51 protein-coding genes, 2 tRNA genes and 1 other RNA gene (1 of these 54 running past the window's edge) are annotated in these 57,671 nt (G+C 46.2%); 21 read left to right on the forward strand and 33 right to left on the reverse strand.

Translation table 11 applies throughout. The features are described from left to right. Window positions 1–267 precede the first annotated feature (267 nt). The 15 genes from ASN18_RS07910 to ASN18_RS07980 all read right to left on the reverse strand — a co-directional run bounded on the left by ASN18_RS07910 (window position 268) and on the right by ASN18_RS07980 (window position 20,581). Window positions 268–1,089, reverse strand: a complete 822-nt coding sequence (locus tag ASN18_RS07910; RefSeq protein ID WP_085052203.1) for a YkgJ family cysteine cluster protein — start codon at window positions 1,087–1,089, stop codon at window positions 268–270. A 94-nt stretch (window positions 1,090–1,183) separates the two neighbouring features. Beyond that, the gene (qmoC, locus tag ASN18_RS07915; RefSeq protein ID WP_085052204.1) at window positions 1,184–2,353 is read right to left on the reverse strand and encodes a quinone-interacting membrane-bound oxidoreductase complex subunit QmoC; all 1,170 of its coding nucleotides are present in this window, start codon (window positions 2,351–2,353) and stop codon (window positions 1,184–1,186) included. 20 nt (window positions 2,354–2,373) lie between these two features. Further along, the gene (locus ASN18_RS07920) at window positions 2,374–4,596 is read right to left on the reverse strand and encodes an FAD-dependent oxidoreductase (protein ID WP_085052205.1); all 2,223 of its coding nucleotides are present in this window, start codon (window positions 4,594–4,596) and stop codon (window positions 2,374–2,376) included. A 3-nt stretch (window positions 4,597–4,599) separates the two neighbouring features. Beyond that, complete coding sequence (locus ASN18_RS07925; protein ID WP_085052206.1) at window positions 4,600–5,868, reverse strand: CoB--CoM heterodisulfide reductase iron-sulfur subunit A family protein; 1,269 nt, start codon at window positions 5,866–5,868, stop codon at window positions 4,600–4,602. A 103-nt stretch (window positions 5,869–5,971) separates the two neighbouring features. Continuing rightward, the gene (gene aprA, locus ASN18_RS07930; protein ID WP_085052207.1) at window positions 5,972–7,945 is read right to left on the reverse strand and encodes an adenylyl-sulfate reductase subunit alpha; all 1,974 of its coding nucleotides are present in this window, start codon (window positions 7,943–7,945) and stop codon (window positions 5,972–5,974) included. 18 nt (window positions 7,946–7,963) lie between these two features. Beyond that, window positions 7,964–8,389, reverse strand: a complete 426-nt coding sequence (aprB, locus tag ASN18_RS07935) for an adenylyl-sulfate reductase subunit beta (RefSeq protein ID WP_085052208.1) — start codon at window positions 8,387–8,389, stop codon at window positions 7,964–7,966. Window positions 8,390–8,541: 152 nt separating this feature from the next. Beyond that, window positions 8,542–9,768 (reverse strand): sulfate adenylyltransferase, encoded by a 1,227-nt coding sequence (sat, locus tag ASN18_RS07940; RefSeq protein ID WP_085052209.1) that lies wholly within the window; start codon window positions 9,766–9,768, stop codon window positions 8,542–8,544. Window positions 9,769–9,827: 59 nt separating this feature from the next. Continuing rightward, a complete protein-coding gene (locus ASN18_RS07945; protein ID WP_085052210.1) occupies window positions 9,828–10,475 on the reverse strand; it encodes an adenylate kinase in 648 nt (215 codons plus the stop codon). Between the two features lie 300 nt (window positions 10,476–10,775). Further along, window positions 10,776–12,419 carry an AarF/UbiB family protein gene (locus tag ASN18_RS07950; protein ID WP_085052211.1) on the reverse strand — a complete coding sequence of 548 codons (1,644 nt, stop codon included), beginning with the start codon at window positions 12,417–12,419 and terminating at the stop codon, window positions 10,776–10,778. Between the two features lie 14 nt (window positions 12,420–12,433). Continuing rightward, on the reverse strand, window positions 12,434–13,327 hold the full coding sequence (holA, locus tag ASN18_RS07955) for a DNA polymerase III subunit delta (RefSeq protein ID WP_085052212.1): 894 nt from the start codon (window positions 13,325–13,327) through the stop codon (window positions 12,434–12,436). Next, window positions 13,324–13,857 carry an LPS assembly lipoprotein LptE gene (gene lptE, locus ASN18_RS07960; RefSeq protein WP_085052213.1) on the reverse strand — a complete coding sequence of 178 codons (534 nt, stop codon included), beginning with the start codon at window positions 13,855–13,857 and terminating at the stop codon, window positions 13,324–13,326. The genes holA and lptE overlap by 4 nt, the downstream gene beginning before the upstream one ends. Before the next feature lie 255 nt (window positions 13,858–14,112). Continuing rightward, window positions 14,113–15,159, reverse strand: a complete 1,047-nt coding sequence (locus tag ASN18_RS07965) for a response regulator (protein ID WP_085052214.1) — start codon at window positions 15,157–15,159, stop codon at window positions 14,113–14,115. Between the two features lies 1 nt (window position 15,160). Next, a complete protein-coding gene (locus ASN18_RS07970; protein WP_085052215.1) occupies window positions 15,161–16,330 on the reverse strand; it encodes a hybrid sensor histidine kinase/response regulator in 1,170 nt (389 codons plus the stop codon). Next, window positions 16,327–17,445 (reverse strand): hybrid sensor histidine kinase/response regulator, encoded by a 1,119-nt coding sequence (locus ASN18_RS07975; protein WP_236861603.1) that lies wholly within the window; start codon window positions 17,443–17,445, stop codon window positions 16,327–16,329. The genes ASN18_RS07970 and ASN18_RS07975 overlap by 4 nt, the downstream gene beginning before the upstream one ends. A 16-nt stretch (window positions 17,446–17,461) precedes the next feature. Continuing rightward, window positions 17,462–20,581 (reverse strand): GAF domain-containing hybrid sensor histidine kinase/response regulator, encoded by a 3,120-nt coding sequence (locus ASN18_RS07980; protein WP_085052217.1) that lies wholly within the window; start codon window positions 20,579–20,581, stop codon window positions 17,462–17,464. Window positions 20,582–20,916: 335 nt separating this feature from the next. On the opposite strand from ASN18_RS07980, the gene ASN18_RS07985 reads away from it, so the two are divergent. The 11 genes from ASN18_RS07985 to ASN18_RS08035 all read left to right on the forward strand — a co-directional run bounded on the left by ASN18_RS07985 (window position 20,917) and on the right by ASN18_RS08035 (window position 31,535). Continuing rightward, a complete protein-coding gene (locus ASN18_RS07985; protein ID WP_085052218.1) occupies window positions 20,917–21,240 on the forward strand; it encodes a zinc-ribbon domain and TM2 domain-containing protein in 324 nt (107 codons plus the stop codon). A gap of 16 nt (window positions 21,241–21,256) precedes the next feature. Beyond that, window positions 21,257–22,012: a 3-oxoacyl-ACP reductase FabG gene (gene fabG / locus ASN18_RS07990; RefSeq protein ID WP_085052219.1), complete on the forward strand. Its 756-nt coding sequence runs from the start codon at window positions 21,257–21,259 to the stop codon at window positions 22,010–22,012. Continuing rightward, a complete protein-coding gene (gene acpS, locus ASN18_RS07995; RefSeq protein ID WP_085052220.1) occupies window positions 22,012–22,389 on the forward strand; it encodes a holo-ACP synthase in 378 nt (125 codons plus the stop codon). The genes fabG and acpS overlap by 1 nt, the downstream gene beginning before the upstream one ends. A 5-nt stretch (window positions 22,390–22,394) precedes the next feature. Then, on the forward strand, window positions 22,395–22,844 hold the full coding sequence (locus ASN18_RS08000) for an ApeI family dehydratase (protein ID WP_236861604.1): 450 nt from the start codon (window positions 22,395–22,397) through the stop codon (window positions 22,842–22,844). 3 nt (window positions 22,845–22,847) lie between these two features. Continuing rightward, window positions 22,848–24,146 (forward strand): beta-ketoacyl-[acyl-carrier-protein] synthase family protein, encoded by a 1,299-nt coding sequence (locus ASN18_RS08005; protein WP_085052222.1) that lies wholly within the window; start codon window positions 22,848–22,850, stop codon window positions 24,144–24,146. Continuing rightward, window positions 24,137–24,862, forward strand: a complete 726-nt coding sequence (locus ASN18_RS08010) for a nucleotidyltransferase family protein (protein ID WP_236861605.1) — start codon at window positions 24,137–24,139, stop codon at window positions 24,860–24,862. Before ASN18_RS08005 ends, ASN18_RS08010 begins: the two co-directional genes overlap by 10 nt. Further along, window positions 24,859–25,860: a GHMP family kinase ATP-binding protein gene (locus ASN18_RS08015; RefSeq protein WP_085052224.1), complete on the forward strand. Its 1,002-nt coding sequence runs from the start codon at window positions 24,859–24,861 to the stop codon at window positions 25,858–25,860. Before ASN18_RS08010 ends, ASN18_RS08015 begins: the two co-directional genes overlap by 4 nt. After that, window positions 25,857–27,017 carry a DegT/DnrJ/EryC1/StrS family aminotransferase gene (locus ASN18_RS08020; protein ID WP_085052225.1) on the forward strand — a complete coding sequence of 387 codons (1,161 nt, stop codon included), beginning with the start codon at window positions 25,857–25,859 and terminating at the stop codon, window positions 27,015–27,017. Before ASN18_RS08015 ends, ASN18_RS08020 begins: the two co-directional genes overlap by 4 nt. Window positions 27,018–27,063: 46 nt before the next feature. Next, window positions 27,064–29,544 carry a hypothetical protein gene (locus tag ASN18_RS08025; protein WP_085052226.1) on the forward strand — a complete coding sequence of 827 codons (2,481 nt, stop codon included), beginning with the start codon at window positions 27,064–27,066 and terminating at the stop codon, window positions 29,542–29,544. 53 nt (window positions 29,545–29,597) lie between these two features. Continuing rightward, window positions 29,598–29,670, forward strand: a tRNA-Cys gene (locus ASN18_RS08030). 77 nt (window positions 29,671–29,747) lie between these two features. Beyond that, window positions 29,748–31,535 (forward strand): sensor histidine kinase, encoded by a 1,788-nt coding sequence (locus tag ASN18_RS08035; protein ID WP_085052227.1) that lies wholly within the window; start codon window positions 29,748–29,750, stop codon window positions 31,533–31,535. Here ASN18_RS08035 and coaE read toward each other — a convergent pair. The 5 genes from coaE to ASN18_RS08060 all read right to left on the reverse strand — a co-directional run bounded on the left by coaE (window position 31,512) and on the right by ASN18_RS08060 (window position 36,107). Next, window positions 31,512–32,102, reverse strand: coding sequence for a dephospho-CoA kinase (coaE, locus tag ASN18_RS08040; RefSeq protein ID WP_085052228.1), 591 nt, complete (start codon window positions 32,100–32,102; stop codon window positions 31,512–31,514). The two genes, ASN18_RS08035 and coaE, sit on opposite strands and share 24 nt — an antisense overlap. A gap of 6 nt (window positions 32,103–32,108) precedes the next feature. Then, window positions 32,109–32,264, reverse strand: a complete 156-nt coding sequence (locus tag ASN18_RS08045) for a tetratricopeptide repeat protein (protein ID WP_157072888.1) — start codon at window positions 32,262–32,264, stop codon at window positions 32,109–32,111. Between the two features lie 117 nt (window positions 32,265–32,381). Then, the gene (locus ASN18_RS08050; protein WP_085052230.1) at window positions 32,382–32,795 is read right to left on the reverse strand and encodes a DsrE family protein; all 414 of its coding nucleotides are present in this window, start codon (window positions 32,793–32,795) and stop codon (window positions 32,382–32,384) included. A gap of 46 nt (window positions 32,796–32,841) precedes the next feature. After that, a complete protein-coding gene (locus ASN18_RS08055; protein ID WP_085052231.1) occupies window positions 32,842–34,254 on the reverse strand; it encodes an MFS transporter in 1,413 nt (470 codons plus the stop codon). 20 nt (window positions 34,255–34,274) lie between these two features. Next, complete coding sequence (locus ASN18_RS08060) at window positions 34,275–36,107, reverse strand: patatin-like phospholipase family protein (protein WP_085052232.1); 1,833 nt, start codon at window positions 36,105–36,107, stop codon at window positions 34,275–34,277. Window positions 36,108–36,306: 199 nt separating this feature from the next. Here ASN18_RS08060 and ASN18_RS08065 point away from each other — a divergent pair, with 199 nt between their 5' ends. From ASN18_RS08065 to ASN18_RS08080, 5 genes are all read left to right on the forward strand, one after another. Next, a complete protein-coding gene (locus ASN18_RS08065; RefSeq protein ID WP_085052233.1) occupies window positions 36,307–37,020 on the forward strand; it encodes a Crp/Fnr family transcriptional regulator in 714 nt (237 codons plus the stop codon). A 62-nt stretch (window positions 37,021–37,082) separates the two neighbouring features. Then, window positions 37,083–37,817: a HesA/MoeB/ThiF family protein gene (locus ASN18_RS08070; protein WP_085052234.1), complete on the forward strand. Its 735-nt coding sequence runs from the start codon at window positions 37,083–37,085 to the stop codon at window positions 37,815–37,817. Then, window positions 37,818–38,735: a glycosyltransferase family 2 protein gene (locus ASN18_RS08075; RefSeq protein WP_085052235.1), complete on the forward strand. Its 918-nt coding sequence runs from the start codon at window positions 37,818–37,820 to the stop codon at window positions 38,733–38,735. Between the two features lie 54 nt (window positions 38,736–38,789). Beyond that, window positions 38,790–38,996 (forward strand): hypothetical protein, encoded by a 207-nt coding sequence (locus ASN18_RS17145; RefSeq protein ID WP_157072889.1) that lies wholly within the window; start codon window positions 38,790–38,792, stop codon window positions 38,994–38,996. Then, window positions 38,968–39,816: a hypothetical protein gene (locus ASN18_RS08080; RefSeq protein WP_157072890.1), complete on the forward strand. Its 849-nt coding sequence runs from the start codon at window positions 38,968–38,970 to the stop codon at window positions 39,814–39,816. Before ASN18_RS17145 ends, ASN18_RS08080 begins: the two co-directional genes overlap by 29 nt. On the opposite strand, the gene ASN18_RS08085 is transcribed toward ASN18_RS08080, so the two are convergent. The 5 genes from ASN18_RS08085 to ASN18_RS08105 are packed head-to-tail and all read right to left on the reverse strand — an operon-like array spanning window position 39,796 to window position 45,566. Then, complete coding sequence (locus ASN18_RS08085) at window positions 39,796–40,788, reverse strand: glycosyltransferase (RefSeq protein ID WP_085052237.1); 993 nt, start codon at window positions 40,786–40,788, stop codon at window positions 39,796–39,798. The genes ASN18_RS08080 and ASN18_RS08085 overlap by 21 nt on opposite strands. A gap of 24 nt (window positions 40,789–40,812) precedes the next feature. Continuing rightward, a complete protein-coding gene (locus ASN18_RS08090) occupies window positions 40,813–41,523 on the reverse strand; it encodes a ComF family protein (protein ID WP_085052238.1) in 711 nt (236 codons plus the stop codon). A 1-nt stretch (window position 41,524) separates the two neighbouring features. After that, complete coding sequence (locus ASN18_RS08095; RefSeq protein WP_085052239.1) at window positions 41,525–42,802, reverse strand: adenylosuccinate synthase; 1,278 nt, start codon at window positions 42,800–42,802, stop codon at window positions 41,525–41,527. A gap of 17 nt (window positions 42,803–42,819) precedes the next feature. After that, window positions 42,820–44,403, reverse strand: a complete 1,584-nt coding sequence (serA, locus tag ASN18_RS08100; protein ID WP_085052240.1) for a phosphoglycerate dehydrogenase — start codon at window positions 44,401–44,403, stop codon at window positions 42,820–42,822. Window positions 44,404–44,429: 26 nt separating this feature from the next. Further along, the gene (locus ASN18_RS08105) at window positions 44,430–45,566 is read right to left on the reverse strand and encodes a pyridoxal-phosphate-dependent aminotransferase family protein (protein WP_085052241.1); all 1,137 of its coding nucleotides are present in this window, start codon (window positions 45,564–45,566) and stop codon (window positions 44,430–44,432) included. Between the two features lie 288 nt (window positions 45,567–45,854). Here ASN18_RS08105 and ASN18_RS08110 point away from each other — a divergent pair, with 288 nt between their 5' ends. From ASN18_RS08110 to ASN18_RS08125, 4 genes are all read left to right on the forward strand, one after another. Then, window positions 45,855–46,826 carry a PIN/TRAM domain-containing protein gene (locus ASN18_RS08110; RefSeq protein WP_085052242.1) on the forward strand — a complete coding sequence of 324 codons (972 nt, stop codon included), beginning with the start codon at window positions 45,855–45,857 and terminating at the stop codon, window positions 46,824–46,826. 7 nt (window positions 46,827–46,833) lie between these two features. After that, window positions 46,834–47,529, forward strand: coding sequence for a 2-C-methyl-D-erythritol 4-phosphate cytidylyltransferase (gene ispD, locus ASN18_RS08115; RefSeq protein ID WP_085052243.1), 696 nt, complete (start codon window positions 46,834–46,836; stop codon window positions 47,527–47,529). Beyond that, window positions 47,526–48,011 (forward strand): 2-C-methyl-D-erythritol 2,4-cyclodiphosphate synthase, encoded by a 486-nt coding sequence (gene ispF, locus ASN18_RS08120; protein WP_085052244.1) that lies wholly within the window; start codon window positions 47,526–47,528, stop codon window positions 48,009–48,011. The genes ispD and ispF overlap by 4 nt, the downstream gene beginning before the upstream one ends. A 113-nt stretch (window positions 48,012–48,124) precedes the next feature. Then, complete coding sequence (locus tag ASN18_RS08125; RefSeq protein WP_236861606.1) at window positions 48,125–50,101, forward strand: PAS domain-containing sensor histidine kinase; 1,977 nt, start codon at window positions 48,125–48,127, stop codon at window positions 50,099–50,101. A gap of 75 nt (window positions 50,102–50,176) precedes the next feature. On the opposite strand, the gene ASN18_RS08130 is transcribed toward ASN18_RS08125, so the two are convergent. The 8 genes from ASN18_RS08130 to ASN18_RS08165 all read right to left on the reverse strand — a co-directional run bounded on the left by ASN18_RS08130 (window position 50,177) and on the right by ASN18_RS08165 (window position 57,349). Continuing rightward, complete coding sequence (locus tag ASN18_RS08130; protein WP_085052246.1) at window positions 50,177–51,109, reverse strand: J domain-containing protein; 933 nt, start codon at window positions 51,107–51,109, stop codon at window positions 50,177–50,179. A 50-nt stretch (window positions 51,110–51,159) separates the two neighbouring features. Then, entirely contained in the window at window positions 51,160–52,059 is a 900-nt protein-coding gene (gene kdsA / locus ASN18_RS08135; protein WP_157072891.1) for a 3-deoxy-8-phosphooctulonate synthase, read from the reverse strand. A gap of 138 nt (window positions 52,060–52,197) precedes the next feature. Continuing rightward, complete coding sequence (locus tag ASN18_RS08140; protein ID WP_085052248.1) at window positions 52,198–53,787, reverse strand: alginate export family protein; 1,590 nt, start codon at window positions 53,785–53,787, stop codon at window positions 52,198–52,200. A 702-nt stretch (window positions 53,788–54,489) separates the two neighbouring features. After that, window positions 54,490–55,089: a recombination mediator RecR gene (recR, locus tag ASN18_RS08145; protein WP_085052249.1), complete on the reverse strand. Its 600-nt coding sequence runs from the start codon at window positions 55,087–55,089 to the stop codon at window positions 54,490–54,492. Window positions 55,090–55,091: 2 nt separating this feature from the next. Further along, window positions 55,092–55,433 carry a YbaB/EbfC family nucleoid-associated protein gene (locus ASN18_RS08150; protein ID WP_085052250.1) on the reverse strand — a complete coding sequence of 114 codons (342 nt, stop codon included), beginning with the start codon at window positions 55,431–55,433 and terminating at the stop codon, window positions 55,092–55,094. 20 nt (window positions 55,434–55,453) lie between these two features. Then, window positions 55,454–57,094 (reverse strand): DNA polymerase III subunit gamma/tau, encoded by a 1,641-nt coding sequence (dnaX, locus tag ASN18_RS08155; RefSeq protein ID WP_085052267.1) that lies wholly within the window; start codon window positions 57,092–57,094, stop codon window positions 55,454–55,456. 41 nt (window positions 57,095–57,135) lie between these two features. After that, an RNA gene (gene ffs, locus ASN18_RS08160) (signal recognition particle sRNA small type) lies at window positions 57,136–57,233 on the reverse strand. A 22-nt stretch (window positions 57,234–57,255) separates the two neighbouring features. Next, window positions 57,256–57,349, reverse strand: a tRNA-Ser gene (locus ASN18_RS08165). A 148-nt stretch (window positions 57,350–57,497) separates the two neighbouring features. Between ASN18_RS08165 and ASN18_RS08170 the strand changes: the two genes are divergently transcribed. Beyond that, window positions 57,498–57,671, forward strand: partial view of a CCDC90 family protein gene (locus ASN18_RS08170; RefSeq protein WP_085052251.1) — the 5' portion only. Its footprint extends 90 nt past the window's final position; 174 of the gene's 264 nt are visible here — the first part of the coding sequence; its start codon is at window positions 57,498–57,500; its stop codon lies beyond the right edge, outside the window.

The raw sequence follows: 57,671 nt of genomic DNA on the forward strand, positions 1-57,671 counted from the left end.
CTTGACCTATCAAGAATCCTTGCTGAAGCCTTATTCGAAAGATTCAGCCTTATTGACATCCTCTCCTTTAAAAACTACTATGCCTCTAAATTCAGAGACCATATCTCCCAGCCTTCTTTATTTTAACCGGACACTACTGATGTCAGTGCCTCGCGCATTGCGAAAATACATTTATTTTGTGCCACCTTTGTTTTTGCCTTCTTTCATAATAATTGAGACTTGCTGACATACATATGTCAACATATAAACAGCCAAAATTCGAGATATCTATTGGCAGCTACTGCAGCCGCTGCCTTTTTGTGGCTCGTTTACCTCGTCTCTGTTTTTCAGGTACATTGTCGGCTCTCTGAACAGGGCATATCTCAGCCATCTGTGGGCGAATTTCATTAGCTCTTCTTCGTTTTCTGTGATTAACTGTAACTCTTCATCGTTTAAATCAAATATCTGTAAAAACTTGCTCTCATGCACAAATACCCTGAAGGCGTCCACATCGTATGCACCAAGGATAAACATGCTTATTGTCTTTTCATCAGGAACGACTGATTTTCCCAGTAACTTCTTATTGAGGATTACCTCTATCCAATCGCTGTTCATCGACTCATATTTGGCTATCCCTTCCCGTTCGCGCCAGTCCTTCACCACCCACTCTTTGTCCTCTTTAAATCCCTTGCAAAAACTCTCCTCTATCAGAAAATAAAAATCCTCTCCCTCGGTCATCGTCCGCTTGCCTATCGCAAACCCCAAGGGATAGTACCTGCACGCCAGTGGTCTGTCTTCATATATCGAACAGCCTTCCTTTGTTACGAACTTACACTGCTTGCCCTCTGCCATTCGTAATTTAATAAACGGCAGCTTGTTTTTGTCCGTTACCACCATATCAGTATATTCAACGAGAAACTCCCCGCTGGTCTTGCCAAACCGCCTCTTCATTCTTAGTATATCATAGGGCGATAGGAATATCTCCAGTTCACCACAACACTTATTAAAACATGCGATTCCCTTGTGGCAGTTGAACTTAAAACGGCTCTCAGGCCCAAGCTCTCCCCTTCTTTCCGGGTCTTTATTTAATTTCTCGTAGATTTCTTTCACTCTCTCTCCCACTCTCTCCGATGTGTTTTGACGCCTCAACCGCCAGCCTGGCACTGATTGAGGCGCCCGTTAATTTACTGGTAATTTACTGGCCTTACATTACGTCTCGTTTTGCCATTTTCGCATACACAATCGCAGTCGTCCTGTACACCATGTGCGCCAATTTCGAGTACGGCAGGTACGCTATTATGTAAAACACGCATACCAGGTGAATAAAGTACATAGGATAGGCCACCTGTGCATTGTTCGCAAACCTGCAAAACTCCGACAGCAACCCCGTTATACATACCAAAAACACCATCACCGCAAATACCCAGTCAAAAGACGATGACACGCTGTTCACACCCTTGTCCTTTATCCGATTGGCAAACAGCATCAGCGACCCTATTAACAACAGCAGGGCACTCGTATTGCCGAATATCTTATAGACCGCATAGTACATCATCACCGCTGCCTGTGACCCCAGAATCATCATCATATTTGGATCGTCCTTCAGAAACGGCGTTTCCCACTTCAGCACATACAAGTTAAATACCGCCCAGTTTGTCTGTATGAACAGACCTATGAACCCTGCTACAATCAGCCTGTGCGTCCATGTCCTGTCTGCATTAGCGCCGCATTTCTGAAACTTCTTGTGAAATACAATCTCCTTCAGGGTCTCTATTAAACTTGGTATCAGCATACTATGTGCCATCAGCTTATATGGATTTACATTTAGCTTGCCCCAAAACCTGCTCACGCTTATAGCAAACACAAACACTACACACATCGCCGTCGTTACAAATATCGCATCGACAAGTGGAATCGGGAAAAATTTGTTGAAGACCACATCGCCAGCCGGTATGTTTAAGTGCCCGGTGGCATTTAGCAAGGCAAGAAACAGTGCCACTGGAATCAACAACGCCACTATGAGCAGCTTTGCATTTCCCACTATCGTGCCCATAAACCTCGGGAAGGCGTTCTCGGCTATTACGGCCTTTCTCAATGTCGATAAGACATCACCCGGCCTTGCGCCGCGGGGACAGTACTTTGAGCAGTCGTTACAGTTGTGGCAAAGCCAGATGTCCGGGTCTGCCGACAGCTCTTCCTTTAACCCCCACTGGGCCATTATCATCTCTTTTCTTGGAAACGGGTTGTCAGCCGGTGTCAGGTCGCATACCGTAGAGCACGTCGCGCACTGATAACACTGCTTCATAGTGTCGGCGCCGCCCTCCTTTAAGCCCCGAACAAACCCAATGTCAGGTGTGAACACTGCATCACCCATGTGCATACCTCCCTGTTATTTTAGAATCCCTTGTAGGGATTCGGTCCAAATCCTTTTAGTTTCTCTGAAAACTCTTCCATTATCTTCGGAAGCGTATCCCAATCGTTTATCTGAAGCTGTATCTGATGAACACGCTCAGACTCAAGCATCAGCCTGCCCAAAGTCTCCTGCACCTTGCTCAGACGCTCGCTTGCCACCTGACTGCCCTTTACGAAGTGACACTGGTAGTCATCACCGTACTTGCAGCCCATTAGAAGCACTCCATCCACACCCTTTGAAAGCGCGTCGGTTATCCACACAAGATTCGTCCCGCCAAGACACCTCAGAGATACAAACCTGTAGTTCGGATTTAAACGTACCCGATTTAACCCCGCCATGTCTAACGCAGGATAGGCATCGTTTTCACATATCAGGGCAATGATAAACGGTTCGTCACCCTCCGATGGTACATCAACAGATTTCATTATAGATGATACCATATCCACACTGTAGTTGCTGAAGGAGATTATCCTCTGCGGACACGCACCCATACAGGTTCCACAACGGCGGCAGCGGTAAGGATGCTCTCTCGGCGTCCCCTTTTCATCCTCATCAAGCACACCAAACGGACACTCCACCGTACAACGGCGGCACTGTGTGCAGCTCTCAAGCCTGAACTCAGGAAACGACATATCCCCTGCTCTGGGATGCACTGCCTTACCCTGGGCAGTCAGCTCTATACACTGTATGGCCTTTAGTGCGGCACCGGCAGCATCAACAGACGACTGGTGCGAATCCATCGGACTTCTCACTGCACCGGCAGCATAGATACCCGTCCTCCTGGTCTCATACGGGAAACATATAAAGTGGGAATCTGGAAAGCCATATTTTAAATGAGGTATCTCAGGCCCCTGCCGGTATTTCAGATTCATTATATGGGGTATCGGCATAAGCTCTTCGATCTCTCCGTCTTGCGTCTTCTTTTTTACCATTTCGCCAATATACTCTTTCGTCAGGTCGTTGACGGCCTTTCCTTCGGGCAGCATCGAGGAAACCATTCCAGTAGCCAATACCACTACGTCAACCCTTATTTTCATCTCCTTGCCGAGGAGCTGATTATCGACGATGACTATGAGGCTGCCATCTGCCTCTTCCTCTACCCCCTTTACCTCACCTTTGGCAAGGAATATGCCTTCGTCATTTTGCATCGCCTTGTAAAAGTTCTCATATACGCCGGTTGCCCGCATATCCTTATAGATGATAAAGGCACCCGCGTCAGGATTGGCCTCTCTCACGTATTTTGCCTGCTTCAGGGAGACATTGCAGCAAACTGATGAGCAATATGGGACGTGATTTTCGTCTCTCTGTCCGGCACACTGGACAAACAGCACATTCTTTGCCGTCTTGCCGTCTGAGGGCCTCGTTATCTTTCCTTTTGATGCAAGGTCTTCCATCTCAACATTCGTTATGACATTTTTAAATCTGCCATAGCCATATTGTACGAGATTATTTGCATCATAGGGTTTCCAGCCGGTTGCAAGGATTACGGCGCCCGCCTTAAAGGTCTCCTTTGCACCCTTTTTGTCTATTTCAATGTCATACATGCCAGGCTCGCCCTCTATCGAGGTTATTGCACTCTCCAGATGTACCGTGATGTTTTGACTTGAGCTGACCGCCTTAATCTTCGTGTCGATTGCAGGGACAAGGAGTTTGTCATAGGGGGCCTTTGCCGGATATGTCTTAAAACTCTTTTTTGACCAGCCGCCAAGTGCTCCTGATTTTTCCACCACCACTGATTTATAGCCAGCCTTTTCAATCTCAAGGGCAGCCGTCAGCCCAGTGACTCCACCGCCAATAATCAGCACTACCCGTGTTACGTCTGTTGTCTTCGGAACAGGCGGCTCTGACTTATTTGCACGTACTATACCCATATTCACATAGTCTTCAGCCATTGCCTGAGTCTTGGGGTCATTCGGGGGCTGCATCCATACCACATGCTCACGCAGATTCACCCTCTCCGTTATATACAGGAGCGGGTCGAAGTCAAACATGTCCGTGTTCACGCGCTGGCTGCACGCCGCTATGACTATCTTATTTACGCCTTCATTGTTTATGTCGTTCTTTATAAGGTCTACGCCTTCCTTGCTGCACAGAAACGGATGTGTCTTGCAAGCGCCTTTTTTGCCTCCAATCTTTTGAAGGGCTTCTATGTTTAACGACTCACCTATACCACAGTCTGTACATATGTAAACACCTAATCCCATCGTTTACCTCCTCACCGCGGATTGAATGCCCTTCAAGGCCGCGCTAGTGGCGTCCTGTAGTGACGTTGTAACGTCGTTTGGCCTTTTGGCAACCCCAGAAGCGTAGATGCCTGCCGCTTGTGCATCGGCATCGACGAAGCCGTTTTCGTCCAGTTTTACGTTTGTGCTGACATTTGCCGTCTTCAAGGATGGCTCCATGCCCGTTGCCAGTACAACCATATCAACTTTCTGTGTGATCTTTTTGCCGCCTGCTATGTCTTCCACTGTTACGATGGGGTCTAAAGTCTCGGCGTCTTCCTCTATCTTTGCTACCTTACCTTTTATCATCACTACGCTAGCGTCGGCCTGAATCTTTTTCAAAAAGTCTTCATACCTCCCCGGCGCTCTCAAATCTATATAGTATATAAAGGCCTTTGTGTCAGGGTCGCTCTCCCTAACATACGTAGCCTGTTTTAGGGATGCCATGCAGCACACCGATGAACAATGCGCCAGATGATTCTCGTCTCTTGAGCCAGCACACTGCACAAACGCCACTGTCTTTACCTGCTTGTTGTCCGAGGGCCTCAGAATTTTTCCCTTTGTCGGGCCATTAGGCGCTGCCATGCGCTCCATCATCATATTGGTTACTACGTTTTTCACCTTTCCAAAACCAAGATTATCCATCTTCGCTGCATCATACGGACTCCAGCCGGTTGCATACACAACGCTTGACGCATTTATCTCAACTGTCTCTGCCTTCATATCAAGGTCGATTGCATTATACTTACAAACCGATACGCATTTTGAACATGACTTACCCGGACATACACCAGGGCTGGCATCTATTACAAATCTCATTGGATAGGATAACTCATGGGGCAGATATATCGCCTTTGTCTTATCAATTCCAAAATTAAAACTATTGCTTCTCTCTATAGGACATACCTTTACACAGTCACCACATGCCGTACATTTGGTATTTACATATCTTGGATTGATTTTTATCTTAACCTTAAAATTGCCTTCGCTTCCCTGAACACTTTCTATTTCTGCCGACGTATAAACAGATATCTTGGGATTCTGCTTTATCCTCTTAAAATTTACCTCTAATCCACAGTATGGCGGACATAACTTGGGGAAATACCGGTTTAACTGCGCTACCCTTCCACCCAAATACGGATTTCTCTCCACTATTACCGAACGTTGGCCTGCTTCTGCCGCTTCTATCGCCGTGGTTAGCCCGCTTATCCCACCTCCTATTACTACGATGGCCGAACCCTTCTCGTCTGACATAAAATCCTCCACTCTCTTTTAAGCTACGGACTCCAAAAAAAGGTCAGAAGGGGGAACGCCGTCCCCCCTTCCTCCTGTGTACTTCGTCTTGCTATTTCACCGCTTAGTCAGGAATCAATTGTACGTAATCTCTCTTGGACATCTCCCATTGACCGGTCTGGAGGTTATACTTCGATATTGTAAAGCATTTCCAGTTCTGGTCGTCTATGAGGTTGAAGTCTCCCCTGTAGTAGTAGCCTGGGTATCTGCTGTCTTCCCTAAAGAGTATGTGCCTTGCATGGGCCTCACCTGTCCAGATTCTGTGATAGTTTTCCCAGCATCTCATCAGCTCGTGGAGGTCTGCTGCACCCATTCTCAGCGAGTCTTCTTTGAGGAGCATCAGATGCTTTAAGCCTGCATCAAGCAGAGTCTTACTGGTCATGTAGTAGGTGGAAACGCCCGCTACATACTCGTCCATTATCTTCTGCAGTCTTGCCTGAAGCATTTTTGGTCTGATGTAGTAGGGGTTTGTGTTTGTGTCTGTGCTGTAGTTCTTGTATTTTTCGAATATCTCAAACGGGAGATAAAGCTCTCCAATGAGTTCTTCGGTTGACTTAGCTACTGCTGGCTTGTATGAGGCGTTATCGAGACAGAATGCTACCATCGACTTAGCGGCTTGTCTTCCTTCAGCGTGTGAGCCTGAGGAGAACTTGTGTCCGGATGCTCCGACGCCGTCGCCGGCTGTGAAGAGACCCTTTACGGTGGTCATTCTGTTATATCCCCAGCACCATTCTTTCGGGGCGCCTAAATCGTCAGGACCGCTTACCCATATACCGGCGCAGCCTGCATGTGAACCGAGGAGATACGGCTCTGTCGGCATGATTTCTGACGGGGCTTTATCCGGCTCGATGTTGTTTCCTGCCCATACTCCGGCCTGTCCAATACACATATCGAGGAAGTCTTCCCATGCCTCAGCCTCAAGGTGCTTTATCTGCTTGGCGTCCATGGTCTTTCCAAGCTCTGCCATTGCCAGGTGGGTGTTCATGAGAATCGGGCCTTTACCGGCCTTCATGTCGTTCATCATCATGTGATTTCTGATAGCAGTGCCGAGCTTGTGCGGGTCGCTGCAATATTTGCCATATAATGCCTTTGTGCTTTCAAAGTGAGTTACGCAATAGTCTTCGCCGAGGGAGTTGGTTGCCTTTGCCTTGAAGAACAAGAACCACGCACCAACCGGGCCGTAACCATCTTTAAATCTTGCAGGTACGAACCTGTTTTCCATAAGCACCAGCTCTGCGCCTACCTGAGCCGCTAATGCGTATGTCGTTCCAGCGTTCCATACCGGGTACCATGCCCTGCCCTGTCCTTCAGCAACGGAACGCGGCCTGAATACGTTAACTGCACCGCCGCACGCCAATAACATACACTTTGCCTTAAACATGTATGCCTTGTTCTCTCTTACGCTGAATCCTACTGCTGCCGCTACTCTGTTCGGCTCGTTGGCGTCGAGGAGAAGCTTTACAATAAACACTCTCTCATAGAGATTGATTTCCTGGCCGGTTGCTGCCCTGTTTATCTCAAGCGCCTTCTTCGCTGCTTCGGCTACAATTACCTTGTATGACTCGCCGTTTATCATTATCTGCCACTTACCGCTTCTTACAGGCTTGCCGCCTTCGGTAAGCTTCTTTGCGGGCTGTGCGCCGTCTAATGTGTGACCGTCTTCTGCCCTCTTCCATACAGGGAGACCCCATTCTTCAAAGAGGTGTACTGAGTCGTCAACGTGTCTGCCGCAGTCATATACGAGGTCTTCTCTGATAATGCCCATCAGATCGCCTCTAACGTACTTTACATAGTCGGCAGGGTCGTTCTCGCCCAAATATGTATTGATCGCCGAAAGGCCCATCGCTACCGCGCCGCTTCTGTCGGCTGCTGCCTTATCTACCATCGTTACCTTTAATCCCTTTGGTGTTGCCCAACGCACCGCCTCGTATGCCGCGCCGCAGTTAGCCATACCGCCGCCGATTAACAGAATGTCGGTCTCGACCTCTATCATCTCAGGTCTTTGACAGTACGCAAATGTACATGTTTCTAATTCCATCGTATAGCCTCCTAAGTTTTATTTTAAGGTTTTTACCGTTGTCATGTTAAAAAATCCGGGCTTCTTTAAATTCGCAAAGTCCGCTTCCGGCTTACCTTTGTACGGATCTATCGAACCCTCTGCCGTTGTCCTGATCGGGAACTTAAACCTTTTTAATGCACCGCTTCTGAACTTAACAGTCCACATTATGGAATCCGAACCCCTCATTGGTATTACGTTGCCGCCAAGTGGAATAAAGTCCGCATATCCTCTGACCTCGATCGCCTGCTGCGGGCAAATCTTTACACAGTTGTAGCATTCCCAGCACTGCTCAGTTTCCTGGTTGAACGCCTTCATCCTGTCGCGGTCAAGCTTCATAAGATTGTTTGGGCAGATGTACATACAGGCTGTTCTTTCCTGCCCTTTACAGCCGTCACACTTTTCTGTCATTACAAAACTCGGCATATAAATATACCTCCTTGCAAAATATTTTGGCTTAAAAAGCCAAGATTTAATTTATGTCGCCATCTAATAGGGTGTAAGCTGCGACCTTCACCTCCTTTTTCCTTATCGTTATAATAAATGAAAAAGGGGGTACGGTTACCCCCCTTCTTAAGCTATTTCTTTGCGCTCTCTCCGGTTGAGTGCTTGTGCAGCGTTATCTCAACCTTTTCTGTAAGGCCGGCATAGTACTTCTGGAGTATCTGTAATACTTCCGGACGGCTGAAGTGATCGGGTACATCTGTATTTTCCGAAAGCATTTTTCTCAGGGCAGTGCCGCTGAGGTTCAACCTGTCTGCCTTGTCGTGAGGGCATGTCCTGTTTGACGCCATGCCGTCGCACTTCATACAGTAAAACGTCATGTCTATCTTTAATGCCTTTGTCTCAAGGGCGTCTGCCGGTATCTCATCAAATATGTGATGTGCATCAAACGGGCCGTAGTAGTCGCCAACGCCTGCATGGTCTCTTCCGACTATCAGGTCGCTGCAGCCATAGTTCTGCCTGAAGAGTGCATGTAAGAGCGCCTCTCTGGGTCCTGCATATCTCATATCCAGCGGGTAGCCTGCCTGTACGCATGTGTCCTTAACAAAATAGTACTTTATTAGTGTATCGATACAGTTGCCTCTTACATCGGCAGGGATGTCGCCGGGTTTCAGCTTACCAAGCAGTGAATGAATCATCAGGCCGTCGCAAATCTCCAGTGATAGCTTTGCAAGATACTCGTGTGAGCGGTGCATCGGGTTCCTTGTCTGAAACGCCGCCACTCTTGACCAGCCCTTGTCCTCAAATATCTTTCTGGTCTCTTTTGGTGTCAGATATACACCGGCAAATTCCGTCGGGAATGAGCCTTCGCTCAATACCTTTACCGGGCCTGCAAGGTTTACATCGCCCTGTGCCATGACCATTGCTACACCGGGGTGCGCCTTGTCGTCTGTCTTATATACCTGCTTACACTCATGGACCTTGTCTATCGTGTATTTCTCTTTTATTACCATCGTGCCCATTATCTCGCCGGTTGACTCATCGACCAGGGCTACTTCCTCATTGTCCTTTAAGCTGTCTGCCTGACCTTTGCTCGTTGACAGGGTTATTGGTATCGGCCAGAATACGCCGTCTGCCAACTTATAGCTATCGCACACGCCTTTCCAGTCGTCATGCCCCATAAAACCTTCAAGCGGGGTAAAACCGCCTATGCCTAACATTATCAGGTCGCCCGTCTCTCTTGATGACATGCGTACTTGTGTCAGGCCCTTTGCCTTCGCCTTTTCCGCTTCTAATGCTGCACCCTCCAGCTTCAAGGGCATCAACGTCTTATTTTTGCCGTGTGGTTTGACTAATGCCATTTCTTAACTCCTCCTTAGTTTTTTTGTGTTTACCTTGCGTAACACACACTAATACATATTTATTTTAAGATTGAACAAATCTTATTGAATATCTCGTTAATGTCGCCGACGCCCTCTACCCTCTTTAAAATTCCCTTTTTTGTGTAGTAATCGATAAGCGGCTCTGTCTGTGCCTTGTACACGTCAAGCCTCTTTTTTATTGTCTCCTCTTTGTCGTCGTCCCTTTGATAGAGTTCTGTGCCGCACTTGTCACAGACGCCGTCTTTTTTCGACGCTGAAAAATATACATTATACATCTGCCCGCAGTCCTTGCTCTTGCATGTGCGCCTTCCGGTGAGCCTCTTTAACAGAACGTCGAAATCTACATCAACGCTGAGAGCTACTTCAAGCGGCATTCCCACCGATGCCAACACCCCGTCAAGCGTCTCGGCCTGCGCTGTGTTCCTTGGAAAACCATCCAGAATAAATCCTTTCTTGCAGTCAGCCTGTGAAAGCCTCTCCTTTACCAGCCCGATAACCACACTATCAGGTACCAGCCCGCCGCTGTCCATATATGATTTTGCCTCTTTCCCAAGCTGCGTCTGGTCAGCAACCGCCTGTCTTAAGATGTCACCGGTTGAAATCTGTGGTATTCCATACTTGTCTATCAGCTTTTTTGCCTGCGTTCCTTTGCCTGCCCCAGGTGCCCCAAGTAACACAATCTTCATACGTACCTCCAATGTATATTAATTCTAAGCGTTATAATTACAAAGACTTTCTTACTGCTTTAACAATAGCTCTTCACTTACTTCTCAACTACTGTGCCACCTGTGCCACCTGTGCCACCGGCATCACCTTTCTCAATCGCCGATGTTGCCGTCTTTTTAACGTACCCTCACCCGAAAAATGCCGCTGTCTCTTGCACGCACACGATTGACGCAATATCTTATCTAAAGCATTGTTTGAATGTCAAGAAAAATATTACGTCATGGTGAAAAAATAGTTCACTGCACGTATTTCATCAAAATTTAAAAGACCGGCCTCAAACGTGTGGTCATAAGCATGACGCCAAGAGTAAATAATTCTGCATTTGACATCAGGCTCCGGTAGTTAAACGGACTATCTGCATATGGGAAAAACACATTAAACCACCTTTGCGGCATCTCCTCTGCCAAAAGTCTGAACATATAATTTATAAGACAACTGTCCTGGTCAAATTCCGGGTCAAGCGATAAGAGGACACCGTTGAGGGTGAAAACCGCCTTTCGAAATAACAACAAATCAGCGGGAAACTTTACGCCGCGCAGCACGAGGCGGTCAAGGAGATTTAGTGCTCTATTCATTATGCCAGTCATTATGTTGGTCATTATGCCGCCTGTAGTGCCTGGGGCGGGTTTGCTGAGTTCATCAATCACTGCTGAGAGTGCCGCCCCACCGCCGATGCCGCCTTCAGACAGGGTATTAACGGCGTCAAGAATTATGCTGTGGTTATTTGTAATTATTCCAGAGGCAAGTTTCAACACCGAGGCACGTGCTGTCTTTGTGAGAGTGCCCGCCTGACTCCAGTCAACAAGGGCAATACGAAACCCCATTCGTGCGTCTTTTACGATAAGGATATTTCCTGCATGAGGGTCGCCGTGGAATAGTGAATCCACTGCATCAGCGAAAAGACAGTCAGTGACTATAGCATTAAACAACTCTACGGCGCATTGCTTTTGGTCTGTGTCCATCTCTGTAATCTTTTTCCCGTCAATAAACTGCATAGCCGTCACCTTTTTCGTCGAAAAGGGCTGCGGCTGAGGGATTATTATCCTCCGGTTATGCCTGTAGAACTCTCCGGCCAGCCTCATATTTCGCTGTTCGTTGCGCAAATCTGCTTCCTTTGACAGGGCATATTTTACGTCCTTAAACGTGTCTGTGAACTTAAAATCTCCAAGTGCGTAACTTCCCCTGTTTTTGGTATAGAACTCAGCCAGTGCGTCAAGCAGCTTCATGTCCTCATCAAGAAACCCGGGCACATCAGGCTTGATAACCTTAAACACCCCTGCACAGAGGTGTTTATTGACCGCCTCAGCCTCCTGCAATGTAAATGAAACCACAGAGGCAACACTGGCCTCGGAGATGACACTGTCTGAGAGAACAACTGTGCGGGAGTGCAGCTCTGCTCCTATCTCCTGCTCTATAATCGCCCTTATAGTGGAAATATCTATGTGAATCAGACCACCCTCAAGCAAGGTCAGCCAGTGTCTGAACTGCTCGTCGATGTGTGGATTTCTGGCCATTATCTGCCCGAGTTTATAGAGCATGGGGATGTCCCTGACAAGCGCTATCAGCCTCTCTCCCGGGGAAGCGCCCATGCCGGTTAGGAACTGGGCGTTTATTATGCGAAGGAGACGCGCTTGCGAGATTCCTGTAAGAATGAAAAATGCGCCGTCATAGACTACGGGTCTGAAATCTTCGTAAACCTCCGGCACTGCGTCGCATATGCCGGTTGCTTCAATGAGCGCTTCAGCTATCTCACGGCGGTATTTTGACAAATCTATGAGTTGTTCTAGGTTTAACACAGCCGCAGAAAATTCAGACGGTGATACATCAGACGACAACAGCTCAAGCAGCGGCTCTCTCTCATTCAATGGCATATCGCCGATTATTTTCATTGCGGTTTCGTACATGAAGGACGGCCCCTTTAGTTAGCCGGAGGACTGCTTAGATTGTAGATTAAAAGCTCGAGGGGATAGCGCTGGTTTGCGCCTCTTAGCCGTTTGTTTACATCGTTTAACTGTTCGTAGCATTTCATAAAGACCGGAGTGTCTGCATGAATTTCTTTTTCCAATTTCCAGTTGAGCGCCCCAAGTGTCATTAACTCGTCCAGTCCATCGCGAATCTCTGCATATATTGCAACAGCCTTAGACCTGTTGCCCTTGACGATTGCATCGGCCACGTTAAATATCGTGTAACTCTTAGTTCCAAACACAGCCTCAGCCGCGTCCGCCTCGTCTATTTTTTTCTTACCCAGGAGGGGGAGCTTATCAAGTTCATTTGAGAATTTAGAGGCTGAATCCCCGCATATCTCTTTGAGAAACCTGAGGGATTCTCTGGTTATAGTGCATCCATACGACTGGACCTTCTTTTGCCCCCAGTCGAGAAGTTCACGCTCATTGAAGTCCAGCGTCATACTCTTAACAGAAAACGGCAGGGGGGGCTTGTCGCCCTTAGGTTTATTGGGTTTGTCAGGCAGTTGGTTAAACAGAAACAGGACTGATGTTGGCGATGGATTTTCCACGTATCTGGTCAGACGAGTTATGTCGCCCTTCAGCGCCTTCTGAAAATTCTTTACACATATGAACCTGCGGGCAGCAAACAGAGAGGCCATCATAAGTGTGTCTGTTATTTCTGCCATTGTGGCATGTTCGTCGCCCGGCTCTAAGTCGTAAACGTCAAAATTAAATGTGCTGTCCTGCACACTGCCTCTGAGCAGCCTGAGGGATTCCACCTGATAGAAGTAATCCTTATAGTTCAGCAGATATACGGGGGATGGTAATCCTTTCTTTTGTTCATCATCAAGCTGTGTAAGGCTCATTTCGGAGAGTGTTCACTTGTGACAGGTTTTGGTAGCGATAAGGTCAGTTCATAGACCAGATAGACCGCTAATGAGCGCATTGCCGACTCGTCATGCTGCTCCTTTGAGGCAATTATCGAGTTGACTGCATCCTGGCTTTCAAACGACTCTATAAATGGCGATGAGATATCCTTTATCTCCTTTGTTACATTGTCGTTTTTGTCCTTAAGTTTAAACGAGCCTTTAATGGCAACTTCATATTGGGCGGCATATTTTTTCTTTTCAGCAACGGCGGTTAATCTGTAGGAATAGATATTCCCTTCCAGAGAAAAGTCTGAGCTGTCAGAGATAGTGACACCGCGTTTTAAAAATTCGGAGGCAAGGGCATCATAGAGCATGTCCTGGAGCTTTGGCGTAGAGGTATTATTGATAATCTTGCCGATACGTATTGACGTATACGGTCTGTCTGACTTTGTAACGAGCGTGTATCCACAGCCCGATATGATTAACAGTGCGGCAGCAAGCAGTATATATTTCATCTTTGGCTTCATTTTCACTTTGCTATCATAACATGTTATCAGATATTAAATCGATATGTTCCTTTATATATTTAACAAAACACAGGTCATTCAGTAAAATGCCTCAGCCGCCGATAGAGACGGCCTCTTCAAACAGATATGATTTGTTTAAACGCATTATTAATTAACGAACAGATGTCCACTTGTACGGGGACAAGCTTTCTGCCTCTGGCAAACACAATATGCGTCAATACTCATCAAGCAGACACATCGGAGGTTGAGGATTATCTAAATTCGAGTATCTCCTGTTTTTTCTTTTTGATCCCATGTATCTTTAAGTCTTCTGATTTCAGCCTCTACATCAAAAAAGCAATCAACAAGGTATGGTGCAAAATGACTTCCTGCTCCATTTCTGATCTCTTCGAATGCCTTATCGATAGGCCATGCTTCTTTGTATGGCCGCACTGTGGTGAGCGCGTCAAAAACATCGGCAATTGCGACAATTGCGGCACTTTCAGGTGTTTCTTTTTCTTTTAAGCCATTAGGGTAGCCTGAACCATTCCATTTCTCATGGTGACAATGCGCTATATCTGCCGACATCTTAAATAAAGGAGTATTGCTCTCAGACAAGATACCGTAGCCGATTACAGGGTGTGTCACTATTATTTTCCACTCATCAGTATCTAGTTTGGCTGGTTTTCTCAAAATTCTATCGGGAATCCCAATTTTCCCTGTGTCGTGCATTGCTGCCGCATACGTTATCAAATCAACCTCATCAGCATTCCAGCCACATGCCTTTGCTATTTCCACAGAAAAAGATGCCATCCGCCATATATGTGACCCTGTATCAGTGTCATTATAATGACCTGCCTTTCCGAGCATAAATACAGATGTTTGCTGGCTCTCTACCAACTCCTTTGTGCGCCTTATAATAGTCTCCTCACAAATCCGTTTTTGCCTAGACAGTTCTATATGAGCCGCCACCCTATGGAGTACAATGGACGGCGATACCGGCTTTGTAATATAATCGATGCCTCCGGCCTCAAATCCACGAGACTCATCCTCTACATCTACCATAGATGTAACAAAAATAACGGGAATGCAGGCCGTTGCGGGATTAGCCTTCAGACGCTGGCACGTATCATATCCATCGATTCCTGGCATAATAAGGTCAAGCAGAATCATATCAGGTTTGTCCCTTGCAGCTTTATCCAAGGCGCGCAGACCATCTGTGGCAAAGGATAGTTTATATGTATCTTTCAGTATCTGCCTCATGATTTGCCTGTTATTGGCCTCATCGTCTACTATTAACACACTCCATTTAATTTCTGTCATTTTACACCTCCTTTGCAAGAGGCAGTTCTATGACAACCTGCGCCCCGCCCTCTATGTTTGAAACAGAGATTTTCCCGTCCATTTTTCCTTCTATAATTGCTTTAGACATGTATAGACCTATCCCCGTCCCTTTATCTCCTTTCGTTGTTACATATGGTTTAAAGAGTTTCTCCATCAGCGTCAAGCCTATACCACCGCCATTGTCGCTAATGTAAACAACAACTCTATCCTTTACTTCTTTAATCTCTACAGTAATCCGTCCATCATCTGTAAGAAACCCCTTTTTTCTTCTTTCATTTATAGCGTCACGGCTGTTGTTTATCAGATTCAGGATAACCTGTTTTAGCTCATTCGGATAACCTATTGGATATATACTACACATTTTGTCAGTATTCACCTGCACACAGATGCTGTCATTTTTTAACATATCGTAAAAAAGGTCAACTACATCGTAAATAGCCTCTGTTATATCAAACGTGCATTTTTCGTGGGTCGGCTTCAGAAAGTTTCGAAAAGTGTCTACCGTCTGGGACATAAACTGTATCAGTTTCATGCTTTGTTTAGCGAAGTTTTCAAGGTACTTTTTATCTGCCTCTCCCGTAACAAACGCATCCACAACATCCTGCACCATAAGGCCAAGTGCGTTCAACGGCTGTTTCCACTGATGAGATATAGCGCCAATCATCTCGCCCATAGCCGCCATTTTAGATTGTTGTATCAGCATCTGTTCTTCCACCAGGCGTTTGTTAATTTCCTCTTCAACCTTTTTTCCTAAAAAGCGTTGAAAATTATATAATTTCAAATGTGTTTCTACTCTGGCTAATACCTCATGACTTTTAAAGGGTTTTGAAATGTAGTCTACTCCCCCGCTTTTAAACGCCTCAACTATCTCATCGATGTCCGTTATGGAGCTGATAAATATAACTGGGATATTGGCAGTTACAGAACAAGTCTTCAGCCTCCGGCACGTCTCGTATCCATCCATTTCAGGCATTATAATATCAAGAAGTATTATGTCAGGCATCAGCTTCTGTGCTTTTTCCAATGCCGTTACACCGCTAGTAGCAAACGATAGTTTATAAATATCCTTCAGTATTTGTCTTAAATGCTGTCTGATGACAGGATCATCGTCAACTATCAGCACTTTCATTCTATCTCTATCGTGGCTCATATCTCTGCCCTGAACTCAGCCCAGCCATTTATGTTTTTTACAGTAAGCGTGCCTTTCATACTCCTTTCTATGATTAACTTTGAAATGTATAAACCAAGTCCCGTCCCCCTGGATTTATCTTTTGTAGTAAAATATGGGTCAAATATCTTATGAATATTCTCCTCACATACACCACCACCATTGTCTGTGATGGTTATTACTATTTTGTTAGTATCAGTATCTCTATATACCCTTATATTAACTATGCCGTTAGTAATATGCCTCGCTTCAAACACATCCTGAACATTTGTCAATAGGTTCAATAAGACTTGAGCAAACTCGTTCGGATAAGAACTTATAAACAATCCATCTTCAAACTCCTTGTTGATAACAAAACCTTTCAATTTAAAATATCCCTCTACAATCATCATTGTGCTGTTTATCACATCTTCTAAGTTAAATTCCTTTAGCACCTGATCAGCTACATAATAGTTTCTAAAGCCATTTATAGTGTAGGACAAACTTATTAACTCTGTCATTATTGTTGAAACATTATTTTTCATATTATTCTCATTTAACTCATTGTGTAAATAGGCGTCTTGTATTTCCTGAGCAAAGAGGCCTATTGTGCATAGGGGCTGCCGCCAATGATGAGCAATATTAACCAACAGCTCACCCATCGCTATATGCCTGGATTGTTCATACATTAGTTGATCTTTTAATCTGTTTTTCTCGGTTTCCTCTTCAACCCTTTGTCCCAAAAAACGTTGGAAATTATATAATTTTAAATGTGTTGCTACTCTGGCTAAAATCTCAGGAATTAGAAATGGTTTTGAAATATAATCTACTCCCCCACAGTTAAACGCTTCAACTTTCTCGTCAATGTCAGTTAAGGAGCTGATAAAGATGACCGGGATATCGGCAGTTGCAGAATCAGCCTTTAGTCTCCTGCACGTCTCGTATCCATCCATTTCAGGCATCATAATATCAAGAAGTATTATATCGGGCATCACCTTCTGTACTTTATCCAATGCCGTTACGCCGCTTGTGGCAAACGATAGTTTATAAATATCCTTCAGTATTTGTCTTAAATGCTGTCTGATGACAGAATCATCGTCAACTATCAGCACTTTCATTTTATCTTCATCCATTTTATGACTCAGGGACTATTCCAAAAGAGATTGCCAATTTTAGTGTCTCCTCTTTAGCTCCGTCAAAGTCAAGGTCTTCTATGTACTTCTTTATAGCCTCTTCTTGCTCTGCGCTGATAACCCCATGCAATTCAATCAGGATTAGTTCAGCCTCATCCGGTTCGTCTGCCTCACAAGATTCTACCAATCTTAGAATAAGCCCCTTTAATGCCGAACTATCTAATTCTCTCTTATGATTAATTATAGGCTCCTGCACATGGATTTTGTTTATAGAGTCCACGACTGTCCTTAATAGTTCTTTGAGCTGGCCCAACTGTGTCCGGGCATTATCAAGTTTTCCATCCTTTAGTGAATGAGACAGCTCTCTGGCAACTTTAAACACATAGACAATAGATAAATTCCCTGACACCCCATCTAAAGAATGTGCTATCCTGTGCGCCCCATCGATGTCATTATCTTCAATTAAAAATAATATTTTATCCGCCGCATCGCCGTATTTGCGTGAAAACCCCATTAAGGCTTTCTTATACGCCTCGGCGTCTTTCCAAACAGTAATACCCTTACTGACGTCTATGCCGTCAATTGACGCTAATTCACATAGTGAGGCTGCCTCATTCTCAACGAGCAGATTAGTGGTCACCTCGCCAATATCATCTCCAACTGTAAGCTCAATCGTTGACAAGAGATTCTCTATTTCGATAGGTTTTTCTACCACAGCATCTACTCCTTTCCTTATATACGACGCCTTTTCCTCCCTCATAACACTTGCCGTCAAGGCGATAATCGTAATACGGCCGCCAATGGAGGATTCGAGTTTACGGATTTGACGTGTAGCCTCCAACCCGTCCATCACAGGCATTTGAACATCCATGAGAATAACATCAACCCTGTCCGACTTGAAACGTTCCACTGCCTCCAGCCCATTGCGGGCTATAATAACTGTGTGCCCATATTGTTGGAGACGAATATTTAACAAAAGAATATTTTCCTCTATATCCTCTACGACCAATATTCGGAATTTGCGCCTTGGCCTTGCTAACAGGATATGTCTGTGTTGATCATAAAATTCCTCAGTGGAAAGGACATATTCTTTATCGGTTTTCTTCATAACAACAGTAAAGTAAAAAGTGCTTCCGACCCCAAGCTCACTTTCAACCCACATGGCGCCGCCCATAAGATTAACAAACTCCTTATTTATGGTCAGACCAAGCCCTGTTCCCCCGTACTCCCTGGTTGTGGAACTGTCTGCCTGAGTGAACCTTTTAAATATAGTTTCTTTTCTGTCAGGCGCAATCCCTATTCCGGTATCTTTTACTGAAAAAAGAAGATTCACCGTATCCTTTTGGTTTTGTCCGTCTAAAACATTTAGAGCAACATTAATCTCTCCCTTAAGTGTAAACTTCAGGGCATTGCCTATCAAATTGATCAATACCTGTCGAAGCCGGGTTGGATCTCCTTTTAACACGCTGGGTACCTCTGGCGATATATCGTATTTAATAAGTATTCCCTTTTTTGGGGCAGTTATAAGAAACATGTCAATAGCGGATGCAACCACAGCCTTGATTGAGAAATCCATGTTTTCAAGCTCAAATTTACCGGATTCAATCTTCATAATATCAAGTATTCCATTAATTGTAGATAGCAAGAAGTTAGCGGAACTCTTTACTATTAAAAGATATTCCTTTTGCTTTTCGTCTAATATTCTCTCCAGAACTATATCTGTCAACCCTATTATGGCATTCATTGGGGTCCTGATTTCGTGACTCATGTTAGAAAGAAAGTCACTCTTAGACCTGTTTGCTCTTTCAGCCTCTTCCTTGGCTATCACAACCTCTTCCATTGCCCGAGCAGCCACTTCTTTTGCAACAACAGCTTCTGCCTTCGCCCTATCAGCAACTTCTTTGGCTATCTCAGCCTCTTTCTTTACCCTATCGGCCTCTTCTTTAGCTATCTCAGCCACTTTCTTTACCCTATCAGCCTCTTCTTTAGCTGTCTCAGCCACTTTCTTTACCCTATCAGCCTCTTCTTTAGCTGTCTCAGCCACTTTCTTTACCCTGTCGGCCTCTTCTTTAGCTGTCTCAGCCTCTTTCTTTGCCTGAACACGCATTTTCTCAACCTGTTGATTTTTAACTGCGATGGCAATGCTGTACGACACGGTGGCAATGGAGTCAATTGTGAATTTGGTTAAAATATTTTTTGAAAATATGGCCAAAACACCCGTAACTCTACCTTCTGATAATAATGGATATCCCGCAAAAGCTATTATGCCATCCCGTTTAACCCAATCAATACCGTTAATTAGGGGATCTGTTTGTGCCGAGTTGGTAATACGTGGCAAGGATTCCCTTGCAATAATGCCCATTGTGTCTTTACAAACAGTGATTCGTGACTGGTCTCCGCCAACATGTGTGTAAAGTCCAGCACTAGCCAGTAGTTCAAGTATATGTCCAGTTTCGTCTACAACCCAAATACGCGCCACAGATACACCCAAATGGCTGACTATAGCCTCAGCGCTATTTTGAAGCAATCCAATTAATGATGATGCACTGGAGGCTAAAATAATCCCAATCTCTGCCATAAATTTTGATAGTTTTAACTGCTCTTGTGTCTCTTGATAAAAGTATGCGTTCTTTAGGACTAGCCCTATTATTTTTCCAATCATGTCCATTGTTTGAAACAATGGATCCAAAGATATAGTGTTTGCATCGATTGTGATGTTTACAATCAATAAAGTGCCAATCCTTGAAGGGCCTGTGAACAGAGGCATTGAAAGAATGTTGAAAATATCGGGAGAAATGCCAACCTCGCTAAATAACTCCTTCTTATCCGGTATGTCCCACATTTTAATGCTGGAGCTGCCTACCGATACATAAATCATTTTTTCTAATAGATCATCGGTTAGAAATTCATGGCTGCCTTGCGGCGTTAGGGTCAGTTTCGAGATAATACCATTCTCATCATGCAGGACGATGGCACAAAATTCAGAGTTCGTAAAGTTACGGATATCTTCACATAGCGCTTCCTCTGCGACTGATGTATCTAATGCCTGCGCCGGAAATTTCTGTAAAAAGTCCATGATAAAAAACTCACTTCCTCTCCTGCCACCAAAAGGCTGTATCATTGTCTTCAGACTCCTCTATTATTCTTTAGACACACTAATCCTGACGGCTAAACTTTTCACAGGTAACCAAGTAAATGCCCCTTCGTCACACCTCACCTCTTAAATATGGTAGCATTTAAATTTCATCTTTGTAAATTATAAAGTTTTTTCTAAATATATTTTATAAGGCAAGCCGTTTTACTGATATTGATAAACCATGCCGTGACGCTTAATAAAACGTCATAGGACATTTCTATTTTGGCTTGACACAAAATAATTAATGATTTGACAAAATCCGCTGCTCTGACATAAAATTATGCGGCACTTGTGCGGCAAACATTAGGAGGGATGAGATTATGTACTGCAGAAATTGTGGAAACCATGTTTCGGACAGTGCGCACTTTTGTGAAAAGTGCGGGACACAGCTCTCAGGTGAACCGCAAGTTACCGGCTCATCCGGCTACGCAAAGGAGAAAATAACTGCCGGACTCTTAGGGATATTCCTGGGCTGGTTAGGCGTACACCGTTTTTATCTTGGCTATACGGGCATTGGGGTGCTTCAGATATTTGCAACCCTAATAACTGCCGGTGTGGGCGGTCTATGGGGCATAGTTGAAGGGATTTTAATACTAACCGGCAATATCAATAAAGACGCTGAGGGAAGGCCGCTAGTTGGATAAGACCATTGGATAAGAGATGAACATAGACTTAACCGGTAAGACTGCCCTTATCACAGGCGGTGCGCGTGGGATAGGACGGCAGATTTGCCTGAAATTAGCTGAGGCCGGGGCTGCTGTGATTATTAATTACTCCAAATCCGCAGACGCAGCCGTGTCCTTACAGTCTGAAATCGCTCAGTCCTCAGCTCAACCAGCAGATACATTTAAGGCCGATGTCTCAAAAGAAGACGAGGTCACGGCCATGTTCAGCTATATCAGAAAGACACACAGGAAACTCGACATACTGGTAAACAATGCCGGGGTAATCAAAGATAATCTGTTAATAGCAATGGAGTACTCCGACTGGGACAAGGTGCTTGATATAAATCTGCGCGGAACATTTTTGTGTTCAAAATATGCCGCAGAGCAGATGATGGCAAACCACAGCGGGCGAATCATAAATATTGCAAGCATCGTGGCAATTAAGTGTACGCGCGGGCAGGCCAACTACGCGGCGTCAAAGGGCGGTGTGGTCTCATTTACAAAGGCCTGTGCCGTTGAGCTTGCCCCCAAGGGGATTTTGGTCAATGCCATATTGCCGGGTATGATACTAACAGACATGAGCGCAAGGGCAAGGAAGAGGGGGGGAGATGCGCTGCTCTCAGCGATTCCCCTTGGGCGCTATGGCACCCCGGATGATGTGGCAGGTCTTGCCGTATTTCTTGCCTCAGACCTTTCAGGCTACATAACCGGGCAGGCAATCCCCGTTGACGGCGGAATGACGGTATCATAGTGCGCCTTTATCATGGGATTGACATAGTAAATGTGGACAGGCTGCGGGAAACGATGGACAGGAGCGCGGCCTTCGTTGAGGATATATTCACACAGGAGGAGCAGAGGTACTGCCTGAGCCACAGGGACCCTTATGTACACTTTGCCGGGCGGTTTGCCGCAAAGGAGGCGTTTTTAAAGGCTATAGGTTCAGGGTTTACAGCCATTGGCATTTTTCGCAGGATAGAAATATCTGTCATGCCCTCAGGGCGCCCTGCACTGAGGCTCAACGGCTGGCTGGACAACCTGATGAGAAGGCTGAATGCATCAGGGGCGTCCGTCACTATCTCTCATACGCCGGAGTACGCCGTGTCGTCTGTAATATTACTAGGGGGATAACGAATTTGAGATATTTATTAGTAGACAGGATATTGGAGTGGAAGGCTAATGAAACTGCCAGGGGAATAAAGAATGTGGCGATGACAGAGGATTTTCTGGAATTTCATTTCCCGGGGAATCCGGTGATGCCGGGGGTGCTGATGGTAGAGGCACTGTCGCAGCTTGCGGGGTGGCTTACGGCGGCGTCATCAGATTTTAAGGGATGGTTTTTGCCGGAGACTGTGGACAAGTGCAAGTTTTATGGATTCGCCCTGCCCGGCGATCAGGTAGAACTTACTGTTGAGGCTGTCACCGTTGAACAGGACAGGGCATCTTTTAAGGCAATCGGCACTGTCATGGGCAAGAAAAAGGCAGTGGCTGAGTTCAGCGGCGCAATTGTCCCGCTTGCTGAAATTGCAGACGTTGACAAGGAACGCAGGTTTTTTAAAATACTAACAAGAGAGCTGAGTCTTTAAATAATGGAAAAAAGAGAAGTAGTAATAACCGGCATGGGGCTTGTAACCTCACTTGGGTTTGGAATTGAGGAAAATTGGGGGAATATCCGTGCCCTCAAAACCGGAGTAGCTCACTATCCACAGGAAGGCTGCCCGAGGGCAATGCAATATTATGGCAAGGTTGAGGCATTCGCGTATCCATTTGATATACCGAATAAGCTGACAAGCCAGATGAAATTTCTAAACAGAGGCTCAACGCTTGGATTTGCCGCCGCGCTTGACGCCATAAAAAACAGCAGAATTGGGTTTCCAGATATGAACGGCATCCCCCCTGGACGCAGGGCGCTGTTTATAGCAACAGGGGATTTTACTAAAATTGGATATGATTTCTTTTATCACGCTACGAAGGAGGCCACTAACGGCCGCTGGAGAGATATTGATTCAGCGAAACTCAACTCATTGACCCTAAAAAAGGTAAATCCATTTTTTCTGCTTGAGTCTATATCAAATAATCTGTTTAGCGCGTTGTCGGCGTTAATTGATTTTAAAGGGCCAAATACCACGCTTACCAGTCTGTCGCCCTGCGGGGGGCAGTCGCTGGAGCTTGCCGCAAGGGCCATACGTCAGGGCAAGGCAGATATAGCCGTAAGCGCAGGGTGTGGAAACTGGATTACCGAAATCCCCATGTATGAGCTGGAGGGGCTTGGCCTGCTATCAGGCTGTGCCGCCGGTGTGGAGTCATACAGGCCGTTTGATAAAAAGAGAGACGGCTTTATCCCTGGTGAGGGAGGGGCTGCCATTGTGCTTGAGGAAAGACAAAGTGCGCTAAGGCGCGGCGCTGTCATATATGGTACAATCATGGGATTTGGAAATGCCATAGAACACGCCGAAGGCCCGGCAGTCAGCGTACCGGAGCGCGTAACCCTGCTGTGTATAAACGAGGCGCTCACTAACTCCGGCGTAAAGATAGAAGACCTCGCCTTTATATCCCCGCACGGAAGCGGCACAAAGAAAGGCGACCGCTCAGAACTCAATTCAATCGCTGCCGCAGCAGGAGCCTTCCCCGCAGCGCTATGCGCCCTTAAGCCATATACCGGGCACATGGCCGCAGCTAGCGACATTGCTGAGATAATATTTTCGGTACTCGGCGTCAGGGACTCCATCGTGCCAGCCACGCTTAACTTTAATGAAAGCGAAATGGAAAAGGAATACCCGCACCTGAAATTCTCAAACACCCATCAGCCGTGCCACAGCGATAAGTTCTTATCAATAAGCTACGGCATAGGCGGGCAGTCCTCGGCTGTAGTCATAAGGTGCAGTTAACAGACGCAATAATCCTGGCCGGTGGGCTTGGCACCCGGTTAAGGCCGGTCGTTGACGCCCTGCCAAAGGTCATGGCCCCGGTCAACGGCAGACCGTTTCTTGATATACTGCTTGGACACTTAAGCCGGTATGATTTCATAAAGAGGGTGGTTATTGCCGTTGGATTTATGGCCGACAAGATAATCGGGCACTACAGGGGCACTGACAGGTATAGTTTTGAAATCCTGTTTTCAGTCGAAGAGCAGTTGCTTGGCACCGGCGGGGCGCTCAAACAGGCCGTTCAATATACAAAGACCCCAGAAGTAATTGCCCTAAACGGTGATACGTTTGCCGGGGTTGATATTAAGGATTTAGTCTCAGCTCATTTACAACGCAGTGCCTCTTTGACCATTGCCCTTAAGGAGATGAAAGACTGCAGCAGATACGGCACGGTTGCCCTTGACGCCGTTGGCAGGGTTGTGTCGTTTCACGAAAAAACGTCTGTAGACGGCCTAATCAATGCGGGCATATATGTGTTTAACAGGGCGTTGTTCAATAACCGCCCTGAGGGTGTAGTCATGTCGCTTGAGAGGGAGTTCCTGCCGTCGCTTTTGCCCAGTGACACCAGTGACAGTAATATTTTTGGATACCGCTTTAACGGCAGGTTTATTGACATAGGTGTACCGGAGACGTATAATATCGCAGGTGATTATCTTTTGGATGTACAGCGGCAATGATAATATCAAGAACCCCACATAGGATTTCGTTTTTCGGCGGCGGTACCGACTACCCGGACTACTACCTGAGATACTGCGGCAAGGTGCTTGGAACCTGTGTGGATAAGTACTGTTACCTGAGCGTCAGGCGGCTGCCGCCGTTTTTTGACCATAAACACAGAATCGTCTACTCGAAAATAGAAAATGTCAGCGACATAAACACCATCATGCACCCCTCCGTGCGGGAGACACTGAAGTATTTCAAGGTTGACTACGGTGTATCAATCCACCACGACGGTGACATCCCGGCAAGAAGCGGGATGGGCTCAAGCTCTGCCTTCACAGTCGGCCTGATTCACAGCCTCTATGCCCTGCAGGGGCGTATTGCCTCTAAAGATGATTTGACGCGCGAATCCATTTATATCGAACAGGAGCTGATCAGAGAAAACGTCGGCTCACAGGACCAGACATTTGCCGCACACGGCGGCCTCAACGTTATTAACTTTCTGGCAAACGGCAAGATCATCGTAGAGCCTATAATTATTAAGCCCGAGAGACTCGTAGAATTTGAACGGAGCCTCGTATTGATTTACACCGGTATATCAAGAATCGCCTCTGAAGTGGCAGGAGATAAGATTAAAAATATCCCGAAAAATGAAAAGAACCTTACACAGATGAAAGACATGGTAGACGAGGCCTATGATATACTGGTAAACAGCAGCAGGGACCTAAGGGAGTTTGGACAGCTTATGAATCAATCATGGCTCCTTAAAAAAACCTTGTCAAACAGGGTATCAAATTCAGAAATCGACTCTATCTATGAGCGCGCCATGAAAAGCGGGGCAATCGGCGGGAAGCTGTTAGGGGCAGGCGGGGGCGGCTTTATGGTATTCTTTGTAGAGCAGGAAAGACAAAACAGTTTTAAACAGGAACTCAACGATTACCTGCACGTGCCTTTCAGTTTTGATTTCGACGGCTCGAAAATCATAGTCTATCAACCTCAAAGGAGACCACAATGAGACTCTCACTGACATCTTCTACTTTTGGCGATGAGGAAAAGGCGGCAATCGCCTCAGTCGTAGACAGCGACATGTTTACAATGGGAAGGCACGTCTCAGAGTTTGAGGCGGAGTTTGCCGCATTGTTCGGACGCAGATACGCCTGCATGGTAAACTCCGGCTCGTCGGCAAATCTTGTGGCCGTTGCCGCGTTGTTTTACCGTAAGGAAAGGCCGTTAAGACCGGGCGATGAGGTAATAGTGCCGTGTATTTCGTGGGCAACTACGTTTTATCCCCTGCATCAGTACGGCCTCAAACTCAGGTTTGTCGATATAGACATTAACACACTAAACATAGATGCAGAGCAGCTTGAGCTGGCAATAACACCCAGGACAAGAATGATTGTGGCGGTAAGCATACTTGGCAATCCGTGCCGCTTCGATAAAATATTGGAGATATGCCAAAAACATAATCTTATCCTGTTCGAGGACAACTGCGAATCAATGGGGGCAGTGTATGATAACCGTTATACGGGGACGTTTGGCCTTGTAGGGACATTCAGCACATTTTTCTCTCATCACATATCTACAATGGAAGGTGGCCTTATTTTAACTGATGACTTTGAAATTGACTGCCTCTGCAGGTCAATCCGCAATCATGGCTGGTGCCGCGGACAGCCGGAGGGCAGTCCAATTTTTGAAAAGAAAGAGAGTGATTTTTACGAGGCATACCGGTTTATCCTGCCGGGCTATAATGTCCGCCCAATGGAGATGCAGGGGGCTATTGGCAAGGTTCAGCTTAAAAAACTCGATGCCTTTCTCAGCGCAAGACGGGCAAATGCCGCCCATTTTGTAGACATCTTTAAAGACGACAAGCGCTTTATCATTCAACAGGAGACAGGGCAAAGCTCATGGTTTTGTTTTACGATGATAGTAAACCCTGACTCGCACACAGACAGAGGCGCAGTCCTTAATGCCCTGAAAAACGCAGAAATAGAATATAGAATCATCACCGGCGGCAACATGCTAAGACACGACGTGATAAAGTATTTCGATTACGAGGTGTTAAGCTCAACACAGGCCGACACAGCCCATGACTGCGGCTTTTTCGTCGGCAATCATCCTGTTGATATAAGAAGTGAAATCGACTATCTGCACAACTCCTTAAAAGGGATATGACCAGGGCTGCATTGAACCTGTTTCTTAACTCACCGCTTAGGCTCTCATGTTTAAAGAATACATAGAAGACTATATATTAAAAGACAGGAAGAGGGCTGTCCTGTTTTTTATAATCATCTCGGCGGTGTTTTTCATAGACAAGCTGACGCTGGGGCCATTGGCGGCTATACAGCTTCACGATATATTCGAGACAGACTTTCCAAGATATAAGCCGATGGGGGAGCTGTTATTCAGACATGGCCCGTATTTCTGGTATCCGAACTGGCCTGGCGGGGCACCGGCATACGCATGGCATCACAGCCCACTCTACATCCTGAATATAGTGGCTCAGGTAGTACCGCTGTGGGCAGTGTACGGCGCAATGGTCATCACTATGATGGCGGCGGCAGGTTATGGGATGTACAGATTTCTCAGTGGATATATGAACGTGACAGGGTGGGTAGCGGCTGTTGGCGGGGTGTACTTTGCCCTGAACATGCAGTTGTCAAGTCTGTTTATCCTGTATACGTTTAGTTATTGCTTTCCTCTGTATTTCGCGTGGAGCTGGGATACCCAGCAGAAGGGTTCATTAGTACTGAAGCTTATAGGGTTAAACCTGTTTGTGGCGCTGTCGTATCCAGTACTGACGCTGCCGTATTTTTTCATCTTAGAAGCGCTGATAATACTGCTGCTTCAGCCCGAAGGACAAAACTTGAGGCTAAGGATGCTGATAAAGACATCACTTGTGTGGTTTGGATATATCCTTGTGTGTGTGCCGGTGCTTTATAGCCTGTATAAGTACATACCGTTTTCACACAGGACGTATACGTATGAGGCGGTGTCGTATCTGGGATTTCTGAAAAATCTTTATAATGGTTTTGTCGGTTCAGCGCTGCAAACTATGACGCTCACTCCACTTGCCGGTGCGATTGCCATAATGGATAAATCGCTAAGGGTACGGCGGTCTTTAATAGTTATTGCCATAGTGGTATTTTTATCAGCCCTGTTCTCTCCGGCAGTGAATATTATATTCAGGGGTACACTTTTTGAGAAGATGGACCTCGGTCATATAACCACAGTATTTCCTATTGTGATGACAATGGCGGCGGTTATAGCAATTGATACGGTTGTCAGAGACCACACCCTTGCCAAACGTTTTCTGATTGGGGTGGCTGTGGGCGCTGCCTATACGTTTTTTGCAGTATTTATTGCAAAGGCCGCTGGGACACAGGGGGTTCAGCACCTTATATTAAATGTTGGAAGCGCTGTCTTCATATCGCTGATGGTTATAACAGCAAGAAATACGGTAGTCTTTTCTTTTCCAATGTTGACGAAAAACCCTGCCTTTGCCTTCTTGTTTTGCTGCGCGGCGGGTGCTGCGGTATTTTATTTCAGCCCGAGGAAAATCGGGATTGTGGATATAGTCTCGCTTGCCCCAGTGTTAGTAGTTTCAGTGTGGGCATTTTTCTGGTATAGCGATAAGCTCTCAGGCGCTCAGAAAAAGGGGCAGTTAGCAGGCATACTGATTATTACAATTGGGGTTATACTGTTTTTTCAGGTGAGATATACAAGGTTTTTCGGGGAGGAATACGTGCCTTATATCAGCGTATTTCCAAATGTTAAAGCGCTGGAGGGTATTAAACAGGAGAACAGCTATAATCAATTTGGCCCCTTCAGGCTGGCATCGGTTGACTATACGACAATTCCACATATACAGTCACAGGGGTTTGAAACTCCAGACGGCAGAGGCCCTCTTTTTAACAAATACTACAGGGAGTTTTTCAAAGTTGTAATAGCCCCGCAGCTTTCAGACCCCGGGTTTCTTCCATATTTCGAGAGCAACTGGTATAACCTGTTTATTTCAAACTTTACGTCAAACACATTATTTTACCCGTATTCTTTTTTGAATATAAGATATATCGTTGCAAGGGGTGTCGCTTCCCAGCCGGGCGGCATATTTACTACAATTTATGCTGGCAGTACTGTTGAAGAGCGTCCCGGGGCAATTGGCAATCTGATGAAGCTTTACTCAAAAAAGATAGTAGTGGTCAGGTTTAATGCCGCCTTTGACAGGGTCTACCTTGTGAAAAACATTAAAACACTGGAGACAGATAAGGCCGTCTATGATACACTAATTCAGACGCAGGGGGCGGAGCTGGTCAATACGGTTTATTTCTCGGCAGCGGAGTCGCCTTCCCCCTTACCTGACAGCACAGATGACGAACAATTTAAGAAAAACAGGATAACGCTTGACCGTTATTCCCCGGATGAAATCAGCCTTACCCTAGAGCTTGTCACACCGGCCTCTGTCGTTGTGTCAAACAACTACGACCCAAGCTGGAGGGCCTATGTCGATGGTCAGGACACGAAGATATACAGGGCCAACATTGCGTTTCAATCCATAGCAATCAACAACACCGGCAGCCACAGCGTAGTTTTTAAATATAAAGATACGTTACAGAGATTTACTCTCCTGCTGATACCGGTTGGTATGTTGATATTCAATTATTTCATACTCAGAGGCCGCCGGATATTTTTAAAGTCATAAATATATTCTGATGGAAAAGAAATACCTATTTATGTTATATTTATGTCAGCAATGGCGGCGTACCCAAGCGGCTAAGGGGGAGGTCTGCAAAACCTTTATGCGCCGGTTCAAATCCGGCCGCCGCCTTTACAGTCCAATATTATTAATCAACTAACTCCGGGGGGTGGACAGGCTAGGAAAGGCTCTTACCTTGGGATATAATCATGCAACAGTTAAACATTCTTATCATAGGCGATGTGGGCGATGTACCCGATACAGTTACAGAGGGACTTTGCAGCCGGTTGTCAGAGCCTGTCCAACTTCTGAGTGTCTGGTCGTTAGAGGAAGGGCTGCGCCACTGTGACAAGTACACGTGTGCCTGCATTGTGTTGAGTTATTACAGTTTTGGCGAGGCTGGGCATGAGTTTTTAGAAAAACTTCAGGATGGGGTTGGGCATTTAAAGATACCTGTCATAGTGGTCGCTGCAAAGGGTACTGAAGCGGCAGCGGTTGAGATCATGAAACTTGGTGTGTCTGACTATCTGCTCAGAGAGAATCTTAACCCGGACACATTGTATAACTCCATCAAGTACGCGCTCAAAAAAAACCAAACAGAACGTGAACGTGCCCTCGCCGCTGACAACCTGGTACGCTCTAACAATCTTCTCGATGCTATACGCTACATCCAGTCAAAGTTCATTCTCTCACCAAAACCCCGTGCACTGATGAATGAGCTGCTTGCGGTGCTGTTGTCTCTGACAAGCAGCGAGTTTGGCATAATAGGAGAGATATTGCTGGATGAAAAAGGCAATGAATACCTGAGTACCTTTGCAGTTTCTAACATCGCGTGGAACGAAGAGACACGAAAGATGTTTAATGAACATCTGGAAGATGGATTTGAATTTCACAATATGAACAATTTAATCGGCTCCATAATAAAGACTGGCGAGGCGGTAATATCGTCTGACCCGCCAAATGACCCCCGCCGTGGAACCCTTCCAGAGGGGCATCCTCAGCTGAGGTCATTTCTGGGGATTCCGATATATTGCGGCAGTGACCTTGTGGGGCTTGCAGCAATAGCAAACAGAGAGGGCGGCTATGATGAGGGGCTTGTTGAATTTCTTCATCCATTTAGCTGCGCCTGCGGCAACATAATCGAGGCATATCGAAACTATAAGCGGCGCATTAAGGCGGAGGAAAATCTGCGGGAGTTAAACCTGACGCTGGGCAATAAATTTCAGAAAGAGGCGGAGAGGAGATTAGTCCAGGAACGCCTTCTGATTCAGCAGTCCAAAATGGCTGCAATGGGGGAGATGATAAGCGCCATTGCCCACCAGTGGAAACAGCCACTGAACACACTAGCCCTGCTGGTTCAAAATATGGAAGATGACCTCGCTGACAACAAAATCGACCGCTCATATGTCAATAATGTAATTGTCGAATCAATGAAGCTCATCAACTATATGGCTGAGACAGTCGAGGACTTCAGGAATTTCTTCAAACCTGCAAAGGAAATGACCGCTTTCAGGGTAAAAAAGGCGGTTGAAGATATTCTGGCGCTGATATATCTGCAGTTTATTAACAGAAACATAGACGCCACGATACAGTGTGACGAAGACCCGGTCATCTGGGGCTATCCAAACGAATTCAAGCAGGCTATATTAAACTTAGTAAACAACTCAAGAGATGCCATAATAGAGCGTAAGCGACTGTTAAAAGGGGCAATGGAGCGCGGGCGTATAACTATAAAGATAACCGCTGAAGTAGAAAATGCCGTAGTACAGATATGTGACAACGGCGGCGGTGTAAAGGAGACAATCGTAAACAAGTTGTTTGAACCATATGTGACCACAAAAGGAGACAAAGGCACAGGGATTGGCCTCTACATGTCCAAGAATATTATTGAAAAAAACATGAACGGCAGGCTGGAGTTCGCTAATGCAAAAGACGGGGCGTGTTTCACTATCTATATGCCGCTTCTGTGTGCCCTAAACATTGCACCGATGTCGTAACAGCCGGTAGATTTCCCTTACCTGCTGTTCAGCAAAGGCGATGTCGCCGGAGTTGACGACGACAAAGTCTGAATTTGCTGTCTTTTGTTCGTCAGGGATTTGGCAGGCAAGCCTTCTAATGACATCATCTTTAGACAATCCGCCTTTTTTACCAAGTCTATCGAAGACAAGCCCTTTGGGGGCGGTAACAGTGACAATAACATCAACCTCGGCCTCAAAACCGCCTTCAAAGAGCAGAGGTATCTCAGCAACACTTATATCACCAGTGTTCAGATTGGCGAACTGTTTTATTTCTCTCATAACGGCAGGATGGACAATCCCCTCAAGCCTCTTTCGCAGCCCAGGGTTGTTGAATACAAGCGCTGCGGTCTTTTGCTTGTCAAGGGTGTCGTCCTTGAAAAACACACCGCTTCCAAGCGTTGCCCGTATCTGTTGCTTGATTTTATCCTCACCAAGCAGACGCTTAACTATTTCGTCAGCGCTTGTAGTGCGTGCCCCCAGTTTAGCAAACAGCCCAAGCACAGTAGTCTTCCCGCTTCCGATACTACCAGTGAGACCGGCTAACATAGCATATTATTTTGATTGGGCAGGCTGGTTGAGTTTTTCAATACGTTCTTTGGATTTTTTAGCGAATTCGGTGTTTGGGTATTTGTTTACGATTTCTTCGTATATCTCTATGGCGTGCTTGGGATTGTTTTGGAGTTCTTCAAGCTGGGCCGTATCGAACATAGACTTGGGGCTATCACCCCCGCAGGAGCCCAACACCATGACTAATGCTGCAATAAAGATTAACCGCTTCATTAATTGATATAATAACATATAGCACTAAGTAATTGACATATTATTTTATGGGCGAATCAAGACATATCCCTTATGTCCCAATTGAATCAGCCGTAACAGCCCGTTGGAGTTTATTTTCACACCGGCAATGAGATGCTCTTTTGTCCATGAGTGATTTCTCATGGTAACACCACAGATTTCAATCCCCACGCCTTCGGCAATCAGCTCTTGGAGCATCGTTTTATATGGATTTCCATATGATATCTTTCTATAGGCATTGTATGTATCGTCTGTAAGTACCATGTGGCAGGCATCACCGTGAAATATGGCAACTATATCGCTGCTGCCCTGAAGGTCTTTATTGTGCTTAGCCAGAAAACGCATATATTTTATTCCCAGCGGCAAGTCTGCATCAAAGCTAAGACGGTCCATATCGAAAACCGTGTAAGATTTTTCCAGTGTTACGTTAATATCAAACATAGTTCAGCTCCTTTTTAAAGATACTGGCGCTTAAAGCGGCAGTAATTCATACGGCATTCTTTTTTGCGTCCTTTGCAAGGAATGAAAACACGATAACTATTGCCGAGAGTACGGCAGCGGCAATAAAGGAATTCTCAAATGCCCTGTGAAGGACTGCCTGCGGTACCCCAGGCCTTATATCCATGCCCTGGGGCATAGACAGTGACACAACATTCTGGAAAACAATAATGCCTATTGTACCGCCAACCCTGTTGGCCATAATGTTCAGGCTGGACACCAGGCCTTCCATCCCCTTTGGGGCATGGCTCATTATGAGTACATCGTTTGGAGAAGAAAAGAATCCTGAACTCAGCCCCAACACGACCATTGACATTACAACATACCAGAGCGCTGCCTGAGAACCGCCCAATGTCAGCATTATAAAACACACAACGCTTAAGGCCATGCCTAAGATACACAGCATTTGTGCGCCGACCCTGTCTGACAACCTCCCTGTAAAAGGACTCATCACGACCATCAGGCCAGATGGTATCATAAGAAGCAGGCCAGAGACTTTTAATGAAATATTAAGCCCTATCTCAAAGTAAAACGGCAGCAGAAAATTCATCCCAAAGATGATTACAAACCTGAGCGTATTTGCAATCAACCCCATCGACAAGCCTGAAATCTTCAGTAAAGAGAGGTTTATCAGCGGTGAGTCAATCTTTAACTCCGTGCGGACAAACATCACGATTCCAAACCCCGAGGACACCAACAGCGTCAGCACTAACGGTGACAGCCACCCAAGTGTCTCGCCCGAGGACGTTATATAGAAAAATATAGTCAGAGAAACAATGAGCAGCAGGGCCTCTCCAATCCTGAATTTTGCATGAGCCTTTTTAGCGGTATCCTGCCTAAGCAGCACTGCGGCACTGGCAAAGGCCGCTATCCCAAATGGGATATTGACAAAGAACACCCACTTCCAGCTGACATATGAGGTAATCAGGGCGCCTATCCCCGGCCCCATCATCACACCAAGAGACTTGCACATGCTTACTATACCAATATACTTACCGCGAAACTCAGCTGGCAGATAGGCGCTTATCATGGCTAAGACCAGGGTGGAAAACATTGCGCCTCCAATCCCCTGCATAACCCGCGAGATGATCAGCATCTCTATTGACTGCGATGCGCCGCACATAAACGATGACAGCGTAAAAAGCGCCATGCCCCAGACATATATTTTCTTAAAGCCCCAGATATCCCCAACCCTTCCAACAACAAGGGTCAAGCCCATATTGGCCAGAAAATACGAAAGTACCACCCATGAGGCCGTATCTGTGTTTGTCCCAAAATACCCGGTAATGGTTGGCAGAGATACGTTTACTATGGAAAAATCAAGCGAGGCCATCAGGATTCCAATAGACAGGCTGAATACGACAAGCCACTGTTTCTTCTTATCTGTTATCTTATCCGTCATCAGACAAGCCTCTGCGCCCTCTATTTCAGATGTTTCTCATAGTTAATGTAACGTTCATACTTTCTGACCACTCTGAGGACATTGTCGAAGAACTTCTCTGCAAGATCAGTTAAGACAAATATCTCAGCCACCTCCTTTGAGCTAACACCGGCATTGGCTGCCAGAAAATCGTTGCGGTAGTCTATCATCATGCCGCTGCGGTCATATGCCATTTTCATAATGACAGCAAAGTTTTCGGCTGAGGGTTCTTTTAGTGTATCTTCCAGTGTCATTAGTGTTATGTCTATGGATTCAATAAAGTTCCTGCTATGGCTGGTAATGTTGTCATTCCCGCTGTAAGCAATCACGTTGAGGATAAATTCTGCGGCATCTCTGCTCAAGCCATAGATAAGCTCAGTTAAGTTAATACATATCTTGGCCAGCTCCCGCTCCCTAAAATCTGTGGATTCAGAGTAGAGAATCTCTAGTGCGTCTGTGAGCATAACTGCCCTTGATTCCATCTCGTCTTCGTAGGACTGCACCTCGGCAGCCACCTTATGGTCGCAGGATTTTCTGGCAATATCCATATGCGGGACAATCATGGCAACAATATGTGCCAGCTCCTGGAAGATAATCTTAAATGGCTGTCCTGATTGTTTAGCGGCGGCATAGAGGGCGGTCTCGTTCATCAGGTGCTCATCGCCGATAGTTGTATGTGCGGAGGCACGGCGTGTGATGACCTTCATTGTATTAAACTGGGGGGTCATGATGTAGCGTGGCTTGTATCTGCCGACAATACTGTCTGCCTCGCGGTAGCCGTGTTCTATGCTCTGCTCAAGGTTGCTTGCTGACCATTCGTAAAGTATATCTCCCATAACTGGCACCTCGATAACACGGGTTCTCATACGGCGTTTTTCCAGCCGGAATCTCAACATGGAGATAGCGTCTTCTGACATGCTGGCGGCAAAGAGCATAATCAGGTTATTCAGCGAGTCCAGCAGAGACTTTGGGGCCTTGATCTGACTAAGATTGAGCAGGCGTACCACCCAAATCTCATCCAAATCGGGGTGGTTTCTGATTATATCCTTAAAGTTAATAGTATCGACCATAGCGCCTTCACAGTACATCTTGCCGTCCAGTTCAATAGGTTCGATGATATAGGGCAGTGCCGAACCGGCGCGCAGACTTTTCATTGACATGGGTTTATATTTTGGATGGGCAGTTGAGTTGACAAATAACTCCACGCAGCAGTCTGTCAGATTATAGGCGTTGTGGTATATGACTGGTCTGCCGGGCTTAAATGCCTCATCAATGCTATAAATTAGGGCATTTTCCTTGTACTTGCAGTCGTCATAATACATGCGGGCAAGCCCCGTTATCCCGCTTCTGAAGAGCGCTGAAATCATGAGCCGACTGATGGGATTAACAGCAAGTATGTCATTTAATATCATGGGGTTTATCTCACATTTGGTCCATTTGGACTGGTCATTCATCAGTTCAATCATGTGATGGAGGGCCTTTGGCCAGTATTGAGGGACGTTTAAATGTTCAAGGGATTTCGGATCCTTGAGATACTCGAAAGCATTCTCAATCATTCCCATAAAGTCAGGGACAAACTGAGCCGGTATCGGGAATGAGGCATTGAGATTGTCAGGTCTCATATTGTTTTGGCAGAATCTCAGTGCGTTTTCATATTCTTTGCCTTCGGGAGCGACGTTATAAGCCATCCCAAGCCATGCGCCTGCGCAAGCTGTGGTCCACACATCGAATCGAATGTCCTGACACTCTGACATTCGCTTCAATACACCAAGAGCCAGCCCTACGGCAGGGCCGCCACCGCCTAAGGCGATAAGTCTTTTCACTTCGTTTTTCATAAAACCATCCTTAATGATTTACTTGATAACCCAGTATAATTGGTTATTTTCTCAATTGTCAAATAATTCTAAGCTGACCCCCCCCATGGCTAAAACGCTTAAACGCTTGACTATTCACCAGCATAATGTTAATATAACTCTATGGAAGGATGTACACAGGTGCTGTAATCGCCATATACGAGATATTGTGACTTTTTAAATGGGTACTGGTGTGGGAACGACAACTGAAACTATAAAAGTGACTCGAAATAAGCTCAAGGTGCTGCCCTGTCTCTCACGACTTGGCACTGAGGAGCTTAAGTTAATCGAGAGGAAGTCATATGTAAAAAAAATCGCTAAAAACGATGTGCTTTTTTCCTCGTCCGATGAGCTTAAATTTTTATACATTATAGTGTCCGGGGCAGTTAAGTTGTTTAAGGCATCTGAGGAAGGCAGGGAGATTGTTATAAAAACGATGACTGCCGGAGAGCATTTCTGTTGTGCCCCGCTCTATACAGACAGAAAGCAAGTTGTAAATGCAATTGCTATTGAGGAGACTTCTGTAATATGTATACCTGCTGAGACATTTCTTGAGATGGTGTGTAACGGCTTAAGCGGACAGGGCATTAAAATACTACAAACTCTTTGTGCAAGGGTGCAACATCTGTCAAAGATAGTTGAAGACCTGACATTCAAAGACGTAGAGAATAGGGTGCTTTCATGTATAATAGAGATGGCTTCTGAGAAATCACCTTCAGACAACATTGTCTCTTTAAATGTTACACATCAGGAAATCGCCTCAATGACGGGAAGCGTCAGAGAAGTAGTATCCCGCACGATGTCAAAGTTAAAAAAAGCTGGGATTATCCTAGAACGTGGTGTAAAGGAGTTTAAAGTAGATAAACAGCTTGCTGCAACATTTCTAAAGAAATAATATCGACAGCGGCAAGGATATTTTAAACGCCTGTTCAAATATCTTCTACTGGAGGGAAATCAATGCCACTATCTACAAACGAACTTGAGCGTTATAAAAGACAGATTATGATGGAAGGCTGGGGACTGGAGACACAGGACAAACTAAAGAATTCAACCGTTTTTATAGCCGGTGCAGGGGGGCTTGGCTCACCTGTATCTATCTACCTGGCTGCCGCTGGCATAGGGCATATAATTATCTGTGACTTTGACTCACCAGACTACTCAAACCTTAACAGACAAATCCTTCACAACCCCTCACGCATTGGCGTAAATAAGGCGTTGTCGGCGAAAATCACATTAGGTACCGTAAACTCAGATATAAAAATAACCGCACACACAGATAAAATCACGGCTGATAACGTAGACCAACTTGTTGCAAACTCGGACATAATCCTTGACTGTATGGACAACTTCCCAACGCGCTATATACTGAATGACTCAGCAATCAGAAAAGGCATTCCACTGGTGTATGGAAGCATCTGGGGCATGGACGGCAGGATGTCCTTTATTAAAGTGCCGGAGACGCCATGTCTGAGGTGTTTATTTCAGGAGGCGCCGCCTTCAGAGGTATTTCCCGTACTTGGCACGACCCCGGGGGTTATTGGTACGCTTCAGGCGCTTGAGACCCTGAAGTATCTCTCCGGAGTGGGCACAAACCTAAAGGGCAAGCTGCTTGTCTGGGAAGGGGCGTCTGTGGATTTTCGTAAATTCAAAATTTACAAGGACCCAAACTGTCCATCCTGCAACGGTAAATAAGTGGCAGATACAGAAGCGCCGTCAATAAGCGTAATAATACCAACTTTAAATGCGTCAGGACTGCTTGATACCATAGTGAAAGCAATCAGGGGGCAGCTTATGGCCGTTTGCGAGATAATCGTAATCGATTCTGCCTCTGAGGACAACTCTGCCGCCAAGGCAGCAGAACTGGGCTGTAAGGTAATAAAAATCGACAGGAAGGTGTTTAACCACGGCTCGACACGCAACGTCGCCGCTGCCGAAGCATCAGGCGATGTTATAATATTTATGACACAGGACGCCGTACCTGCCGATAACAGGCTGACACAGGAGCTTATTGCCCCCCTGAGAGACCCACAGACGGCAGCATCATACGCAAGGCAAATCCCTGCCGCTGATGCTTCTCCTGTTGAGAAATTCTCGCGACAGTTCAACTATCCGGCGGTGCCAGCTCTAAAAAGCCTGGAACTATTAAGGAAACTTGGGATAAAGACTTTTTTTTTCTCCAACGTATGTTCTGCCATAAAGCGGGAGGTCTTTGTGGAATCAGGTGGGTTTAACTCCGTCATTATGAACGAAGACATGATGTTCTCCTCAAGGCTTATTTTATCTGGCTATAAAACTGCATACTGTCCCGGGGCAGTGGTGATTCATTCACACAATTATTCGTTTATGAAACAGTTTAAGAGAAACTTCGACATAGGTGTCTCACTAAATGAAGGCAGGCTGTTGAAATATGCCAGTCCCGCAGGGGAGGGGTTAAGATATTTAAGACAAGGCGCTGCCATGCTACTCAAAGAAGGAAACTTGTACTGGCTGATTTACTTCATTGTCGATGCCTGCTTCAGATATGCCGGGTATGCAATGGGGATTAGATATAACACGCTGCCAAAACAATTTAGACGCTGGATGAGCGCCCACCCTTTTTACTTCAGCTAAATATTTGTTATACCAAATCTTGCAAAATACCTCATCAAGTGATATATTATAGACATGATTAAGCAACTGAAAGACATAGAGGTACTTTATCGCATTGCGTTTCAAAAATATGGTGCAGCTGCCTTATGGAGCAGCCGTCCCGTGCCAAATCCAACCCGCGAAGATGCTTTAGCCATCACACGGAGCCTTAGAACAGAAGGTGATCTTGAGGCAAGACGGTTGGCAGAGCAGATTGAGAAAGCTTGCCGTGCCGCTATCTAAAATACAGACCGAGATTTTGTGTCTACTGGCATCTCACCGTGACCCGGAAAGTTATGTTGCTGGCAGCACACCGCTAAACAAGTATGCGCCTCGCTATTCCGAAGACATCGATATTTTCCATGACCGTGAAGAAAGAGTGGCTCAGGCGGCAGGTGAGGATAGCTCTGTCTTGCAGGTCAATGGTTACTCCCTCCAATGGTTAAGGCGCGAACCGACCATTTACACCGTGCTGGCCTCTAATGAAACTGGGACAACAAAACTAGAATGGGTTGTTGACAGCGACTTCCGGTTTTTTCCGACTGTGCAGGATGAGGCTTTTGGCTATGTTCTCCACCCTGTCGATCTTGCTATGAATAAGGTTCTGGCCGCTGCTGGACGACGAGAGCCGCGTGACGTGGTGGATTTAATAACTATTCATGATCGGATTTTACCGATAGGGTCCGTTGTCCTGGCCGCTGTTGAGAAGTCCCCTGGGTTTACGCCCGAAGGACTTATAAACGAAATCCACCGTCTTGCTATTTATACAGAGGCCGATTTTCGGCGAGTTGCCAGTGAGCCGCCAGTTAATGTCGCAGCGACTATGACGCGATTACGACAAGTCCTGAATGAAGCCGACGCCTTTGTCGCCAAAATACCTACCGATAAAATAGGGCTGTTATTCTTGAAAGATGGAAAAGTGGTTCAGCCTGACCCCGACCACTTGGGTGACTATCAAACCCATACGGGGCAGCGGCGCGGTCAATGGCCTTCAAGCCCTGAAATTGCAACTGCTATGTTAGAAAAGTACTGGTGTTTAATGTCACGAGTAATGCCTCAATAGCGAATTCACGGCTTCCACTATTTTCCCAGTGTCAAAAATATTTACTTTTAATACTTCCGGCGGGTGCTGTATGTAATATATAAGCTCCTCAGCATTAAATGTCCTGTAGCCAAGATACTTGGCCCAGTTATTTGAGTTGAAATACTTACAACGTGGGATTTGATGTTCATATGTGGCAATCAAAATCGCCGGTGTGCCCGATGCTATCAGCTCATAGGAGGTCAGCCCTCCGGCACCTATGGCCACATCACAATTCATGTACTCTCCAAGCATGTCTTTTACATTTTGTTTCACCACGGGCCTGATTTCTGATTTCGACAGGGCAGTCTCCAGCTCTTTTTTAAACATAAACCCAGCCCCGGTTATTACGGTAATGTTCATATCTAATTTGTATTCTAATATGGCGTTGACGACCTTCCCTGTAAAGTTTAATTCGTCAGCCCCGCCCATTGCAATCAGGAGGTTTTGCGGCCTTGGGGCATAGGTGCGGGCAGCAATACGCCCCCTGTTGAAATTAGGCGGCAGTATGATATATTGCGGTCCTATGAGAAACCTCGTCTTCGGATATCGCTTCTTATCGAAATAGATTGTGCCTTCGATATCCCAGTTAATCACTATGTCTATGTCATCAGGAATGATGCCGTCAAAGTTTACAGAGACCTTTTTTACCCCCGGGGGTAAGCAATAGTCGGTGAGTTTCCTCTGCGTAATTTCAAGAAACAGGACATCTATACCTTCTTGAACTATGAGATTCTCAATCGCCTGTTGTTCTTCCTGTAATGGGCACTCAGGTGGGACAACGGTTACGTTGCCCCTGCATTCCATGATTGTCCTGCCTGCCTCATAACCGCGAATAAGAAAAAACGCCTCCCAGCCGTCCTGTTCAAAATAATAAGACAGATTTACCAGTGACATCAAATCGCCGGTGCCAATCGGTGGATTAGCGTCGCCTCTGAAGAGAATTTTTTTCATATGCAAATACGGTTTTTCAGGTTATCACTCCAGTACCGTGCGTGCTGCAACAATGCCGAATACACTATGGGCGCCCGCCTTTATAAGTGCCCTGGCACATTCGTTTAGCGTTGCCCCTGTAGTCATAACGTCATCCACTACGGCTATCCTCTTGCCTTTTACGCTTACAGTTGAGGCGAAGGCATTTTTCAGGGAGTTTATCCTCTGCGTCCCTTTGAGTGTGGTTTGATGAGGCGTTTCTTTTACTTTTAGGAGTGTATCATATGAAAGCGGGATTTTCGTGAAGTCCGACAGGGTCTTTGCAATTAAAAGGCTTTGGTTAAAACCCCTCTCGGTTAGTCTTTTCTTTGTCAGCGGAACTGGCACAATTAAATCAGCCTCCGGTATTTCTACCTCTTTAAATAATTCTGCAATCGGACGAGCAAGCCTGCGCACGCCTGAGAATTTAAACAGATGTATCGCCTCTTTCATAACATCTGAAAATTTGGTGTATGCCCTGATTGTTGAGTAAAAGGGTTTTTCTGCATAACAGTTGCCACATTTGGAAATTCCTTCAACTTCAAGAGGTTTGGCGCAAATCTGGCATACATTTGCTGGCAGACGGCTCATATTCGCCCAGCACGCCCCACAGATAGGCGAGGTGTCCAGCCGGTCAGAGGGTTTGGCACATATTGGACACCATGCAGGGAAAAATATGCCAAGCGCCCCCTCTAAAACCCGCCCCAATGATGACATATTATCTGTAAATTATATCGTCCCTGTCTTGCCCTGTTGATACGATAACAACTGGAACCCCAAGCGTTTTCTCTATGACCCCAATGTAATCCTTTGCCTTTTGGGGCAATTTGTCATATGAACGAACACCCGCAGTGCTGCTGCCTCTCCAGCCGTCAAGCTCCTCATATACCGGAGTGCAGCCCTCAAGAACTGGCAGTTCTTTAGGAAAATCCCGCAACAGCGCATCTCTAAACTTGTAGCCAACGCATACCTTTATCTTTTCCATATCATCAAGTATATCGAGTTTTGTGATGATAAGCCCGGTAAGGCCATTAACCCTTACAGCATGTCTGAGAACTACAAAGTCGAGCCAACCGCACCGCCGTGCCCTTCCTGTAGTTGCCCCATACTCTGCGCCCTTTTCTCTCAGAGACTCACCTGTGCTGTCAGTGAGTTCCGACGGGAACGGCCCCTCACCCACGCGTGTCGTATAGGCCTTTGCAACACCGTACACCTCGTCTATAGTCTTTGGACCAACGCCAAGCCCCGTCATCGCCCCTCCGGCGGTGGCACTTGATGATGTTACATATGGATATGTACCGTGATCAACGTCTAGTAGTGTCCCCTGCGCGCCTTCAAACAGGACATTTTTGCCGCTCTTTATTGCCTCGTCTATAGTTATGTCGGTGTCATCAACGTATGGCTCAAGCTGTTTGCCGTAGGAGATATACTTATTATAGATTTCATCGGCGTCTAACTTCTTTACATCTGGAATCTGCTCCAGCATACAGTTTATGTCGGCAATATTTGTGTTGAGTTTTTCCTTAAACTGCCCAGGCCAAAATAAATCGAGCATCTTTATTCCCGCACGTGACGCCTTATCTGTATAGCATGGGCCAATGCCGCGCCCTGTTGTCCCGATTTTCTTGCTTCCCTTTTTCAGTTCCTTCCAGCCGTCAAGCAGCACATGGTAGGGCATTATCAGATGGGCGTTTTTACTCACCTTCAGATTCCCTGTGACTGAAATGCCTCTGGCCTTCAGCTCATCTATTTCTGTAATCAGGGCCAGCGGGTCAACCACTACGCCGTTGCCGATTATGCACATCTTGTCTTTATGCAGGATTCCCGATGGTATCAGGTGAAGGATAAACTTATCGCCGCCAATTACTACCGTGTGCCCGGCGTTGTGCCCGCCCTGATAGCGTGCCACCACGTTTGACTTTTCTGTCAGGCAGTCCACTATTTTGCCCTTGCCCTCGTCTCCCCACTGTGTCCCTACTATTATGATATTTGCCATCGCTCCTCCGTGAAGGCCTAGCCGTTCATCGTTATTTTCTTTACTTCCAGTATATTGGGCAGCTTTCTTATCTTATCCAGGACATCATCACCGATGCTCCCGTCTACGCTGACTACAGATACGGCCATCCCGCCCTTACTTTCCCTTCCGAAGTGCATCCTTGCGATGTTTATGCCAGCCTCGCCGAATATACCGCCTATGCTGCCTATGACGCCCGGCCTGTCGTTGTTATTTATATACAACATCGTCCCTTCGGGGATTACTTCGATTATGAAATTCTCTATCTTTATTATCCTCGGGTCCTTTTTACTAAACAGTGTGCCTGAGATGCTGAAGTCCTTCTTCGCTGACTTTATTGAAAGGTCAATACGCGTGTTATAGTCACCCGCGTCGGCATTTTTCGTAACTTTAACGACAATTCCACGCTCCTTTGCTATATGCGAGGCATTGACGAAGTTTACCGTATGCTCAAGCACAGGGCTTAAAAACCCCTTTACAGCGGCTATCTTAACGGGTTCGTTCATTACATCGGCAGCCTCGCCCCTAAGTTCTATGCCTATTTCCTTGACCTCTTCTTCGGTGAAATATGAGGCAAAGCACCCCATCTTCTCTGCCAGCTCTATGTAAGGCCTGAGGGTATTGACCTGATCAGCCGGTATAGACGGGAAATTAACGGCATGACGAATCGTGCCGTTTACAAGGTAATCCGCTATCTGGTCAGCCACCGCAAGCGCCACGTTTTCCTGCGCCTCATGGGTTGATGCACCAAGATGAGGGGTACAGATAACCTCATCAAGGGTCATAAGAGGGGAATTGTCAAGCGGCTCCTTCTCAAACACATCGAGGGCAGCCCCTGCTACCTTCCCGGACTTTATCGCATCATAGAGGGCGGCCTCATCGACTATCCCGCCGCGCGCGCAGTTGACTATTCTCACGCCGTTTTTCATCTTTGCGATTGAGTCCTTGTTTATAATGTTTCTTGTCTCGCTCGTCAGGGGCGTGTGTACCGTTATTATATCGGCACCTGCAAATAACTCATCTAATGAGACCTTCTTTATGCCAAGATTGCTGGCAAGCTCTTCATTTAAAAACGGGTCATAGCATATGGCCTTCATGCCAAGGCCAAGCGCCCTCTTTGCCACCTGTGAACCGATGTTTCCCAGCCCCAGAATGCCGAGGGTCTTGTCAAACAGTTCAACGCCCATGAATTTTTTCTTCTCCCAACTGCCCCCTTTCATCGACTGAGTGGCCTGGGGGATTTTGCGCACGAGGGATACGATAAGGGCAATCGTGTGTTCGGCTGTGGTAATGGTGTTGCCGCCTGGTGTGTTCATTACGACGATTCCCTTGCTTGTGGCCGCTGCCTTGTCTACATTGTCAAGCCCGGACCCTGCACGCCCAATAACTTTTAAGTTCGTTGCACATTCAATTACGTCTGCCGTCAGCTTTGTCGCACTTCTTATCACTATACCGTCGTACTGCCCGATGCACGCCTTTAGCTCATCAGGCTTCATACCGGTCTTTACGTCAACTTCCAACGATGCGTTTCTTAATATCTCTACTCCTCTTTCCGAGATATTATCGCTTACAAGTACTCTCATCAGGCAATCCCCCCGTATTAGTTTTTTTATAACAGGATTTCTTCACAGACTGCAACCCCCTTGCCAAGCGTTACAGGGGCGCCCAGTGTCTTTAGGGTCATCTCAATAGCCGAGATAGCCGTTATGATGTCAAATCTGTCTGAGTAGCCCAAGTGAGCGATGCGGAAGATTTTCCCCTTTGCCTGGTCCTGCCCTCCGGCTGCGGTAACGCCGTATCTTTCTCTAAGTACCTTGTATATCTTCTGACCGTCTACGCCCTCTGGTGCCTCGATAGCGGTTACTGCGTTGCTTGGCATCTCTTTGGCATATAACCCCATGCCTAGTGCCTTGACCGCCTCGCGCGTGGCATGGGCAAGCAGGGCGTGGCGCTTGAATACGTTATCAAGTCCTTCCTTTTCAATTATCTTTATCGCCTCGTTCAGACCGATTATCAGCGTAACGGCAGAGGTGAAATTGGTCTGGTTGTCCTGTTGTTTCTTCCTTTCTACTTTGAGATTAAAATAAAACTTCTCGATTTTGGATTGCTCGGCCATTTTCCATGCCTTTTCAGACACACTGATAAAGGCCAGCCCGGGCGGGAGCATCAACCCCTTCTGTGAGCCGCCGACCATAATATCAATACCCCATGCGTCTGTCCTGAGATCATGGGCAACCAGAGAGCTTATCGCATCGACAACCAGCAGGGCCTCTTCGTGTTTTTTGACAATACCGGCAATGGCCTCGATGTCGTGGTTGACACCGGTTGAGGTCTCTGTAGCCTGAACAAATACTCCTTTTACGCCTGATTCCTTTTTAAGAACCTCCTCAAGCCGTGCAGGGTTGAGTGTATAGCCCCAGTCAACATTTATCTCAATAATCTCAAGCCCAAAGGCCTTACAGATTTTAATCCAGCGTTCGCCGAACTTTCCGCCGTTGACTACGACGACCTTATCGCCGCGATTAAAGAAATTAGTAACTGCGGCAACCATCCCGCCCGTACCGGTGGAACACAGAATGAGGACATCGTTGCTGGTTTGATAGAGGTGTTTAAGACCTGTCCTTGCGGCATCAAATATTGGAATAAAATCTGGGGCGCGATGATGAATCATCGGCATAGACATAGCGGCAAGGGCCTCGGGCGGCACCGGTGTTGGCCCCGGCGCGAGTAAATACTTTTTTAACATTACAGACCTCCGAAAATTTTTACCGGACAGCTATCCATCACATAAGCCAGCCTTGTGCGGCGTCGGTCAGATAACCTTTTCCCGGTTATTTTGAAAGACAATTCGTTATTTGCAAATAATTTTTAATTTCATGTTTACAACACGTCAACCTGACTATTATAATAAAAACGATGAAAAATAATACAGCCGTTTGTAATAAAATAATTAGCTCAGGCTCCGGCCTGGGAGTTGGGGGCGGCGCGTTTCGCGCGGCATCAGGTCATTCATAGATAGGGGGTGAAAGAGTAGATGACGAATTTATTGCGTCTTATTGTTTTTGGCGTCTTTGTCATGATGGGTTATATCTTAATCAATCCGCATGGATACACGTTTGAAGGCCCAGCCGTTGGGGCAATAATCGGCATTTTGGTGGCAGGCTCAGAGGTTTTCTTAAGAAGGCTCCGCATGGGTAAGGTAATAGGCGGGCTTATAGGGCTTTTTATAGGTATTGTCATAGCCAAACTTATAACATATCCTATTCGGACACTGATAAAGGACTATCAGCTCATAACGACTGCCATAGATGCCGTATCATCCTATATTGGCTTATTAATTGGTTTTACAAGGGGCGATAATCTTTCGATTGCCGGTACGGTGAGGCTTTTCAGGGGACAGGGGGTCGATGAACATCTGAAAATCCTCGATACCAGCGCCATAATCGACGGCAGGATTGCCGATGTCTGCGACACAGGATTCCTTGACGGTGTGTTTGTCGTTCCGCAGTTTATTCTGCAGGAACTTCAGCACATAGCCGATTCTGCTGATTCCATGAAAAGAAGCCGGGGGCGGCGCGGGCTTGACGTGCTGCACAGGGTACAAAAACTATCGGGCATCACAGTGAGAATCATCGATGAGGATTTTCCGAAGATAAAAGAGGTGGACTCCAAGCTCGTTGCCCTGGGCAAGATGTTGAATGCCAAAATCGTAACCACAGACTTCAACCTGAACAAGGTTGCCCAACTGCACGAAGTTCCGGTGTTGAATATTAACGAGCTGGCAAATGCCCTTAAGCCGGTTGTACTTCCAGGTGAGTTGATGAAGGTGTTTATAATCAAAGAAGGCAAGGAATCCAACCAGGGGGTTGCCTACACGGACGACGGTACGATGGTCGTTGTGGAAAGCGCCCGCAAGTTCATCGGCAAAAATGTCGATGTTATAGTAACCAGTGTATTACAGACAACGGCGGGGAGAATGATATTCTCCAAGCCCAACACAGAATAGTAATAATATGTATACAACAGCTATAGTGCCAGCGGCAGGGTCGGGCAGCAGATTTGGCTCTGTCACAAATAAGGTCTTCCACCCCATAGGCGGAAGACCTATTCTGATAAGGGTGCTGGAGATACTTGATACATCATGGACCATCGATGAGGTAATAGTTGTCCTGAAGGACAGTGACAAGACAGCAGGTCTGGCACTTATCGGGAAAAACGGCATCAGCAAGGTAAAAAAGACTGCCAAAGGCGGCCAGACGCGCCAGGAATCTGTACACAATGCCCTTAAACTCATAGACAACAAGGACTCTGTCGTCCTTATACATGACGCCGCCCGGCCTTTTTTATCTCAGGAGCTGATTATCTCAACTGTGCAATCGCTTGAAGGGTGCGACGGCGTTGTCTCTGCCGTAAGGTTAAAGGATACGATAAAAGAGGTAAAAGACGGCTTTGCGCTAAAAACATTAAACAGAGATACGCTTGCCGCCGTTGCCACGCCTCAGGTGTTTCACTACGGGGTAATCTTTGATGCCTATGAAAGGGCTGCCGCGCAAGGGCTGAACTTCACCGATGATACATCGGCTGTAGAGCACTATGGCGGTAGGATTAAGATTATCCCCGGTGACTATAACAACATCAAGATAACCACACCAGAAGACATAGTCTTTGCGGATTACTTACTCTCAGCCACTACAAAGCGCCGCAGATGAGAACTGGCATAGGGTATGATTCACACCGCCTGACCGAGGGCAGACGGCTGATAATAGGCGGAGTGGAGATTCCATTTGAAGGAAAGGGCCTTGCCGGGCACTCAGACGCCGACTGCCTTGTCCACAGCATTATAGACGCACTGCTTGGGGCTGCGGGGCTTGGCGATATAGGAATGATGTTCCCGGATACTGAGGCGCAGTGGAAAGATGCAAACAGTATAGAGCTTCTGCGCGCGGTTGTCAGGCGTATCTCAGAGTGTGGCCTTGAGGTAACATGGCTTGATTGTGTCGTGATAGCAGAGAGACCACGCCTGAGACCGTATATAGACTCCATGAAACAGGCGATAGCGGCCTCTGGCATCGGAGCTGGGTTAATTAACATAAAGGCAAAGACAAACGAGACAATGGGTTTTATAGGCCGTGGTGAGGGGATTGCGGCCATTGCAACGTGTTTACTACAGAAGCAGGGCCTTAAGACGTAATTTGTAAAAAGGGCAACTGAAAAATTCTTCACTTGACAGTGTGAAATCCCATTAGTTAGCATAACAAAGTGGCAGCTTTCGAAATGTGGACAGATCGGAGTAATGGGGTAAATGTGGAACAAGGCTACGATTATCGATCGAAACCTGTAGTTTTTGCTGCCGTAGTGGTATTGTCGATAGGTGTATCCGAATATCTTGTAATGTTACTTCTTGAGAGATTTAAAATAATACGTTACAGAGACATTATCGACGCAGTGACGCTGTCTCTTATCATTTCTCCTGTTCTTTACTATATCATATTTAATCCGATGCGAGAGAAAATCAATAGAATCAAGAACTTGTTGGAAGATAAGGACAGGTTGAATGATTCTTTATCGCGGCAGGCATCAATATATAACGAGTTACAATTCGAATACAGGTTTCTCCTTGATACTCTTCCAGATATAGTATATAAAATTGATGCAAATGGCAATTTCACCTTTGTCAACAATGCCATCACACGCTTAGGCTATACCCCAGAGGACATCATTGGAAGGCACTTTAGTGTGTTAATAGATCAGGACGAGGTAGATTTAATCAGCAGTGCGAGTGTCTTGTCAAATTATCAAAACAAGGCAACCGGCGATGATGCCGCGCCAAAGCTCATAGATGAAAGAAGAACCGGCAACAGGTGTACGCGCGGATTAGAAGTGCATTTAGTTAAAAGACATGCAACAAGTAAAGATGAACTAATTGTTGGTGAAATAAGCAGCTCCGGTATTTATCAGCTTGACGCCGATGCAAGCAAGAAAGCGTACACTGGCTCGTTAGGGCTGATAAAGACACATAAATACGCAGGAACATCTGGCGTAATAAGAGATATCACAAAGAGATACAATGAGATAGATAGTATGGTAAACATTAAAAATATGCTTGAGGATATAACACAGGGGATGTCTCTTGGTATAAGTCTTTTAACAGACGACAGTGTGATATTATGGGCAAACAAAACGGCAGAGAGACATGCCGGCCGTACATTACAGGAAATGATAGGAAGGTACTGTAACGAAATACTTCACCAGCACGATGAGCCTTGTGACTCTCAGTTTCACCCGTGTCCATTACACGAAGTTAAAGAGACCGGTAAACCATCATTGAAGCTGCATACACATTTCGATAACGACGGCAATAAGAGATATATAGAAGTTACAGCGTATCCCATCACTGAAAGCGATACGGGCGTAGTCAGATATATCCATGTAACAAATGACATAACGGACAAGCATATGCTGCAGGAGGAGCTTAAACACAAGAATGCTATGCTTAATGAGATAAATACGAGTCTCGGAAAACTTGTCGATGACAAGGTGGCTGAAATAAGGCATAAGGAACAGTTGTTGATTCAACAGTCCAAGATGGCGGCCATGGGCGAGATGATGCAGATGATAGCCCATCAGTGGTATCAGCCCCTAAACGCCATAAGCTTAAATGTGCAGGATATAAAAGATGCTTATGAATACGGTGAGCTTGACCAGAAATACATGGAAGAGGTTGTCGATATAACATTGACTCAGGTAAACTTTATGGCAAAGACTATAGATGATTTCAGAAACTTTTATACGCTTTCAAAAAAGAAAGTCCGTTTCGATGTAAAAAATAACATAGAGGTACTATTTTCGATGTTTGCTCAGGTGTTCAAGAAAATCGATATAGATATTTCTATAATGGCAAGTTCAGATGTGCTTATGTTCATAGATGGATACCCAAATGAATTCAAGCATGTGATACTCAACATGTTGAATAATTCAAAAGACGCTATTACCACCCAGCCTCACCTACAAGGGCGGATAGAAATCAATATCTACAATAATGAACAGAGAGATAAAGTTCTGATTTCAATAAAGGACAACGGTGGTGGCATTCCGGCCCATATAATAGAGAGAATATTCGATCCCTATTTTACGACAAAAGATATGAAAGGTACTGGTGTCGGACTGTACATGTCAAAAACGATAATTGAGACACATATGGGTGGTACTCTGACGGTTACAAACGTGGAGGGAGGAACTGAGTTTATAATCACTTTAGATGTGGCAGGCACATTGGATTGACATAATATTGGATTTTACTGTTCAGTACCTAAGTTTACAATCAGGTTATGGGAAAAATCAAAGGTTTTGCCCTGACTATCCGGAGCTTGTTGGTTTGTCGATATTTTGATTGTGAGCTTTTAAGTTCGTCAGATGGCGACTCAGATCGCCTTCAGAGACAAGCTGCTCGTTGGTGAAATATTTTCCAAGTGGATTCTGGCTTTTTTGCTGCTGCCAGACAAGCATATTACACTGAAACGGCGTAATCAATTTTAAGCGGACAAGGGCGTCACCGAGGCGTTCACCGCGGTTGCGGCTTTTCATAATCTCAAGGATTTTCGCTTCAGTCAACCATCCCCATCTTGCAGCAATCTCACCGATGCGCTGTCTCTGCTTTGTCTGCCATACGATTGAGGCTATCAGGTCTTTCCAGGCCACAACACCGGAATAGTATAAGTATTCACCAATGCGGAGTTTTCGCTTTGGTACAGACTTTTGCTGATATGAATACGATGATGTCTTTTGTGAATCTATGGTAGCATAGGCCGCCTTCTGTGTAAACCCATAATTACCTGCAACATTGCTTTGAGCGGCAGTTTGCTGTGTGTCCTGCCACGTGGAACCACCATAATAAGTATTTGTTTTCCACGTAGCGCCAGAACTTTCTTTTGCAGTGGTCTGAGTAGTTTTTTGCGCAGTGCTTTGCCATGTCTTTGCGGTGTAATCCTTGCGCTGAGTGCTTTCACCGTATGTGCTGTAATTAGTCTTGAACCTGAAACCGCCTTCTCTAAGCTTCAGATATTTTGTTAATTTCTCATAGGCGTCTGCAACCACCCTGAAATCGCTGCCCGTACCGGCCTGAATGCTATCGCCCAGAGCGGCAATCCTGTCGGGATGTGTGGCAAGGGCCATCTTGCGATAAGCGCTTTTGACACCGGAAGGCTGGATGTACTCAAGAAACTGCCTGTCTATCCTTACTTCCTTGCCAAACAGCACCCTGCAAGCATCATATAAATCTAATTCATTCATGCTGCCTACCTGTGGATATAATAAATAGTTTAAAGTTATTTGTCAAGATATTATACCAAAGCACTTTTAAACATAGAACTTTTATATCCATTAACAGTTCTGTGAATATCAGCCGCAGTAGACAGCAGGGTCTCAGCATTTTTTAATTCAAGCATATTTGGGCCGTCACAGAGGGCCTTGTCCGGGTCTGGATGTATCTCAAGAAACAAGCCGGAAGCGCCCGCTGCAACACCGGCAAGTGCAAGCGTCGGGACAAATTCCCTCTGACCGCTTGAGCTGTCACCGCTGCCACCCGGAAGCTGGACACTGTGCGTTGCATCAAAAATTACCTTACAGCCAAATGAACTCATAATCGGTATCGACCTGAAATCCACAACGAGATTGTTATAGCCAAAGGTTGTACCTCGTTCAGTCAGCAAAAATGGACCGCTTCCTGCTGAGTTCAATTTAGCAAGGATGTTTTTAACATCCCAGGGGGCAAGGAATTGCCCTTTTTTTACATTTACTGCCCGCCCAGTCCTGGACGCAGTTGTAAGAAGGTCTGTCTGTCTGCACAAAAAGGCCGGTATCTGAAGTAAATCCACTACAGCAGCGGCCTCCTTTGCCTCCTCAGGTGAATGTACATCTGTGGTAACACACAGCTTAAATATCTTTCTTACCTCATCAAGTAGTTCAAGTCCTTTTTTCATTGAATCTTTTCTTATGTCATCGAATTCACTGAGCCTGTCGGCACTGTCATCGGCTGCAAGGCTGCCAAGCCCGCGGTAGCCCTTTAGTGACGTCCTGTTTGCCTTATCATATGAACTTTTAAATATAAATGAAAGGCCAAGCCTGCCGCAAATTTCACTGAGGGTCCGAGCTGTTTCCATGACTATTTCCCTTGTCTCAATTACACAGGGCCCGGCGATTATAATGAGTTTGCCGTTATTTAATATATTTTCGATATCCATAAGCTCTGCTGCCTCCATCTTTAATAATATGGCTTTAATAATATGGCATTAAATAGAAGAGGGGCTGACTTTTTCGGGTCAGCCCCTCTTTACTATGTGTGCCTAAGCGCAGCGTTTTATGTACTGCGCTATGTTCAACTAGAAGTTCAACTGAATGCCATTTCTTATGGCATACGCGTTGTCTCTTGAGTAGGTATAGGTGTTGTAGCTGGTAGCCGGGGATGAAGCGTTTACGTATGTGGTATGGCTGGTTCTGTAGTCATACGCTGCGCCTGTCCACATATAGCCGCCCTCTACCCAATACTTCAGGTTCTTTGCGAATGCATAGGTAACCTTCGCATCGAGTTCCCATCCGAGGTCTCTTGACATGTTAGGATTGTAAGGGATGCCTGCGATAAATCCGCCTGCATCATTAAGAGCAACTGCCTTTGCTGCATACAGCCAGTACAGGTATGCTTCGGCGCTGATCTGCTTCGTGATTTCAACCTTGGCTCCGCCCTTTACATACAGGGTATTGGCGAGACCTGTGCTGATTCCGCCAGCTGCTGACTTTACACGATACTCATATACGTATGTGTAGTGCTGGTCGTTTCCTAACGAGGTTACGAATGTGTTGATGTCGCTGCCAGTGTCATCGCCTGCCTTACCGCTGCCATATGCAAATTCACCGGTAAGTTTTACTGGTCCAACTTTGTAGTCTAAGCCTGCCAGTGCCGCCCAGCCTCTGAAACGTCCATTGTCCTGACCAGGTGCGTTGCGTACCCATTTACCAGTCTGGAATTCAAGATCGCCTCTTAAGGTTGCTGCGCTGATCTGTACATCGCCGCGAATACCAAAGTTCCAAAGATGTGCATTGTCGTTAAATGTAGGACCGCCAGCAACTGGGGTGCTTGAGGTTATGGACTGGTCGTTAACTGCTGTTACATCGGCGCTTACGTTGTAGCTGCTGCCTTTGTAAGTAGCTAATAATACATATGCATCTGCATCGTTAGCCAATCCGGTACCACCAGGGGTAGCTGCAGCAGTCTGGGCTCCATATACGCTGGTTGAGCCCGTGCCTTCTCTGAACTTGGCTGTTAATGCGCCAATGTGGAAGTTCTTCGTAGGGTTAACCCATACTACGATAGCATCGTCACCATATCTTGTGTGGTCAAAAAACAGGCCGTTGCCAAGCATAAGGAGCTGATGTCCAACCTTAATGCCGTACATCGGCTGTTCGTACTTAATCCATGCCTGACGGATGTACATGGTTCCAACTTTTGAGTTACCGCTCTGGTATATGCCGGTTGAGCCACTGCCAGCGGCGCCTGTAGTCGTGTCAGCGCCCGTGTTACCCCATGTCCATACGTCTGAGGTGTTTGCGGTGCCGGACTCTAACTCAACAAAGCCCTCTACGCTGTCCGATACCTTTGCGTCCAAACTAACCCTTACCCTGCCATCATAATATGCCTGATGGTCATTGTTTGGGGTTATTGGGCCGCTGTTCCTGGAGACCGTTACTCCGAAAGGGGATACGATCCTCGAACTGTAGTACTGATTTCCGTCATTTAACTGGTTGTATCTGTTGTGGGTATACTCACCCCTGAACCTTATCTCTCCACCAATCGTTATCTTGGTGTTGCCCTTAGCCACTACGGCTGTGTCTGATGGTGCGTCGGCAGCGTATGCGGCCAGTGCGAAACTGAGCGCGAACACCATCGCCATAACTACCACTGCGAGCTTCTTCAATTTTCAGCCCTCCATTTACATCTCTTATAACGAGATTTTTCCTCTGCCGATGGCAGAATTAATAATGATTATTCAATTCCCTATATGCCTTGCTTCAACCTGCTACGGTTTTAAACACCACCTCCCTCGTTCTTGTTTTACACTCTAACTCTGTACTGTGCCTCCTTATATATCCTTTCATCTGTCCTTTTCCCATTTCCCTTTATAACCCCTTACACTACTTTTTTACCAGCCCCTGCCCGCCATGCTCTGCTACCTGGCACCTGGCTACCTACCAGCCGCCAAACAGGGCTTCATCCTTACCTAAACATACATGCAATTTATATACCAACCCACAACATCCGCTAAAGAATGGCATCTACACATATTCTACACCGCGTCTGCCCCAGGCTTTTGTTGTAATTTTACAACAACCTGTGCAACTCCGACACATCAAAACATGTCTGTGCCAGCGCTTGTGCGATGCCTGCCCTATGTTTACTGTATTTTTTCTATTGTTCATAGTTCTGCTTCTTGTCATTATCTACTTGTCGCCGCACTGAATATTGCCTCACGGAGAAAAAATACCCTCTTGTTTGCTGAACAGAAACAAACGACGATTGACCTATCTCTCGTTTATAAACCGATTATACTTAAATGAAATATAAAAAAGCAAGTATTTTTTACCGCATTGGCAGTGGTTATAAAGATTGTCGGACTTGTCTATAGCGGCCTTCTGCCTTCTATGGATTTCCCCAATGTGACTTCGTCGGCAAACTCAATATCCCCGCCCATTGGAAGTCCATAGGCAATCCTTGTTACGACTATGTCTAACGGACGCAGAATACCAGCGATGTATTGAGCAGTCATCTCCCCTTTCGTATTTGGGTTCGTGGCAAGAATTACCTCCCCTACCGCATTGTCTTTGATACGGGCAAGCAGTTCGTTTATTTTAAGCCTGTCGGGGGTTATCCCGTCAATGGGCGACAGCGCCCCCAGAAGTACGTGGTAAAGACCGCTGAAGGAGCGGCTCCTTTCAACTACGACTATATTGCCCGGCTCTTCTACAACACAAATCTTTGTATTGTCCCTAGACGTATCGCTGCAAATTGCGCAGAGTTCAGACTCTGTAACATTAAAACAGGACTTGCAAAATCCAGCCTTTTCTTTTACGCTGATTATAGCCTCTGCTATGGACAAGGCATCAGCCTTTGGCATATTCAGAATAAAAAAGGCCAGTTTTTGGGCTGTCCTCCTGCCAATGCCTGGTAAACGGCAGAGTTCGTTTATAAGGGTGTCAATAATGCCTTGCGCTTCAGACACAATTATTTCCCGAAGAAATTTGAGATATCAGGCATTCCAGGGATTTGAAGGCCGCCTGTCACCTTAGACATCTCATCGTGTACCTGCTCCTGCGCCCTTTTAATTGCCTCATTGCACGCTGCAACGACGAGGTCCTGGAGCATTTCTACGTCGTCGGGGTTTACGACTTCCTTGTCGATTGCAATAGAGATGAGCGCCCCTGTGCCGTTTGCCACGGCTGTGACCATGCCGCCGCCTGAGCTGGCCTCCGCTGTTTTCTGGGCGGCGTCTTCCTGCATTTTCATCATTCTTTCCTGGAGTTTTTGCGCCTCTTTCATGAGATTTCCAAGCATCTTCTTTGACATAGTTCCTCCTTCGTTATCTGTCAGCGTTTATTTTTTACAACAGGTTTTACTTCAACTACTGCACCGCCAAATAGGTCCAGGGCGTCTTTGACCACTGGATTTGCAAGGGCCTCTGCCCTTAAGTCCTTCTCTGGTATCTTCTCAGTCTTGGCAGTGGTTACGGTTACAGTAAACTTTCTCCCTGACAACTCATGAAGAACACCCTCTATGATGGATTTTTTTTCCATTACCGAATCCGCATGAATACTGTTGCCGCCGCTAAAGATAATGTTCACAGCGGCATCTTCAACTGCAACTGATGCATCTTTAAGGATGCTCCACAGGGGGACTGAGGTATCATAAATTATATCTATTGCCCTGTTCCACAGCCCCTTATCTAAAGGTGGAGAAGGTGTGCTTACGCCGCCCGGGTCTTTTTGTGGAACCGGTTTCTCAGACACTTCTATCGATTCATGCGGCAATTCAGGCGGCAATTCAGGCCGGATTGCTGCAGGGGTTGTTACTGCTGCGGGTTTGGGTTTATGGGAAGATGAACCGGCCCTAAGTTCCCGGATTATCTCGTTTATGGTCTTAAAAGAACTGAGAAAACTTATCTTGATAAGGCACATCTCAAGGGCCGCGCGCTGGGACTCAGCGCTTTTCACTATGCCTTCGGCCTTGAGCAGTTCACTCAGTACCACGGTGAGTTCCTCCTCTGATGACGCTGCCGGAGTAACAGCGCTGCCGCCCTTACACGCGGCAACAAGTGCGTCCCGAAAGTATTCTATCAGGTCACGGGTAAAGGACAGGAGATCAATACCGCCTTCGTAGAGGTCTGATATGGTTTCAAGGATTTTTATTCTATTCCCAGAGGTGATGGCAAGTGCGGCATCGGCAACCGCTGACACATTTGAAGTTCCTGTCAGGGCTGAGACATCTGCTTCGTTTATGCCGTCAGCGCCGACAGCGCCGGTAGCGAACGACGCAATCTGGTCAAGTAGAGTCAGAGAATCGCGCATACTACCGTCGGCGGCCTTTGCAAGGGCCAAAATTGCCCCCTCAGTAATGTTAAACCCTGCGGATTCTGAGATAAATCTGAGGCGTTCCATGATTGTAGCCAGGGGAATTCTCTTAAATGGCAGGTGTTGGCACCTTGACAGCACGGTAGTGATTATCTTTTTTGGCTCTGTAGTAGCCATGATAAAGACAACATGAGCGGGGGGTTCTTCAAGCGTTTTCAATAAGGCGTTAAACGCTGCATTTGAGAGCATGTGTGCCTCGTCTATGATGTAGATTTTGTATTTTGCGCCTGACGGGGCATATTTTACCTTTTCTCTGAGTTCTCTGATATCGTTGACGCTGTTGTTTGATGCTCCGTCTATTTCTACAACATCAAGAAACGAGCCGTTGCCGATTGAGATACAATTAGGACAGGCATTGCAGGGGGAGGCCGTTGGGCCGTTAACACAATTAAGTGCCTTGGCGAAGACCCTCGCGGCAGATGTCTTTCCAACACCGCGCGGGCCGGAAAATATATATGCGTGGGCTATTCTATGCTGCAAAATGGCATTTTTCAGAATCTTTACAGCCGTATCCTGCCCGGCGAGGTCGTCAAAACCACGCGGTCTCCATTTTCTTGCCAAAACTTTATATGGTTCTTTGGTTAGAACTTCATATGACAATGGTCTGCTCCTGCTGTGCCGATTACTTTCCTCTGTGCAGCCGGGTAAAGACTTGCCGCGGCACACAGTCATAATGCTTACCGCTGCTTCCTTCCGGACCTGACGGGGTTCACACCTGCCTGTTGCGCAGGGCCATTACCCAACTGCATAAAAGAAAGTACTGGCGGAGAGGGAGGGATTTGAACCCTCGGCGAAGCTTTTAGACCCCGCACACGATTTCCAGTCGTGCTCCTTCAGCCGCTCGGACACCTCTCCCAGCCTGCTATTGTACACGATTTTACACGAATTTACCAGTACAAAATATTTAAGTTAAAAATATCAGTATACGGCGCTTCAACTCCCTCAGATTCTGTTGAAATATACAGGACAATACGGTATAATAGGGGTATGGAGGAGACCAATAATGGCAACCATATTGTTTGACACCCTAAAGGTGGTAGAATCCTTGAAGTCGTCCGGCTTTTCAGAGGAACAGGCAAAGGGGTTGTCTGAAGCGCTCAAAGTGGCACAGGAAACAAGCACTGAACACCTTGCAACTAAAGATGATATATCCAAACTCGAACTTAGAATAGAATCG

The organism is Candidatus Magnetominusculus xianensis (assembly GCA_001541255.1).
Classification (GTDB): domain Bacteria; phylum Nitrospirota; class Thermodesulfovibrionia; order Thermodesulfovibrionales; family Magnetobacteriaceae; genus Magnetominusculus; species Magnetominusculus xianensis.

What these genes read in the sequence shown, in the direction of transcription:
- ASN18_RS07950 (WP_085052211.1), bottom strand. Translation starts at nt 12,419, where the DNA reads ATGTACGAAACCGCAATGAAAATAATCGGCGATATGCCATTGAATGAG.
- aprB (WP_085052208.1), bottom strand. Translation starts at nt 8,389, where the DNA reads ATGCCGAGTTTTGTAATGACAGAAAAGTGTGACGGCTGTAAAGGGCAG.
- ASN18_RS08035 (WP_085052227.1), top strand. Translation starts at nt 29,748, where the DNA reads ATGCAACAGTTAAACATTCTTATCATAGGCGATGTGGGCGATGTACCC.
- serA (WP_085052240.1), bottom strand. Translation starts at nt 44,403, where the DNA reads ATGAGAGTACTTGTAAGCGATAATATCTCGGAAAGAGGAGTAGAGATA.
- ASN18_RS07970 (WP_085052215.1), bottom strand. Translation starts at nt 16,330, where the DNA reads ATGAGCCACGATAGAGATAGAATGAAAGTGCTGATAGTTGACGATGAT.
- aprA (WP_085052207.1), bottom strand. Translation starts at nt 7,945, where the DNA reads ATGGAATTAGAAACATGTACATTTGCGTACTGTCAAAGACCTGAGATG.
- ASN18_RS08015 (WP_085052224.1), top strand. Translation starts at nt 24,859, where the DNA reads ATGATAATATCAAGAACCCCACATAGGATTTCGTTTTTCGGCGGCGGT.
- ASN18_RS07985 (WP_085052218.1), top strand. Translation starts at nt 20,917, where the DNA reads ATGTACTGCAGAAATTGTGGAAACCATGTTTCGGACAGTGCGCACTTT.
- ASN18_RS08065 (WP_085052233.1), top strand. Translation starts at nt 36,307, where the DNA reads ATGGGTACTGGTGTGGGAACGACAACTGAAACTATAAAAGTGACTCGA.
- ASN18_RS07965 (WP_085052214.1), bottom strand. Translation starts at nt 15,159, where the DNA reads ATGACAGAAATTAAATGGAGTGTGTTAATAGTAGACGATGAGGCCAAT.
- ASN18_RS08105 (WP_085052241.1), bottom strand. Translation starts at nt 45,566, where the DNA reads ATGTTAAAAAAGTATTTACTCGCGCCGGGGCCAACACCGGTGCCGCCC.
- ASN18_RS08130 (WP_085052246.1), bottom strand. Translation starts at nt 51,109, where the DNA reads ATGAATGAATTAGATTTATATGATGCTTGCAGGGTGCTGTTTGGCAAG.
- ispD (WP_085052243.1), top strand. Translation starts at nt 46,834, where the DNA reads ATGTATACAACAGCTATAGTGCCAGCGGCAGGGTCGGGCAGCAGATTT.
- ispF (WP_085052244.1), top strand. Translation starts at nt 47,526, where the DNA reads ATGAGAACTGGCATAGGGTATGATTCACACCGCCTGACCGAGGGCAGA.
- ASN18_RS08110 (WP_085052242.1), top strand. Translation starts at nt 45,855, where the DNA reads ATGACGAATTTATTGCGTCTTATTGTTTTTGGCGTCTTTGTCATGATG.
- ASN18_RS07975 (WP_236861603.1), bottom strand. Translation starts at nt 17,445, where the DNA reads ATGAAAGTGCTGATAGTTGACGATGATTCTGTCATCAGACAGCATTTA.
- ASN18_RS07945 (WP_085052210.1), bottom strand. Translation starts at nt 10,475, where the DNA reads ATGAAGATTGTGTTACTTGGGGCACCTGGGGCAGGCAAAGGAACGCAG.
- ASN18_RS08090 (WP_085052238.1), bottom strand. Translation starts at nt 41,523, where the DNA reads ATGTCATCATTGGGGCGGGTTTTAGAGGGGGCGCTTGGCATATTTTTC.
- ASN18_RS08050 (WP_085052230.1), bottom strand. Translation starts at nt 32,795, where the DNA reads ATGTTTGATATTAACGTAACACTGGAAAAATCTTACACGGTTTTCGAT.
- ASN18_RS07925 (WP_085052206.1), bottom strand. Translation starts at nt 5,868, where the DNA reads ATGTCAGACGAGAAGGGTTCGGCCATCGTAGTAATAGGAGGTGGGATA.
- ASN18_RS07920 (WP_085052205.1), bottom strand. Translation starts at nt 4,596, where the DNA reads ATGGGATTAGGTGTTTACATATGTACAGACTGTGGTATAGGTGAGTCG.
- ASN18_RS08085 (WP_085052237.1), bottom strand. Translation starts at nt 40,788, where the DNA reads ATGAAAAAAATTCTCTTCAGAGGCGACGCTAATCCACCGATTGGCACC.
- kdsA (WP_157072891.1), bottom strand. Translation starts at nt 52,059, where the DNA reads ATGGATATCGAAAATATATTAAATAACGGCAAACTCATTATAATCGCC.
- sat (WP_085052209.1), bottom strand. Translation starts at nt 9,768, where the DNA reads ATGGCATTAGTCAAACCACACGGCAAAAATAAGACGTTGATGCCCTTG.
- ASN18_RS08025 (WP_085052226.1), top strand. Translation starts at nt 27,064, where the DNA reads ATGTTTAAAGAATACATAGAAGACTATATATTAAAAGACAGGAAGAGG.
- ASN18_RS08060 (WP_085052232.1), bottom strand. Translation starts at nt 36,107, where the DNA reads ATGAAAAACGAAGTGAAAAGACTTATCGCCTTAGGCGGTGGCGGCCCT.
- ASN18_RS08055 (WP_085052231.1), bottom strand. Translation starts at nt 34,254, where the DNA reads ATGACGGATAAGATAACAGATAAGAAGAAACAGTGGCTTGTCGTATTC.
- coaE (WP_085052228.1), bottom strand. Translation starts at nt 32,102, where the DNA reads ATGTTAGCCGGTCTCACTGGTAGTATCGGAAGCGGGAAGACTACTGTG.
- ASN18_RS07980 (WP_085052217.1), bottom strand. Translation starts at nt 20,581, where the DNA reads ATGATACAGCCTTTTGGTGGCAGGAGAGGAAGTGAGTTTTTTATCATG.
- ASN18_RS08045 (WP_157072888.1), bottom strand. Translation starts at nt 32,264, where the DNA reads ATGTTCGATACGGCCCAGCTTGAAGAACTCCAAAACAATCCCAAGCAC.
- lptE (WP_085052213.1), bottom strand. Translation starts at nt 13,857, where the DNA reads ATGAAGCCAAAGATGAAATATATACTGCTTGCTGCCGCACTGTTAATC.
- ASN18_RS08070 (WP_085052234.1), top strand. Translation starts at nt 37,083, where the DNA reads ATGCCACTATCTACAAACGAACTTGAGCGTTATAAAAGACAGATTATG.
- fabG (WP_085052219.1), top strand. Translation starts at nt 21,257, where the DNA reads ATGAACATAGACTTAACCGGTAAGACTGCCCTTATCACAGGCGGTGCG.
- ASN18_RS08020 (WP_085052225.1), top strand. Translation starts at nt 25,857, where the DNA reads ATGAGACTCTCACTGACATCTTCTACTTTTGGCGATGAGGAAAAGGCG.
- ASN18_RS08005 (WP_085052222.1), top strand. Translation starts at nt 22,848, where the DNA reads ATGGAAAAAAGAGAAGTAGTAATAACCGGCATGGGGCTTGTAACCTCA.
- holA (WP_085052212.1), bottom strand. Translation starts at nt 13,327, where the DNA reads ATGAGCCTTACACAGCTTGATGATGAACAAAAGAAAGGATTACCATCC.
- ASN18_RS08150 (WP_085052250.1), bottom strand. Translation starts at nt 55,433, where the DNA reads ATGTCAAAGAAGATGCTTGGAAATCTCATGAAAGAGGCGCAAAAACTC.
- ASN18_RS17145 (WP_157072889.1), top strand. Translation starts at nt 38,790, where the DNA reads ATGATTAAGCAACTGAAAGACATAGAGGTACTTTATCGCATTGCGTTT.
- qmoC (WP_085052204.1), bottom strand. Translation starts at nt 2,353, where the DNA reads ATGGGTGATGCAGTGTTCACACCTGACATTGGGTTTGTTCGGGGCTTA.
- ASN18_RS08095 (WP_085052239.1), bottom strand. Translation starts at nt 42,802, where the DNA reads ATGGCAAATATCATAATAGTAGGGACACAGTGGGGAGACGAGGGCAAG.